We start from the raw sequence: 57,671 nt of genomic DNA on the forward strand, positions 1-57,671 counted from the left end.
AATCCGTTACCGGGCAAGCCTCAGTACAAACCAACTGATATAACGGGCATAGGAGACAACATTCTTTTATTCCAGAAAACCAACGGTGGCTGGCCTAAAAACTATGATGTGTTTGCTATTTTGAACACAGCCCAGCAAGATAGCCTTAAAGCTGTAAAAAGCACACTAAACACCACGTTTGATAACAATACCACATTCACTCACATATATGCACTCGCCCAGATTTTTGAAGTAACTCGTGACGAAAAATATAAAAAAGCGATTTTAAAGGGATTGGATTATATACTATCGGCTCAGTATTTAAACGGGGGGTGGCCGCAGTACTATCCATTAGAGAACAACTACAGCAGGCATATTACCTTTAACGACGGTGTTTTTACGGGCATAATGGAGGTTTTGCAAAAAGCCGCTACCCGGAAAAAGCCATTTGATTTTTTGGATGATAAGTATCAGCATAAAGTAAGCGAGGCATTCGCGAAAGCATTAGCGTGTATTGAAAAATGCCAGATTAAAGATAACGGCATCCCTACAGCCTGGTGCCAGCAGCATGATGAGGTAACCTTTTTGCCGGTTTGGGGCAGAAAATTTGAACCGCCTGCCATTTGCAATAAAGAAAGCGCCGACCTGGTGCTCTTCCTGATGCAAATTGATAACCCGGATTCAACCCTTATCAACGTTATAAAAAATGCGGTACAATGGTTTCGCGAGTCGGCCATAGGTAATACCATCGTAAAGGAAATACCTGCACCGCCTCTTCAAACCGCTGTGCGGGTATCTACCACTGATAAAATTGTGGTTAATGATGCCACAGCACCACTTATATGGACCCGGTATTATGAGTTGAAAACACATAAGCCACTGTTTTGCAATCGCGACAGCAAGTTTGTTTATACGCTGGCCGAAGTTGACCGTGAAAGGCGTGATGGGTACGCCTGGTACACTTATAATCCGCAAAAGGTATTAAACAAATATGCCGCGTGGCAAAAAAAGAATAACATCAATTAAGCTTTTTACACTGTCTTTTACTAACAGATCTATTGTTGGGCAGTGGTACCGTCCAGAGTAGCATAACACTAATCAGCAACCAATTAGAAAACCAATATTTAATTATCGAAAAGATGAAAAAAACACTAATTATGATGGTGCTTACGGGCGCCTTATTCAGCTGTCAAAAAAATAGCAATGAAAGTCCGGCTCAACCAGAGGCTGTTGCAACCACAACAGGCGGTAATTACCAAACGCTTGCAAGCACAACGGTAACTACCGAGGCTGCCTTGCGCACAGCAGTAGCAAATGCCAGGCCTGGCGATGTTATAACCATCATTGGCACCATCAACTTAACCCGTACTTTAGAGTTAATTGCCAGTGGTACAGCAAGCGCTAAAATCAATTTATCGGGCGGCACACTAAACTGCTCGGGTATTGCATCGGGCTGGGGAGTAAAGGTGAATGGCAGCTATTGGAACATCCAAAACATCACCATAAAAAATGCTCCTGATTGTGGCATTGTATTCCAGATAGGAGGGTACAATTATGCCTACAAGATAACCGCTACCGGTAATAAAGATTCGGGTATACAGGTATACAACGGTGCGCATGATTGCAATATTACGTATTGTACCTCTACCGAAAATTACGACGTGGCTAATGGCGGCGAAAATGCAGACGGATTTGCCTGCAAATTATCGGCCGGTAAAAACAACAAGTTTGACCACTGCGTGGCCAACCATAATTCTGATGACGGCTGGGATCTATACGGTCAGCCCTATACGGTTACCATTACCAATTGTACTGCAACCAACAATGGTTACGGCAGCGCGGGCGACGGTAACGGGTTTAAACTGGGAAGTGCAGGTCAAACGGTGGCACATACGGTAACCAATTGTACCTCAAATAACAATATTGGTGCAGGGTATGACGGTAATGGTAATACAGGACATATTACTAGAACTGGCAGCGGCGGCTCGGGCAACGGTTTGGCATTATTTTACCGCATTTATTAATTAATTTATAACCAAAAGTCTAATTGGTTAAGCATAGAGGCTGTTTTAAAAAGGCAGCCTCTGTTTATGTTTATAGGCAGGCTGCATTTTAGTATACTATAACAGCACACCTTTTATAAGTTGCACTGTTATGGTATGAGCTAATTTGTAACGATGAATATAAAACGAACATCCTTTGTTATTGCCATGATGGGTGCTGCTGCTGCAACAGCGGCTTTGGCTTTGTCGGCGTGTGTGGCTATACCAAAAGGAGCATATGCGGTTAAGCCATTTAACAAAGACAAATACCTTGGCACCTGGTACGAAGTTGCCCGCATGGACTTTAAGTTTGAAAAAGGCCTCAGCCAGGTAACAGCAACATATTCAATACAGGATACTGATAAAATACGTGTTGATAATAAAGGCTTTAACAAGAAAGAGGGTAAGTGGAAGCAAAGTATAGGCAAAGCTAAATTTGTAGAAGGACCTGAAACCGGCAGACTTAAAGTTTCTTTCTTCGGTCCGTTTTACTCTGGTTACAATGTAATTGCCATTGACCCTGATTACAAATATGCCTTAATAGCCGGAAATAATTTAAAGTACCTCTGGTTACTATCACGCACCCCTGATATGCCTGCCGAAGTTAAAGAAAAGTACCTTGCCCAGGCCAAAGCATTGGGCTATAAAACCGAAGATCTGGTTTGGACAGATCATTCGGCTTTATAGTAGATATTTAGTGATGAGATGTAATGGTGGCTTTGTGAGTTAAATGATTATTTTTAAGGGCTTCGAGCCAACACATATGAGTGTTTGTTGTTTAAGCACATTACTATGCTCATCAAAAAACGAATTTCTATAAGTTATTTCCTAAGATTTATAAGGTGGGATTTATTGGCCATTGCCTGTTACGCACTGCTGGCCGGCACTTTTGATCATTACGGTATACTGGCCGATGTTAAGATACCTTTGGCGGTTACCGCATTTACAGGCACTGTTTTGTCGTTGTTGCTTGCATTTCGTACCTCGCAATCATACGAGCGGTGGTGGGAAGCACGGGTGGTTTGGGGCGCCATTGTGAATGATAGCCGTAGCTTGATAAGGCAGGTAAAAAACTTTATGCCAAATACTCCCGAAGGCTTGGCCGTAACCATAGATTTTGCCCGCAGGCAGGGCATATGGTGTTTTACCCTATCCGAAAGTTTACGTAAGTGCGAGCATAGTACTAAAGTGAAAGACTATTTTGCCGCCAAAGGAGAAGACAGTGCCAATAAACCCAACCGCATACTCGACCACCATGCCGAAGCCTTGGCCCAGGCTGCTGAAAGGTTTGGTTTGAACCCCAACAAGCAGGTACAAATTGACAATACCATTGTAAAGCTATGCGACTCCATGGGGAAGTGCGAGCGCATTAAAAATACCGTGTTCCCTAATGCATATAGTGTGTTGATACACTGCTTAATATACGTGCTGATGACCATGCTGCCCTTTGGCCTCGAAGACCAAAGCAAACTGGTAGAAATATCGCTCACCATTATAGTGCCCGCATTGTTTATTGCCATAGAGCAAACCGCCATTTTAATGCAGGACCCATTTGAAAACCGCCCTACCGATACCCCAATGACCACCCTGTCTAAGTCGATTGAAAATACGTTGCTGGAGATGGTGGGCCAACCACCGGCCAATAAAATTGAGCCGCCTACCAAATATTACGTAATGTAGGAGCGGGGATGGGGGCGTTGAGAGCGAGGATATTTATCAAAAATATTTTCTTCGCTCCCCGCTCCGCAACCCTCACTATCCTTTGTTTTTTTCTCCTGAAAACCGCGAAATTGCCCGATTTTACCCCACTGTTTCACAAAGTGTTTCATGAAATATGTTGAGCACTTGAACGCAGTTGAACACCTTGAACACTGACAGGATCATGTCAGTAGTTAGGGTGATTTTTGGGTTGGTAATTTAAAGTTTGAGGGGATCGCCGTACGGCGTTCATAACCATAAACTAACAACCTGCACTTCCAATGTTGCTGCTTGAAATTATAAAATCAATTACTAAGTTTACTTATCAATTTATCACCGCATGAAAACCGATTTACCCATCCGTTTGCTTATGCCCGCAGGCTTATTCATAATATCGGCCAGCTTTATTGTTGGGCATTACACCGCACTGCCCGATTTTGCAAACGGGCTATTGCTTGGCGTTGGTATCGGGTTAATCTTTCTTTCGGTTATGGGTAATTTTAGAGGGAAGCAGGTTTAAGTTTTAATAAAAAAAGCCGCAAGGGGGGCTTGCGGCTGGGGAATTTGGGTTAACTCTTATAAAACTCTGTCCTAATCTCAATCAAAATATTTTCGGCTAATTGGATATCGGGTTTGTCGGGTAGTGCCGATTTTTGGTAGAGAGCTGTTATGTGTTCCATTTTTTCTTCTACCATTAACAACAGTTCTTCAAACTCAAATTCGCCGTTTCTGATTTTTAATAAAAATTCGCGGTCGGCACGTTTTACAATTACTTGTTGATGTAATGCAATTTCTTCGGCCATATTAAGGAGGCGGAAGGTATGCATCATGTTTTTGGCATCGTAGCTTTTACCGTGCGAAAGTGTGCTTTGATACCTTAAGTCATTCCGCTTATTTTCCCACTCCTTATATTCTCTGTACTCTTTGCAATAAACCGAATAAGCATCTTGATTGAACGACATAACGGCCATATACTCTAATGCCTTAGGTACAGGGCTTAGTTGCACATCATCTGCATCAACGCCCGATACGATACCTTTAAAGTAAAGCCCGTTGTTTAACTGAGTTTGGTGATACAACAAGTATACATTCCTGAAATGCTCTACTGTTGCCAAGCCACATTCCTCTTGCATGTAGTTGGTATCACTTAGCCATTGGGTTAGCTTAACGCTGCCATTATTATAAATCACATAACAAAAATCAAGTACCGATTTACGTTCACCTTCAAGCGGCCTGTTAATTTTCTTGTTTAACCCATTTGCCTTTTTTATTTGCGTTTGTGCATAACCGGCAAAGGTTTGTAAACAAAGTTTTGATAAAAAGTCCTCCGACTTAATTAAGTTCATTAGAGGGTGCCGAAACAAGACAAACTCGGGCGGTGTGGCCAACAATTCGAGTATATTAGGATTGTTTTTTTCGAGCAAATCCAAAAAACGGCTAATCTCAAAATACACTTCATCATTGGTGACATTAGCTATTTGCTCGTTTTGGGTAAAACTGTATAGCTGTTGCCTGGGCATAATAAATATGCCTTTTTTATCCACGTCAGAACCCTTGATGTTCAGGTTATAAGCCGTGCTACCGCTGATACAATCCAGTAGTATTAACTCCTTATGATTTTTCAGTTCATCAAACGTCATGGCAGCAGGTATTTTCTAAAAACGGCATCTAATTCCAAGGTATCTTTTCGTTCCGACGGTAACAGTGTTAATTTTTCTCTGCAATACTCTAATGTTTCGGCCAGCCAATTATTTAATGGTAATACAGGTTCAATAAGCGCTTTTTCGACAGCATCCTTTTTGCGTTCTAACAAATCGTCAATGTGCTGCTGTACCGTCATATCAGCTATTAATGCCCTCAGCGGCTCAAATTCCATAGGCGGAACGGTTTGATTATCCACAACCCATAAACAGGCCAACGCCGGGCGTAAGGCATAAAAATAACGTTTTAGTTTTACCTGCTCGTTTTGCAAATCATCGCGCAGCGTATTGTAAGCCATTGATAAATAATGGTTAGCGGCCGACCGCGCCAAGAAATACGACGGCATCAAGCCTTTCAATTCGGCAGCAAAGGCATCATTTTGTTGATACACAATGGGCGATTGCAGCCATTCATACAACGGGGCGTTCGATTTTAAAAACAGCTTTAGCGTTTTTTTAATGTCCCAACCGCTTATATCCAATACCTCGTTAACCGGCAAACCAACTACATCGGTTGTGTCAGCTATACTCAAATAATGATTAGTATGACGTGTATATATAAACCTCACATCAAAATCGCTATCGGGCGAGGCAAAGCCCCACGCCCGGCTACCCGATTCGCAGGCATACAGTATTTTTATGTTTTCTGCCTGCTCTAATTCAACGAGCTTTTGCAGGATGGTATTTTTCATTACAGCTTTTAATTTTTATTACTCATCGAATGATTGTTTAGCATTTCACTCAGTGATTATTGGAACAGCATCTTTACTGTTAGGTAAATTGTCAGGTAGTTCGGAAACTAATTTTAGTGCTAATGTAAATCCATTAAACATATAATTCAACTGTTCTCTAAATAATGATGGATATGAATCTTTCTCTTTTTGGAGGGCTTCCAGCTTTTCATAGTTTCTCCCGCCATGTTCTATTACTCCCCAATAAAATTTAGCTTTCAACGTAAAAGTATGAACTGTTAAATGTCGTTCTGTTACTACTGGCAATACTTTGACTTTGTATAAATCTAATAACTCATCATAAGTAGTCGAACGAAAGTTTTGTGGAAAACGATCCAAGACCCTCGACAAATACACATCCCCTTTTTGCTTCGTATCAAAAAAGAAATCTAAAAAATCCCCAATCCGATCCCAAAAGCTGTAAATTGTTTGTAGGCTATAACTTGCGTAACGAAGGTACATATGGTCTTCTAAGTTTTGATGATAGGTACCATTTTCTTTTAAAGCATTGTTGATTTTAGGATGCAATAGCTCCAATATGGAGATTGAGTAAATGAGGTCTTGTGAAATAAAATTAAAATCATCTGCATGTTTAAAGTCAGAACAATCAAATTCTTTTAAACTTCTTTTACTTCTTGTTATATCTGTGAAAGTGATGAAAATAGAAGTGCCATTATTTTTATACTCTGATAAATTTATCAGACCGCTTCCTTTCATGTGAGCCATTATTTCAGAGTGCCAACTTTCTAATGATTTCATATTTTAATATTATAAGGTTTATAGTTATGTAAATGTATTTCAATCCTCCGGCCTCTCCCTCGCATCCGCCATCCTCACAATCCGCGGTTCAAACTTGGCCAATACATCCACTAAATCATTTTGCGCGGCCATAACGGCGTGGATGTCCTTGTAGGCCATGGGGGCTTCGTCCATGTCGCTGCCCAAGAGGGTGATGCGCTTGTCTACGAGGTTGGCGGCAATGGCGGCTTTGTCCAGCGTTTTAAAGGCGGCGCTTCGGCTCATCAAACGGCCCGCGCCGTGGCTGGCCGAATTGATGCTTTCGGCGTTACCCTTACCGCGAACCACAAAACCGGGCGTACTCATGCTACCTGGAATAATCCCCAACACGCCTTCGCCCGCCGGGGTAGCACCCTTACGGTGCACCATAACCTCGGTACCATCGGCCAGTTGCTCTTTCCAGGCAAAATTGTGGTGGTTCTCGATCATCATTAAAGGTTGCAAATCTAAGGCACGCGCAATTTTGTTATGTATTTCGTGGTGGTTGGCACTGGCATATTCGCCGGCCAGGTTCATGGCAATCCAGTATTCCTGTCCCTCATCTTTATCCAAATCTAACCAGGCCAGGTGTTTGGCTTCGGGCGGTAGCTTGGTTTTGGTCATGGCTATTTTGCTATAATAATCGGCAATGCTACCCCCAAACCCGCGCGACCCCGAGTGCGACAACAAGGCCAGGTAATTACCCGCTGGTATACCTGCCAAAGCATCGTCGACCAATGTAAGCTCGCCCCATTCTACAAAGTGGTTGCCGGTACCGCTGGTACCTAACTGGGCGTAAGCTTTATCTTTAAGTCCGCGTATTACCTTGGTTTCGTTCCAGGTAGCGCTATCAAACAACGAGCTATCGAAGTGCGTTTTGGTGGTTCCGCCAATACCAAAATTTGTATTTTCAACCAGTATGTTTTTCAGCATATCGGTTTTGGTATCTACAGTTTGGGCAGGCAATTCATAAATGCTCAGGCACATGCGGCAGGCAATATCAACCCCCACCGCAAACGGAATAATGGTGTTAGCCGTGGTAGCCAGCACGCCGCCAATAGGCAGGCCGTAGCCTTGGTGGGCATCGGGCATAAGCGCCCCGGCCACCGCTATGGGCAATTGTATAGCGGTGCGCATCTGTGCCAGGGCGCCAACCTCAATATGTTCCATCCCCCAAACCGGGAAATCGGCTATCTCTTCTTTCAGCTTAAAATTGCTGCGTTCTTGTTTTATAAACTTGCCTTCTTTACGCAGGGCAATGACATCGTCGGCCAGGTTTTTAAACTTGCCGCCTTTTTTAAGCGCGTAGGGCATAGGGTCGTTAATCAGCGCTTCGAGGTTAGCCAGTATTTCGGCCTTTTGCATTACGTTATATTTAAGCAAGCCATTAGCCACGCGACTAAAGTTGGCCAGTATGTCGTTATCGTTTATACCCAAAGCTTTCAGTTCGCTGTTGCTTACTTTTATCCCCACGTTTGCCTCGGCAGGGAGGCTGTTGGTGTTATTTTGCTTTCTCATGCTACAAAGGAATATACCAAGTGCGCAATGTATTTGCGTAGTTGAAAATATTTTTAATAAATTCGTTTTTGAACACGAATTTTAAGAATTGTCTTGAACTCGAATTTCAAGAATTAATTGAATTGACAGAATTTATTAAGGTTGAAAAGAATTCTGTGAATCCTAAAAATTCATAAAATTCCTGTTCAAGACAAATTCTGATCACATGCCCGTTAACCGCAACGCCCTCATCCGCTACCGCACTATTGACAGCTGCCTGCAAAACCGCCGCCGCAAGTGGACGCTCGATGATTTAATTGAGGCTTGCTCCGAAGCTATATACGAGTACCAGGGTATAACCAGCGGGGTAAGCCGGCGCACCATACAAGCCGATATAGAGATGATGCGCAGCAACAAGCTGGGCTACGAAGCGCCCATTGTAGTTACCGATAAAAAGTATTACACCTACGCCGATAAAAATTACAGCATTACCAACATCCCGCTCAACCAGCAGGATTTACAGGTACTAACCGAGGTATCCGACCTGTTGAAGCAGTTTAAAGGTTTTGGCCATTTTAGTGATGTAAGCGAAATGGTGAGCAAATTGGAAGACAAAATTTACACCCAAAAAACGCAGAGCACCCCGGTGATAGATTTTGAGAAGAACGACAACCTGAAAGGCCTGGAGTGGATTGAGGTTATACGCAAAGCCATTGTGGCTAAGCGTACGCTGTGTGTAACCTACCAATCGTTTAAGGCGCGCGAGGCCAGCACGTTTTGCCTGAGCGGCTATTTGCTTAAAGAATACCGCAACCGTTGGTTTGTGCTGGGCCGCTCGCACCAACGTAACGGTCCGCTGCTTACGCTGGCGTTAGACCGTATACAAGCCATAGAAGAACACGCCGAAGACTACCGCCCCAATACTCAAATAGATTTAGCCACGTACTATGATGATGTACTGGGCGTAACCAAAAGCTCCAATCAGCCCACCTGCGAGGTAGTGTTTTGGGTTGACAAACAAAACGCCCCCTATGTAATAACCAAACCCCTGCACCATACCCAAAAGCAATTACACGAAGACGAAACCGGCAAGATTTTCAGCATCCGTGTCATCCTCAACTTTGAGCTGGAGCGTGAGTTGCTTGGCTTTGGGTCAAAGATGCGTGTGTTGGGTCCGCGGGTGTTAGTTAAGCAAATTAAGGCCCAGTTACTTAAAGCTTTGAATGGGTATGAGCAGAGTGACGAGGATAAGGAGAGAAAGAAGATAATTGAGGATTGGGAGTGAGTGGGGGGAGTGATGGGTAATAAACGCCTGTCATTTCGAGCGATAGCGAGAAATCTTTTCGAATTTATAAGCTAATCGCCTCGAAAAGATTTCTCCTAACGTCAATGATAGGGGGAAGAGTTAGTGAAATAAAAGAATTGTCATTTCGAACGACAGAGAGAAATCCTGTTCAAACTGCAAAGTTCATCCGCTCTAACAAGACTTCTCCTGATGTCGAAATGACGGTGGGCAGAGGGTTTTCTAAAACTCCACATCCCAAGCAATAATCCGCTTATCGTCACCGGTTGAAAGCAGCTGATTGCCATTCCAGGCCAATTTATTTACCGATAACACGTGCGAAGCGTAACCCTTTTCGCGACTAATAATTTTTATAAAGTTTAAAATCATCGGCTCCCCAAATTTTAATGCTTTTGTCCATACTGGCGGTTGCAAAGTAAGGCTCGGTAGGGTGAAAGACGATATGGTTTACCGCAAACATATGTGCCTGGATGCTTTGTTTGAGTGACAAGGTTGCCACGTCCCAAATTTTGATTTGTGCATCGCGGGCACCTGATAACAGGTATTGCCCATCGGGCGAATACTGCACCGTAAACACGGCCATGTTGTGGTCTTTCAGACTGCCTAAATGGCCATAATCGTCAAGGTTATATATTTGTACCGAATTATCGCGGCAACCAAAGGCCAACTGCTTTTCATCAGGCGAAATGCTGATACTGCGGATGGTATCGTGCGAAACCTTTACCGAATGCAATAACCCGAACGTATTCAGGTTCCAAACGCTCACGTTGCCATCTTCTGATGCCACCAATAACTCCTGCTTGCCCTTAACCGATTTAATATCGAATATAGGTTTGCTATGCTGCTTAAGCGTATGAGTGATCTTCTGCTCAATAAAGTTAAAAACCAGCACATCACCATTACGCAAACCGGCAAACATCAAAGGAAAGCCTTCGGGGCAATGAATAGCATAAACCGATGCCGCCACGGGGAACATCACCTTTATAAAAGCCTGTTTCTCGAGGCCCCATTCCACTAATCCCTTATCATTACCGGCACTAAACAATATACCGGGCTTTTGCGATAGTTCGAGCGCAAAGATTGGGTTGCCGTGGCCGGTTAGTTCGAATGATTTATTAACGACCATAAGCCCCCCAGCCCCCTAAAGGGGGAGTAAAAGTTTCTATATGGATTATAAACGATTGCATAATAGTTAGTTGCCGTATTTATGAGCAACTCCCCCTTCGGGGGGTTGGGGGGTATGCCTTCCTTCCAAATTCTTCGCTATCGTTTCCAGGCTTAAGCCCTTTTCTTTAAGTAGCACCAGCAAGTGAAAAACCAAATCAGATGCTTCGCCAATCAGGTCAGCCTCTGTTTCGGCTAAGGCAGCAATTACTACTTCAACGCCTTCTTCGCCAACTTTCTGGGCTATTTTGTTGAGGCCTTTTTTGCGGAGTTTGTTAATGTACGAGCCTTCCTGTGGATTGGTGTAACGGTCATCAATAATGTTCTCTAACTCGAGGATAAAGTTTTGATTATAAGTGGTTTTAAAACAGCTACGTTCACCGGTATGGCAGGTAGGGCCGTCGGGCTTAGCTTTAATTAAAATGGTATCGTTATCGCAATCAATATGAATACTTTTTACATGCAGGAAGTTGTTGCTGGTTTCGCCCTTGGTCCACAAGCGGTTTTTAGAGCGTGAGTAAAAGGTAACTACATTATCCTGAACGGTTTTATCGTACGCCTCCTGGTTCATGTAACCGAGCATGAGCACTTCCAGGGTTTGCTCATCCTGTATAACTACGGGTACTAATCCGTCGGGCGATTTGGTGAAATCTATTTGCATTTCGGGTATATTTTTAATTATGTCACAGACACGTGGCTATGGCATTTTAACTATTTTAACTAATAATATGGGCGTTGCCTTCGGCCCGGGCTATACGCTACAAGTCCTCACTCCGCTATGCTTCGTTCCGGGCTTTCCGCTTCTATCCCTAACGCAAACTGCGAAAGGTTTAATTATCTAACCTCTATCTTGTTAGCCCGCAACACATCCTTTAAATCCGGGATCAATATCTCCCCATAATGAAACACTGAAGCAGCCAGAGCCGCATCAACATTGGTTTGCTCAAACACATCCACAATATGCTGAACGCTACCTGCACCGCCCGATGCAATTACCGGGATATGCACGGCATCGTTCACTATTTTAAGCAATTTATTATCGAAGCCAGCTTTAGTACCATCATGGTCCATCGAGGTAAGCAATATTTCGCCTGCGCCGCGGCTTTCGGCTTCTTTTATCCAGCTTAAGGTTTCTTTATCGGTAGCTATGCGGCCGCCGTTGAGGTGAACGATGTTGGTATTTTCAACCAAACGTGTATCAACCGCAACAATGACAAACTGTACGCCAAAGGCTTTGGCCAGCTCGTCTATCAAGGCCGGATTACGCACCGCTGCGGAGTTTATCGAAATCTTATCGGCACCTGCATTTAATAATGCATCGGCATCGGCAATTTCGTTAATACCGCCTCCAATGGTAAAAGGTATGTTGATTTGACGAGCGACTGATTTAACCAGCTCCACCATGGTTTTACGACGCTCGTGTGTGGCGGTAATATCCAGGAATACCAGTTCGTCGGCGCCTTGCTGCGAGTAGTTCCAGGCCAGTTCAACCGGGTCGCCGGCATCGCGCAGGTCAACAAAGTTCACACCTTTAACCGTGCGACCGTCTTTAACGTCGAGGCAGGGGACGATTCTTTTTGCGAGCATATTATAAAGCTTCATTGCGAAGAACGAAACAATCTCTGAACTATGCTTGAACCTGTGATTGTCTACGCAGAGATTGCTTCGTTCCTCGCAATGACGGGGTTTTGTATTATATAGAGATCAACGACTTCAAATTCCAGTTCTTTACATCCTCAATAGTAATGCGCTCTTCGTAAATGGCTTTACCCACTACGCAGCTTTCCACCTTGATCTTGCATAACTCTTCAATGTCATTCATCGAGCTTACACCGCCAGAGGCAATCAGCTTAATGAAAGGGGAGTGGTCGAGCAGTTTTTGATAAAGTTCTATGCCTGCGCCGCCCAATTTGCCGTCTTTATTAATGTCGGTGCACAGGAAACGGTAGAATCCTAAATGCAAACAACGGTCAACGTAGTCGATGAGTTTGATTGGCGAGCTTTCCATCCAGCCAGAATATTTGATAACCTCGTCTAAAACGTCAATAGCTACCACAATTTTGTCGGCGCATTTGGTGCTGCCGCACATGGCTTTGCTCAGTTCATCCAAAAAAGTAGGATTGCTGATGGCTTGCGTACCTACAATAACACGGGCGATGCCGGCATCGGTTAATTCCTGAACCTTTTCGATACTGCGGATACCACCGCCGTACTGAATTTTCATGTCGGTTTTTTTGATCACATCAAACAGGTACTGCTGGTTGCTGAAATCGCCTTTGGCGCCGTTCAGGTCAATGATATGAATCAGTTCGGTACCTATCGACTGGTACTTATCGATCATTTCTTCTAAGCTTACCTCGTAGTTGGTAACCTGGTTATAATCGCCCTCGCGAAGACGGACAACCTTTTTGTTCAGTATGTCGATAGCAGGAATAATGTACATGCTTTAAATTTTTGAAAAATTAGCTAAAAGTGTCTCACCGTAAACACCCGATTTTTCGGGGTGGAACTGAACACCGTAAAAGTTATTATGCCAAATTGATGCCGAATATGGCAAACTGTAATTTGTTGAGGCTAAAGTATATAAATCGTTGTATTCTATGTAATAAGAATGCACAAAATAAAAGTGAGCATCATCAGGTATACCTTCAAACAGCGGGTTTGTTTTGTCCTGATGAACGCGATTCCAGCCGGTGTGTGGTACTTTATAGTGGTCACTATCTTTAAAACGCAAAGTTTTGTTTGGGAAAATGTTCAGCAAACTGGCGTCGCCCTCTTCCGAGTATGCCGTCATTAATTGCATACCCACACAAATACCCAGCGTTGGTTTTTGCAACGCTTTAATAGCAGGTACCAAGCCTGTTTGTTCCAACTTATTCATGGCAGCACCAGCATGCCCCACACCCGGAATAATATAACGGTCGTACTGGGCCAGGTCTTCTTCAGTATGCACCATGCCATAAGCAATTCCCAACCTGTCTAAAGCCGAAGTAAGCGAGAATATATTGCCTGCACCGTAACGGATAATTCCTATCATGTTTTTTATTTAGAGACAAGAGTACAGAGTCAAGAATACAGATACGAAGCTAAGCATGTTACTGTCTTGATTCCTGACTCTATATTCTTGATTCTCTTTTAAAGTACTCCCTTCGTACTTGGTAAAACCATATTGTTCACATCGCGCCTTACGGCCATTTTTATGGCTTTGGCAAAGGCTTTAAATATAGCTTCTATTTTGTGATGTTCGTTATAGCCTTCGGCTTTTATGTTGAGGTTGCTTTTCGAGGCATCGGTAAACGACTTAAAGAAGTGGTAAAACATTTCTGTCGGCATGTCGCCCACCTTTTCGCGTTTAAAATCGGCTTCCCAAACTATCCAGTTGCGGCCGCCAAAGTCGATGGCTGCCTGCGCCAGGCAATCGTCCATAGGCAAACAGAAACCGTAACGCTCAATGCCGCGCTTGTTGCCCAAGGCCGTGGCCATGGCTTCGCCCAGTGCAATGCCGGTATCTTCAATGGTGTGATGTTCGTCGATATGTAAATCGCCTTTAGCTACCACTTCCAAATCAATGCTACCGTGACGGGCAATTTGGTCTAACATGTGATCGAAAAAGTGTAAGCCCGTATTTACCTTAGCCTCACCCGTTCCATCCAAGTCAATTTTGATAAAAATATCGGTTTCTTTAGTAGTGCGGCGGTGCTCAATAACACGCTTGCCTACTTTTAAGTATTCGTAAATCTTTTCCCACTCTAAAGTTTTGATAGCTACGGTGGCATTTATGGCCTCAATTTGTTCAACGGTAAACTCGCCGGCTCCCATGCCTAAGCCGCTGTTAAGCCAGATTGATTTGGTACCTAAATTTTTAGCCAGCAGCACATCGTTCAGGCGGTCGCCTATTACAAACGAGTTTTCGAGGTCGTATTTTTCGGCGTCAAAGTATTCGGTTAACATGGCTGTGCCTGGCTTGCGGGTGGGGGCACCGTCTATGGCAAAAGTGCGGTCGATAAATGAGGCGGCAAAGTTTACACCCTCGCCGGCAAAGGTTTTCATCACCAGTTCGTGCACCGGGAAAAAGTTTTCGTCGGGGTGGGAGATGGTGCCTAAACCATCCTGGTTGGTTACCAGCACCAGTTCGTAATCCAGTTCTTTGGCAATACGGGGCAGGTAGGTAAGCGCACCGGGGTAAAACTCCAGTTTGTTAAATGAGTCTATCTGTTCGTCGGCACATTCTTTAATCATGGTGCCGTCGCGATCTATAAATAAAATTTTTTTTGCGCTCATTTAAAGTTAGTTAACGTATTAATGAGGGTGATATTTTCTTGTGGCGTGCCAATAGTTATGCGTAAAGCACCTTCACACAGCTCAACCTTGCTACGGTCGCGTACAATAATACCATGCTCAACCAAATACTTGTAAATACCCTTGGCATCGGTAGTTTTTGCTAATATAAAGTTAGCGTCCGACGGGTAAATGTCAACTACAAAATCAAATTCCTTAAGTTTAAGTACCAAATTATCGCGCTCAGCAAGTGTTTCTTTTATCCAGTTGTTCACCTGCTCTACGTTTTGCAATGCTTCCAGTGCCAGTTGTTGCGAGGCTTCGTTGATGTTATATGGCGGCTTAACCTTATTCATCACGCCGATGATCTCTTCGCTGGCAAAGGCCATGCCTACACGTAAGGCCGCCAATCCCCATGCTTTAGAAAGGGTTTGCAGTACTACCAAATTGGCGTATTCGGTAAGTTCCTGAATGAAGCTCTTTTGACGACTATAATTAATATACGCCTCATCAATCACTACCAAACCATTAAAGTTGGCCAGCAAAGTTTCAATATCGTCGCGTTTGATAGAGTTACCGGTAGGGTTATTAGGCGAGCAAACGAAGATAAGTTTCGTGTTTTTATCGATGGCCTCAGCAATGCCTTCCAGGTTAAGCTGATATTCCTCGGTAAGGTTTACCCTTTTAATGGCAATATCGTTAATATTAGCCGATACTTCGTACATGCCGTACGTAGGCGGCACCAGTATTACATTGTCTACTCCCGGATTACAAAAGCTGCGAAACAAAATGTCTATAGCTTCATCGCTGCCGTTACCCAAAAATATGTTGCGCGCAGGTACGCCTTTAATTTCGCTCAAACGCATTTTAACTGCGTATTGCAGCGGATCGGGGTAGCGATTGTAGGCTTTTTCCAAGGGAGAGCCAAAAGCGTTTTCATTAGCATCGAGGTACACGCTGGCCTCGCCCTTAAACTCATCACGTGCGGATGAGTAGGGTTTTAAGTTTTTTATGTTTTCCCGAAGGATGTTATTGATATCGAACATTATTCTTTCGTTAGGCTCGTCATTGCGAGGTACGAAGCAATCTCTGCGAATGCAAAGCGTTTAATGCATAGTCCAGAGATTGCTTCGTTCCTCGCAATGACGGTGTAAATAATTATTGTTGGGTTCTCACACTTACCGCATTCCTATGCGCATGCAGTCCCTCCAAATCGGCCAATATTTCTACATGCGGGCCAATATTCTGAATACCCTGCTGCGTTAAATGCTGAAACGTGATCTTCTTCACAAACGAATCGACCGATACGCCCGAATAAGCCTTGGCATAAGCGCTGGTTGGCAGGGTATGGTTGGTGCCCGATGCATAGTCGCCCACGCTCTCCGGGGTTTGGTTGCCCAAAAATACCGAACCTGCGTTGATGATGTCTACGGTGATCTGCTCCCAATTTTCGGTAGCCAGTATTAAATGCTCGGGCGCGTACTGGTTGCTGAACTGCATGGCTTCACCCAAATTGTTCACCACAACGGCGTACGAATTGGCAATGGCCTGTGCGGCTATTTCGGCACGCGGAAGTACGGGTAACTGCTTCTCTAACTGACTGATGGTTTGTTCAACCATTTCGGCAGAGGTAGCTACTAATACCGCCTGACTATCAATGCCATGCTCAGCCTGTGCCAGCAGATCGGCAGCTATATAAGCCGGGTTGGCAGTTTCATCGGCAATCACCAATACTTCTGATGGTCCGGCGGGCATATCAATAGCCGTAATGGTGGTGCTTTGAATAATGGTTTTGGCCTTGGTTACAAATTGGTTGCCGGGGCCAAATATTTTATCAACCTTGGTTATGCTCTCAGTACCATAAGCCATAGCAGCTATGGCTTGTGCACCTCCTGCCAAATAAACACGGTCAATATCCAGCATTTGTGCCACGTAGGCTATAAAAGCGTTCACTTTACCATTTTTACCAGGAGGAGAGCAAACCACAACTTCTTTGCAACCGGCAATGCGGGCAGGTATACCCAGCATTAAAAATGTGCTGGGCAACACGGCCGAACCACCCGGAATATACAGGCCAACCTTTTCAATAGGCCGCAACTCGCGCCAGCAGGTAACGCCGGGCATGGTTTCTACCTTATCTTCGGTTTTGAGCTGGCCTTCGTGAAACTTCCATATATTTTTATAGGCTACCTCAAGCGCGGTTTTTTGTTCGGGTAACAGGGCGGTGGCAATTTCGGCAAGTTCGGCTTTATCTAAATAAAGCTTATCTAAATGTACCTTATCAAACCTTTGTGCAAAATCAAACAGGGCACGGTCGCCTTGTTGTTGCACGGTGTCAATAATGGTTTCAACAACCGAGCGTATCTCATTGGCCGCATCAATATTACGCTGTACCAGAGTTTTAACCTCTGCAGCGCTTAAATCGGCATAATTATAAACCTTAAGCATATTAAACATTTTTAATAGCTCCCCCTTTAGGGGGCTGGGGGGTTTTACAATATAATTTTCTCTATCGGCATTACCACAATACCTTGCGCGCCGGCTTGTTTAAGCTGGCTTATGCGGCTCCAAAAGTCGCGCTCGGGTATTACGGTGTGTACAGCTACCCAGTTTTCCTCGGCCAGTGGCACTACTGATGGGCTTTTTACGCCTGGTAACAATTCCAGTATTTTAGGCAGGTTAGCACGCTCAGCATTCAATACTACATACTTAGTTTCTTTAGCACGTAATACCGACTGTATGCGTTGTATCAGTTCCTGTATCAAATCATCGTTTTCCGAACCCGGGCGACCAATCATGACCGCCTCGCTCGACATTACATCGGCAAAAGGTTTTAATCCGTTGCTTTTTAGCGTACCACCTGTTGATACCAAATCGCAAATGGCATCACTCAAACCCAAACCCGGCGAAATTTCAACCGAACCAGATATGGTGCGTATTTCGGCGTTAATGTTTAGGTTGTCTAAGTATTTACGAAGGATGGCGGGGTAGGTGGTGGCAATGGAGCGGCCGTTTAGGTCGGCAACGGTTTCGATATTGGTATTGTTGGGTACTGCTATTTTAAGCGAGCATTTACCAAAGCCGAGACGTTGCAGGTAACTTACTTCAACTTCGGTTTCCTGTATTACGTTTTCGCCTACAATGCCCAGGTCGGCAATGCCATCTTGTACGTATTCGGGTATATCATCGTCGCGCAAAAAAAGTATTTCTAACGGAAAGTTAGAGACCGGCGATATTAATGAGCTTTTGTAGTTTTCGAAATTAAGGCCGCAATTTTTGAGCAGCTCTACAGATTTTTCATTGAGCCTTCCAGATTTCTGGATAGCAATTTTAAGTGTTTTCACAAAGTTGGGGGTATTAAACTATAAAATAAACGGAGGTTTGTTATTTCACGTAGAAACATACATCAATATTATCGCCACAAGGGGCGATGGATATGCAGATGATGTAAGTTGAAACCGTTCATTTTTAATAGCTAACGTTTTGATGAGCTGCGGCAAATATAAAGAGTTATTTATAAAATCAAAATTTTAACAAAAAGTAATCTATCTTGCTTATAGACTTATCTTAAACATCAGCGTTGTAAGTAAAGTAGTGAAATATTAAACAAAATATTGTTTACCCTGAAACTTTTGAGAGTTTTGGTATATTAGTTTATAACTTACTTATTATTGTTACATATATGCCGTTACTTTTAATATTAAAGGAGGACTCATGAGGTTAGGCGCAATTCGTATTGCAATTATTTATGTAGTACTCGGTATATTATGGATTACACTGAGCGATAAATTGCTGTCTTACTTCTATGATAGTATCAATACCTCATTATATCATGTAATAAACGTATCAAAAGGTATATTTTATGTTTTAATAACAGGCTGCTTGTTATGGAAACTAATAAAAGACGATGATGTACGCTTAACCGAAAGCGAAAAGCAATACCGTGATATGTATGCGGGCAGCCCATTGCCCATGTGGATATATGATACGGAAACTTTGAAGTTTGTATCGGTAAATGATTCGGCCGTGCAAAACTACGGTTACAGTAAAGACGAATTTCTTAGCATGAGTATTCTGGATATACGTCCGCCGGAGGATCGTGAAAAAGTCATACAATCAATTAAAACAGTTTCAAAACGGATAAAGCATTCGGGTACCTGGATACATAAGAAAGCTGATGGTACATTAATTTATGTAAACATTAGCGCACAGCAAGTTAAATTTAATAACAAGCTGCATGTAATGGTAATTGCCCAGGACGTTAACGATCATATTATTTTTGAACAGCGATTAAAAAGCCTGAATAATGAACTGCTTGAAAAGCAGGGAAAATTGATTCAAACACAAAAGATAGCCAAAGTGGCCGGCTGGGAGCTTTACGTAAGCAACAGAAACATGATGTGGTCGGACGAAATGCACATACTGACCGAAACCCATCCCGACAATCACCAAAATCTATGGCACCGGTATCTGAAAATTGTTCATGATGATGATAGGGACAAAACTGAGAAAGCTCTTGAATGCCTGATTAAAAGTAATCAGGAGGTTAATTTGGTAATACGGTTAGTATTAAACAATAACAAAATCTGTTATGTAAGGCAACAAGCCAAACTCGAAATGCTTAATGGCGAGCCTTATAAAATAACAGGCATCATGCAAGATATAACCGCGTATAAGAGGCTCGAATTAGAGCGCAATAAATACCAGATTAATCTCGAAGATACCTTAAACTCTATGAGTGAAAGCTTTTTTGCTTTGGATAACGAGCTTAAATTTATAAAAGTAAATTCGAAGTTTGAAGAGGAGACCGGCTTTTGGGCTAAAGATGTATTGGGGCGCTATTTGCTCGATGTTTTCCATGAAGATAAAGAAGACAGTGCTTGCAAACAGTTTAGAGAGGTATTGACCGATCGCCGGTCTCGCAGGTTTGAAAATTATGCGCAAAGTTTAGAAAAGTGGCTACTGTATTCTGTTTATCCAACGGATGAGGGTTTAGCTATATATTTTCAGGATATAACCGGGCAAAAAAATAAAGATATTCAACTCAAGCAAGCGCTCGAACGCTACCACATCGTACTTAAAGCTACCAATGATGTTATTTATGATTACGATATGGTGCATAATAACATCATTTACAACACAAGCCTAACTCAGTTACTAAATTGCGATTTGCGGAATATAAACTATGATTTACACTGGTGGCGTTCTTTAATTCATCCTGATGACGTTGCAAGTGTGGTAAAAAGCCAGGCTAAAGTGTTACAAAATAAAGGAACTAACTGGTGGTGTGAATATCGTATTGACTGCGGGCAGCAGGAATATAAATATGTTTACGATCAGGGATATTTTATTTATGATGATGCTGGTACACCTGTAAGGCTTATTGGAGCTGTAAAAAACATTGATGAATACTTAAGCGCTACGACGAGGAAAATAAGCGCCTTGCCGAAATTATTACCAAGGTTAACAACATGGTGGTGGTTATGGACAAGCAAGACAATATTACCTGGGTTAACAAAGCTTTTGAAGATTACTCGCAATTAGGTATAGAAAACTTAATAGGTAACCATTTTAATGATGTGCTTGCCGACCTTGAAGTGCCTGCCCAAATGCTCGATATTATTAATGAGCGCAAAGCCCGGATCGAAACATTTGCCATTGAAGTAACCCACTACTTACCGTATTGCGGTCGTCAATGGCTCGAAATTGAATATACCCCGCTGTTTGATAGCTTAAGTAAACACACAGGTTACATAGCCGTTCATCAAAAAATTACCAGCCGTAAAGAGAAGGAAGAACGGGTAAACCAGCAAAATAAAACCTTGCAGGAAATTGCCTGGCTTAGTTCGCACGAGGTACGGCGGCCTGTGGCATCCATACTCGGGTTGGTTTATCTGGCTAAAGATGTACAAACCGAGCATGAACGCGAAGAAATTTTTGAAATGATCAACCACTGCGCACAGGAGCTCGACAGTATTGTTCATGTAATATCTGAACGGGTAAATGAAAATTTAGACTTAACCTCTGCCGCTCATGGAGGGTGACATCATTCGTTAAATTGAAGCTTACTTTATAAGGTGCAGTATCTCGCTTATGGGCTGGTCGCTGTTTATTAATATACCGGTAACACCAGCAGAAGTGCCAGCTTCTACATCTCGCTCGCGGTCGCCAATAAAGTAAGATAGGGCAGGGTCGAGGTTGTACTGCTCAATACCACGTAACAACATACCGGGTTGTGGCTTACGGCAATTGCATGTACCGGTAAAGTTAGGGTGATGCGGGCAGTAATAAATATCGGTAAAAGTTACACCATGCTGTGCATAAGTGTCTTTTAAGTGTTGGTGCATTTGGGCCAGGGTTTCTTCGGTATACCAGCCTTTTGCCAAACCTCCCTGATTGGTTGCTACAATTAATAAAAAACCTCTATCTTGCAGTTCCTTTAAAGCGGCAAAGTTATCAAGCACTTTAAAGTCTTCAACCCGGCATACATAGTCGCCAAGTTCCTTGTTCAAAACGCCGTCGCGGTCTAAAAATACCGCTTTGTTCTTATTAGTCATGTTATATTGTGTAATCAATACCAAATATAAGGCTTAGGTACCGGTTTGGTGTATGCAATATTAAATTGGCAATAATTTAGCGTTATATTTTAAATTGTTGTTATGAAATTGAAAATTAGTAGCGCGTTTAAGCTATAAAATTTTGAAAATTCATAAAAAAGCAATTTAAATTTCGTCTAAACAACAAAAACAGTATATTCGTACTAATAGCCCCGCTTTACAATATATTATTTTAAACAATGGATCAAACAGAAAGTGAACAGCAAGGCCTTTACCGGTCTGAATTTGAGCACGACTCCTGCGGTACAGGATTTATTGCAAATATAAACGGCATTAAGTCCAACCAAAACATTTCTGATGCGCTTACTATGCTCGAAAACATGGAGCATAGGGGAGCCTGTGGCTGCGACCCCGATTCGGGTGATGGTGCAGGTATCTTAATACAGTTGCCTCATGAGTTTTTAATGGAAGAGTGCTCGGATATTGAGGTGAGTCTGCCTCAGTTAGGTGAGTATGGTGTAGGTATGATCTTTTTTCCTAAAGACTCAACACTTAAAAAAGCATGTCGTAATGTAATAGTAGCCGCTACCGAAAAGTTAGGAATTAACCTTCTTGGTTTCCGTAAAGTACCGGTTAATTCTTCGGTTATAGGCGAAACCGCCCGCAGTGCCGAACCTGATGTAGAGCAGGTTTTTGTATCACGCCCATCAAACGTTACCAACGTTGATGATTTTGAGCGTAAACTATATGTATTGCGTCGTTATATTAATAAAACCGTAAACGAAACGCTGCCTGCAGTTGGCGATGAAAATTTCTATTTTACATCGTTCTCATGCAAAACCATTATTTATAAAGGACAGGTTACTACCTTCCAGTTACGCCAGTACTATTCAGACCTGGCCGATCAGCGTTTGGTATCTTGCTTTGCGCTTATCCACTCACGTTTCTCAACCAATACATTTCCGTCGTGGAAACTGGCTCAGCCGTTCCGCTTAATTGCGCATAATGGTGAGATCAATACCTTAACCGGTAACTTAAACTGGTTCTTTGCTGGTGTTAAATCATTGGCTTCAAGCTATTTCAGCAGCGAAGAAATGGAGATGCTATTGCCGGTTATCGACAATAACCAGTCTGACTCGGCTTGTCTGGATAACATCATCGAGATACTACAACACTCTGGTCGTTCATTACCTCACGTAATGATGATGCTGGTACCCGAAGCATGGGATGGTAACGAGCAAATGGACCCGATCAAAAAGGCGTTCTACGAGTATCATGCCACTATTATGCAGCCTTGGGATGGGCCGGCCGCCATTAGCTTTACCGATGGTAAACTGGTAGGTGCCGTGTTAGACCGTAATGGCCTGCGTCCGCTTCGTTACACCGTAACTACCGACGGTCGTGTTATTGCTGCATCAGAAACCGGTGTATTGCAAATAGACGAAAAACTGGTATTAAGTAAAGGGCGTTTGCAACCCGGTAAAATGCTGTTGATAGATACCGAGAAGCATAAAATTATTACCGACGAAGAAATCAAACAACAAATTACCTCTCAGCAGCCTTATGACCGCTGGTTGGAAAATTATAAAATTAAGTTAGAAGACCTGGCCGAGCCCCGCGTGGCCTTTACCAGCCTGGCGCCCGAGTCGGTTTTCCGTTACCAGCAGGTGTTTGGTTACACCCGTGAGGATGTTGACGGTATTATAAAACCAATGGCTACCGATGCCATGGAGCCAATCGGTTCCATGGGTACCGATGTGCCTTTGGCTATATTGTCTGACAAGCCTCAGCACCTGTCGAGCTACTTTAAACAATTTTTTGCCCAGGTTACCAACCCGCCAATCGATCCCATTCGTGAGCGTTTGGTAATGAGTTTGGCTACCTTCATAGGCAGCAACGGTAACCTGCTTGACGAGGATAAAATGCATTGTCATTGCGTGGCCTTAAAGCACCCAATATTGCGCAATCATCAGTTAGAAAAACTGCGCAGTATTGATACCGGCTTGTTCCATGCCAAAACCCTGCAAACTTACTTTAAGGCCGATGGCCAGCCCGGTTCGTTACAAAAAGGTATCGAAAGGTTGTGCCGTTACGCCGAGGATGCTGTTGATGATGGTTTCGAAGTACTTATCCTGAGCGATCGTGCGCTGGATTCGGAACATGCTGCTATACCTTCATTACTGGCTGTTTCGGCAGTACACCACCATTTGGTTCAAAGAGGCCGTCGTGGTTCGGTAGGATTAGTAGTTGAAGCCGGCGATGTTTGGGAAGTACACCATTTTGCCTGTTTGCTTGGCTTTGGTGCAACTGCCATTAACCCATACCTGGCGCTTTCAACCATCGAAACGTTGAAGAATGCAGGTAGCATTGATAGTGCTTTAGATATTAAGTCGCTTCAAAAAAACTACGTTAAAGCCGTTAACTACGGTTTATTAAAGATATTCTCTAAAATGGGTATCTCTACGCTGCAATCTTACCATGGTTCGCAGCAGTTTGAGATACTGGGTCTTAATAAGAGTGTTGTAGATCGCTATTTTGCTGGCGCAGTAACTCGTATTGGTGGCTTAGGTTTAGATGAAATTGCCCGCGAAGCCTTAACCAAGCATAATTTTGGTTTTGCCACTTCCAAAGGCGAAGTTAAACTGTTACCCGAAGGAGGTATTTACCAGTGGAAACGCCGCGGCGAAGCCCACTTGTTTAACCCGCAAACCGTGCACTTGCTGCAACATGCAACCAGCACCAATAACTTCGAGGTTTACAAAAGTTACGCTAAGCTTATTAACGAGCAAACCGAAAAGCATTTCACTATACGTGGCTTGTTAGATTTTACCCATCACCGTGAGGCTATCTCTATTGATGAGGTTGAACCTATCGAAAGCATTATGAAGCGCTTTGCTACCGGTGCTATGTCGTTCGGGTCTATATCGCACGAGGCGCACAGCACGCTGGCCATTGCCATGAACCGCATTGGTGCCAAGAGCAATACCGGCGAAGGTGGCGAAGACGAAATGCGTTACGAGCGTTTGCCCAACGGCGATTCCATGCGTTCGGCTATCAAGCAAATCGCATCGGCACGTTTTGGGGTTACGTCAAATTACCTGACTAATGCCGATGAATTGCAGATAAAAATGGCGCAGGGTGCAAAACCAGGCGAGGGTGGTCAGCTGCCCGGTCATAAGGTTGATGCCTGGATTGCCAAAACCCGTCACTCAACGCCGGGTGTGGGCTTAATTTCGCCTCCTCCCCACCATGATATTTACTCTATTGAGGATTTGGCTCAGCTGATTTTCGACTTAAAAAATGCTAACCGTGCCGCGCGTATTAACGTTAAGCTGGTATCAAAAGCTGGTGTAGGTACCATTGCCGCAGGTGTGGCCAAAGCCCACGCCGATGTGGTACTGATAGCCGGTTACGATGGAGGTACAGGTGCATCACCAATAAGCTCGATAAAACACGCCGGTTTACCATGGGAACTTGGTTTGGCCGAGGCGCATCAAACACTTGTACGCAGCAAACTGCGCAGCCGTGTAGTGGTACAGGCCGACGGACAAATGAAAACCGGTCGTGACTTAGTTATAGCCGCCCTTTTGGGTGCCGAGGAGTGGGGCGTTGCCACTGCTGCCCTGGTAGCCAGCGGATGTATTATGATGCGTAAATGCCACTTAAACACCTGCCCGGTGGGTGTGGCTACGCAAGACCCTGATCTGCGCAAACTCTTCAGCGGCAAGCCCGAGCATGTGGTTAACCTGTTCCGCTTCCTGGCCGAGGATATGCGCGAGATCATGGCCGAATTAGGCTTCCGTACCATACAGGAAATGGTTGGCCGTGTGCAGTTCCTGCGTGTTAAGGATAGTATCGAGAACTGGAAAGCTAAAAAGGTTGACCTTTCGGGCATCCTTCACCCGGTAACTAACGCCAAAGGCAACACGCTTTACAACAGCGAGCAGCAAGATCATGGTATGGATGCCATTATCGACTGGAAATTACTGGAAGCAGCACAGCCAGCACTTGCCGATAAAACCCCGGTATTTGCCTCTTTCGATCTGAAGAACACCGACCGTACTGTTGGTACGCTATTATCGAACGAGATCTCTAAAAAATATGGTTCGGCAGGTTTGCCCGAAAATACCATTAATTACAAATTCACTGGTTCGGCAGGTCAAAGCTTTGGTGCATTTGCTACCAAAGGCATTGCTTTCGAGCTGGAAGGCGAGGCTAATGACTATGTAGGCAAGGGTTTGTCGGGTGCGCAACTGGCCATCTATCCAAAACCGGATGCCGCATTTGTACCCGAAGACAACATCATTATAGGTAACGTGGCCATGTATGGTGCTACCTCGGGCGAGTTGTTTGTACGCGGTATGGCCGGCGAACGTTTTGCTGTGCGTAACTCTGGCGCAACCGTTGTGGTTGAAGGTATTGGCGACCATGGTTGCGAATACATGACCGGCGGCCGTGCGCTTATATTGGGTAAAACAGGCCGCAACTTTGCAGCCGGTATGAGCGGTGGTATTGCCTGGGTGTACAACCCGGAGCAAAACTTTGCTACCAATTGCAATGTGGAAATGGTTGATCTTGATCCGCTAAGTGAGCAAGACGAGCAAGATATCATTAGCCTGCTTAAAAAGCATGTGCATTTAACTAACAGTAAGGTGGCTCAGCAACTACTCAACAACTGGAGTTCAGAATCAGTGAACTTTGTTAAGGTATTCCCTAAGGAGTACAAAAAAGTGTTGTTAAAAGCCGAGTATCAAACCATCTAATTGATTTAAGAAATGGGAAAACCTACCGGATTTCAGGAGTTTGACAGAGAACTCCCATCTAAAATAGCGCCCGAAGAAAGGGTGCAGAATTATAATGAGTTTGTTGGTTTATACAATGAGGATAAACTGAACCAGCAATCGGCCCGGTGTATGAACTGTGGTATACCTTTCTGTCATTCGGGCTGTCCGCTTGGCAACGTAATACCCGAGTTTAATGATGCCGTGTACCGTAAAAGCTGGGAAGAAGCCTACGAAATACTATCAACCACTAACAATTTCCCTGAATTTACAGGGCGCATTTGCCCGGCTCCGTGCGAGTCGGCCTGTGTGCTGGGCATTAACAAGCCGCCTGTAGCTATCGAAGAAATTGAGAAGCATATTATCGAAATAGCGTACGCCAAAAATTTGGTTAAACCAAGTGCACCGTTCATCAAAACCGGTAAAAAAGTTGCCGTGGTGGGTTCGGGTCCTGCGGGTATGGCTGCTGCTGCGCAATTGAGCAAAGCAGGTCACTCGGTAACCGTTTACGAACGTGATGATCGCCCAGGAGGTTTGTTACGTTACGGTATCCCCGATTTCAAGTTAGAGAAATGGGTCATCGATCGTCGTGTAAAGGTGATGGAAGAAGACGGCGTGGTATTTCAATGCAACACAGAGATAGGTAAAGACATCACCCTTGATGAGGTATCGAAAAACAACGATGCCATAGTTTTGGCTGGTGGTTCAACCATTCCGCGTAACTTGCCTATACCGGGCCGCGAGTTCAAAGGCGTTTACTACGCCATGGAATTCCTGAAACAGCAGAACAAACGCGTAGGCAACAGCCCCATAAATACCGAAGATATTTTAGTTACCGGTAAAGATGTGGTAGTAATTGGTGGTGGCGATACCGGTTCAGATTGTGTGGGTACATCAAACCGCCAGGGTGCAAAATCAATTCGCCAGTTTGAGGTAATGGTGCAACCGCCACAGGCGCGTACTGCAAGTATGCCTTGGCCAAGCTATCCAATGGTATTAAAAACAACCAGCTCGCACGAGGAAGGTTGTGAACGCCACTGGGGTGTTAACACCAAAGAGTTTTTAGGTGACGAAAACGGAAACCTGCGTGCCCTCAGGGTAACCGATGTAAGCTGGGAAACTGATGTTATGGGGCGCCCGATGAAATTTACCGAGGTAGAAGGTTCGGAGCGTGAATTACCTTGCCAGGCAGTTTTCTTAGCTATGGGCTTTGTGCATCCGCAGCATACCGGTATGATTGAACAAGGTGGCATTGAGCTTGACGAACGCAAGAATGTAAAAGCGAAAGAAGGCCTTTACCGTACCAACGTAAGCAAAGTATTTGCCTGCGGCGATATGCGCAGAGGACAATCATTGGTGGTTTGGGCTATATCCGAAGGTCGCGAAGCTGCCCGCAAAGTAGATGAGTTTTTAATGGGCCATTCTTTGCTGGAAAGTAAAGATGCGGTTAGTGCCTTTGCGTACTAATAATAGGGTTTTAAATAGGTTAGTCAGGTTGATTTGTGCAGGCTTTTAGCTCGGGGCAGCAGTTGGTTAAGAATTTGGGTTTAGAAAGAATAGTTTTCAAAAAATTCAAGATGCTCTTTAAAAGCTACAGTACATTCAACCTGACAAATTTACGAAACAAGAATTTTCCTCCACACATGGGGCTTTTTGCTAACCAGTTTAATTAATAGTAGTAGTTTTTTAAACCAACAACGCAGGTATTTGCACTCGCAAATCCTGCGTTTGTTATTTATGGGACATGAGGCAAATGTATCTCTGCCAACATACACCGTGCACTTCCCCCGCCAATAGTTTCAATAGTAGTTATATCAGCCGATAAGATCTCCGTATACTTTTCTAAAGCCGAAATTTGTTCATTAGTTAGTGACTGATGTGCACTTTGCGACATCACCAGCAAACTTTCCCCTTCAGTGTTCTGTACTTCGAGCATATTGCCGGCAAAGCGGTTCATTTGCTCATAGCTTATGTTTAAGATTTCTTTCCCGGTTTTTTCTAAAGAAAAAATAACCGCTTCTTTTTCATCATCATTACTAATGCTATCCAGGCAAATTACGGCAAAATGGCTGCCCACGCACATCATCACATTGGTGTGGTATATTGCTATGCCGTCTGCATCATAAGCATTGAAAGCAACAGGAGTATAGCCAACCTGATGACAAAATGCAAGCAATATTTCGGCATTGGTGCGCGGCGACAGGCAGGCGTACGCCAGTGTGTTTTCACGGTCTAACACCATACTGCCGGTTCCTTCTAAAAACTTATTTTCCTGCTCAAAGCGGCTGAGGTCTATAATATGATTTACCTTAAACTTGTCTTCAAGCTGGCGAACAATATCTTCGTTTCTTTCAATCCGGCGGTTAGGAGCCTGCATCGGATACATAAACACATCGCCATTATCATGAAATGATACCCAATTGTTAGGGAAGATAGCATCTGGCTTATGTGGCTCAGCGGTATCGTTTACTACGGTTACGTCAACACCTTTAGCTCTCAGTATTTCTACAAAATCATCAAATTCCTGTAATGCCTTTTGCTGTACTTGTAATAAACCCGCATCTTTTTGCTGAAAGGCATTGCTTTCGGCGGTTTGCTCGTTAAAGCCAAAACTGGCCGGGCGTATCATAAGGAGGGCAGAGGTAGTTTGAGGCGATGTGTTCATAACACAATATTAATTATAAAACAGCAATGGTTATAAACATAAAACCCCCGCCTTGCGGCGAGGGTTTACATAATTATTTAATAAATAACATTTCTCTGAATTTTGGAAGCGGCCAAAGCTGGTCGTCAACCAATTGCTCCAGCTTGTCAACATGGTAGCGTATTGGGTCGAAGAAAGTTTTTACTTTTTCATCATAGGCAATAGCTTTGTCGCGTGTATCCTCAATCACATTGGCTTTTTTGCGCTCTTCAACCATTTGGTCTACATTGGTTTTAATGAAGTTGATATGCTCAGCCAGTTTTTTTATAATATCTATCTGTGTGCTGTAAATGCCTTCATCTAAACCGATTTCTTTCAACCCACGCACGTTTTCAACCAGTTTGCTTTGATAGTTTATAGCTGCGGGTAATATGCTGGTATTAACCAAATCGCCTATAACACGGGCTTCGATCTGTAATTTCTTATAGAAATCTTCGAGCAAAATATCATGACGGGCATGGGCCTCACGTTTGCTGAAAACGCCGGTACTTTCAAAAATATTCTCAGCTTTCTCGGTTACTAAAGCATCAAGTGCCCTTGGTGTGGTTTTAATGTTTGCTAAACCACGGCTCGCTGCTTCTTTTTCCCATTCATCGCTATAACCATTACCCTCAAAACGTATTGATTTGGTTTCCTTGATATACCGTTTAATAATGGTAAGCAGGGCAACGTCTTTCTTTTCGCCTTTTTTAAGTAATTTATCTACATCAACCTTGAATTTTTTAAGCTGATCGGCCACAATGAGGTTTAAAATTGTCATTGGGTTGGCCGAGTTGGCTGATGATCCCACAGCGCGAAGCTCAAACTTGTTACCGGTAAAAGCAAAAGGAGAGGTGCGGTTACGGTCGGTATTATCCTGCAAAATTTGCGGTATTTTAGGAATACCTTGCCATAGCATCGAATCTTCTTTAGCTTTTTTGCTGATACGTGAGGTTTCGATCTCATCAAGTACCTCGCTCAATTGGCTTCCCAGGAAAATAGAAATGATAGCCGGAGGAGCTTCATTCGCACCTAAGCGATGGTCGTTATTTACCGAAGCAATCGAAGCACGAAGCATATCGGCATGATCATACACCGCTTTAATGGTGTTTACAAAAAAGGTTAAGAACATTAAATTGCTCTTAGGCGTTTTACCCGGAGATAACAGGTTTTTACCCGTATTGGTAATCATCGACCAGTTATTGTGTTTGCCTGATCCGTTTACACCTGCAAATGGTTTTTCGTGCAATAATACTTTCAAGTTATGGCGTTTGCCCACGCGGTCCATAATGTCCATCAACAATTGGTTATGGTCAATGGCCAGGTTTATTTCTTCATAAATAGGCGCGCACTCAAATTGCGAAGGGGCAACCTCGTTATGACGGGTTTTAAGGGGAATACCTAATAATAAGGCCTCGGCCTCAAAATCTTGCATAAAGGCATAAACACGAGATGGAATAGAACCAAAGTAGTGGTCTTCCAACTGCTGGTTTTTGGCCGATTCGTGACCGAAAAGCGTGCGTCCGGTTAAATAAAGATCTGGACGTGCGTTATATAAGGCTAAATCAACCAGGAAATACTCCTGCTCAATACCTAAAGAGGCGTTAACTTTTTCTACACTTTTATCAAAATACTGGCAAACATCAACGGCAGCTTTATCTAAAGCATGTAATGCTTTTAATAAAGGCACCTTATAATCTAATGCTTCGCCGGTGTATGAAACAAATACAGTAGGGATACACAGGGTGCGGCCCATGATAAAGGCCGGAGATGATGGGTCCCAGGCGGTATAGCCACGGGCCTCAAATGTGTTACGTATACCACCATTAGGGAAGCTTGAGGCATCGGGTTCTTGCTGGGCAAGGGCATCGCCACTAAACTTTTCTATGGCACCATCGGCAGTAGGCTCAAAAAAAGCATCATGTTTTTCGGCTGTTGTACCTGTAAGTGGTTGAAACCAGTGGGTATAATGAGTAGCTTCTTTACTTAATGCCCAAGCTTTCATGGCTGATGCCACTTGGTCGGCCATTTCGCGTTCAACTGTTTCACCTTTATCAATCGAATCGATAATGCTTTGATACGCTTCTTTTGAAAGGTATTCTCTCATTTTCTTTTTATCGAAAACATTAGCACCGTAATAATCAGAAATTTTTACCGCAGGGGCTTTTATTTCAGGAATTGTACGGGTTAGTACAGTTTGCAGGGCTTGAAAACGAATATTTGACATTATTTTTTAATTGTTTTTGGCTATTTGGGTCAAATATAGAGGTATGTATATATATATAAGGGTGTTTAATGTAAAAATGTATAAAAAAAAATTAATGCCGATGAATATATGACCTGAGATATGTTTTAGAAAGATATTTTGTTTGAAATGATATTTAACTTATTGTCTACTAATGAAATAGTTATTGTAGAGATTGTAAAACATAATTATCTATCAACTGAAAACAGAATATAAAATTGTGTAAAATGTATCTTTTACAAAATTTTATTAAAAATGTTTATGTTTTTATGAATATTTATTGATAATTTTAGAAAAACTTAATTAAATATTCACTTAATGACCAAAATCTAACCCAAAAAAAGAAAAAGCATGGAAAATTCGTTTAAAAGGTATCTCCCTTTCATTATTTTACTGGCAATTGCAATAGTGTCTGTATTTATACCTGCACTTCCAGACTTTGCCGATACTTCAAAATACGACAAAGCTGACATAGCTTGGTTGTTAATTTCTTCGGCACTGGTATTTTTGATGACTCCGGGTCTGGCATTCTTCTACGGAGGTATGGTTACCCGCAAAAACGTTCTCTCTACTATGATTAAAAGTGTGGTAGCTGCAGGCGTAGTTACTGTATTATGGATCGTAGTAGGTTTCAGCCTTTGCTTTGGCGAAGATGTTGGCGGAAAAGGCTTAATTGGCGATCCATCTACTTTCTTCTTTTTCCAAGGTGTAAATTCAGGTGCGCCATGGGCTGCTGCTCCAACTATTCCTAAATCATTATTTGCAGTGTTCCAGTTAATGTTTGCAATTATTACCCCAGGTTTAGTTGTTGGCGCAATTGCCGAGCGTATTCGCTTTACTTCTTATATCCTGTTTACTGTATTGTTCAGCTTATTTGTATATGCACCTCTTGCACACTGGAGCTGGCATCCAAACGGCTTATTAACCCATACTATTGGTGCCTGGGATTTTGCCGGTGGTACTGTTGTTCACATTTCGGCCGGTTGTGCTGCCTTAGCTGGTGCAATTGTTTTAAAACGTCGTAAAGCACACATCGAAGGTTTGGCCATTCCTCCGGCTAACATACCTTATGTATTAATTGGTACTGGTTTACTTTGGTTTGGCTGGTTTGGCTTTAACGCAGGTTCGGCTGTTGCAGCCAGTGCCAATGCTGTTTCGGCTTTCTTAACCACTAACACTGCTGCCGGTGCTGCCGGTTTATCATGGATGTTCTTTGATGTTATCCGCGGTAAAAAACCATCAGTATTAGGTTTTTGTATTGGTGCAGTAGTTGGCCTTGTAGCAATTACTCCGGGTGCAGGTTATGTAGCTATTCCTCAAAGTATATTTATCGGTTTTATTTCGGCCATTATATCAAACCTTGTGGCACATTGGAAAACCACTACCAGCTTAGATGATATGCTTGACGTATTCCCTTGCCACGGTGTGGGCGGTATTGTTGGTATGATTTTAACCGGTGTATTTGCAACCGATACCGTATACCCTGGTGGTCCGGTTGGCTTACTTTACGGTAAATCAGAATTCTTTATCTCTCAGTTAGAAGGTGTAGCCATTGTGGTTCCTTTCAGCTTTATCGTATCATTCCTTATTTTCAAACTGGTAAACTTAATCGAGCCACTTCGTGTAACTTCAGAAGAAGAAGAAGTTGGTTTGGATTACAGCCAGCACGACGAGCGTTATACTTCGCAACGCCTTACTGTGTAATTATAAAAAGTGTTGTATGGAGATATATGATCCATACAACACTTTTATTTAGTACTCTTTCAATATATTTTATTGACATCATAAGGCCCGGAATACTGTTAAAAACAGCCCGGTTAGCCAATGTTATGTTTCAACAATACATAGTTTAACTAAACTTAATTTATTCAACAACAAACTGTTAATCTCAAATTATCACACATGAAAAAAAGATTTTTACTTGCAGGTGCTTTATTGGCTGCTACTACCACGTTTGTAAAAGCGCAAGACTCAACAAAGACGGCCGATCCGGGGCTTACTTTTTTTGGCTCGGTTGACACTTATTACAAATATGATTTTGCCGGTCGCAAAAACGCTAACATTGCTACCAGCTTTGCCAACGAATCAAACTCTGTATCAATTGGTATGATTGATTTAGGCGTAAAAAAGAAATACAGCAAAGCTTTATTTGTAGGTGAGTTATCATTTGGTCCGCGCGGCCAGGCACAATCATTGCCTAATGCTGATGGAGTTTACGATGAGCAAACCAACAGCTTCCATATTCAGAATTTGTATGTAGGTTATGACCTGACCGATAAGTTGAACGTTACCGCAGGTTATATGAGCACCTTTGTTGGTTACGAAGTTATTTCGCCGGTTGGTAACTTTAACTACTCAACTTCATACCTGTTCACTAATGGTCCTTTCCAAAATGCAGGTATTAAATTTACTTATGCATTTAGCGATAAAGTGAGCTTAATGGCTGGCATTTTTAATGATTATTGGAATATATATCAATCAAGCCGTGAGGTATCAACCTTTGGCGGCCAGTTAATGGTTAGTCCGGTTAAAGGTTGGACGGCATATTTAAACGTTTTAAGCGGTAAATTTTCAGGTACAGAGTTAGATTTAACAACAGCTTACCAAGTTACTGATGCCTTTAAGTTAGGCCTTAATGCTGCCAGTTATTCGGCTCCTGGCAAAAATACCGGAGGTTTTGCCGGTGCTGCATTGTATCCACAGTATGCTGTATCAAGCGCGGTAACTTTAGGTTTGCGTGCGGAATATTTTAAAAACAAATCTAAAACCGATCCAACCGTATTTTATTCAAAAATTGGTGCGGGTGAAAATGTAAAAGCATTTACTTTGACTGCCAATGTTAAAGCCGGTGGTTTAACCTTTATTCCGGAAGTGCGTTTAGATAATGCAAAAAACAACTCATTTATAAAAAGCAATGGTGCCGCAACTAAATCGGCCGGACAGTTTGCTTTAGCTGCTGTTTATGCATTCTAAGTAAAAAACTAATTTAACTTTGAGGGCCGTCGTTTATATAAAAACCGACGGCCTTTTTTTTATGATGAAAAAGATATTAATTATATTACTGGTTGCCCTCACTTGTTCAGCAGCCTGTTTTGCCCAAAAAGATTCATTATCATTAAATGAGCAAAATAAGTACACCTATTTTAAAGTAGGCAGTGCCCTTCCCGATGTTAGTGCCGAAAGCTTGGCCGATTATTTGAAAAAAAACCTGGCTGGGCTGCAAAGTGCATCGGCAACAAAAAACAACATGGTAACTGCTAAAGGCGGAATGCTGGTTTATAAAAAAGGATTGATAACGGGGCAGGAGGAAGGTCGTATAGACTATAGTTTTACTATTGATTTCAAGGAAAACAAGTATCGTTTAATTATGGGCGATTATAATTTTGTGCCTTATCAGCGTAATCGTTATGGTGTGTTTGCACAGGTTGATGGCGTGAATATACCGCTCGAAAAAACTGATGTTCGTATAACGGCTAAACAGCTTGCAGTATACCTGGATAAGCTGGGGGCTTTTGGCATTAAAACCAATAAAATTGTAAGTGATTTTGTAAATAAAAAGACTTCGGTAAAAGCCCCTAAAGAAGCCTTAAAAAAAGTTGATACACAAAAATGGTAATTTTTGCGCGTTTTAGACTTTATTTTACTGATAAGTAATGCTTAAAGCGTTGATTTTTAATTGTTAAATAGTTGTTAAACGCTATTATACTTTGCAAAATTTGCAAACTAAATATTGTTGAAATGCTGTTGTAACAACTATTAAGTATTATAATACTAAAAGTTGTTAAATGCGGAATATTAGCTTGGTGTTGATGTTATATTAGAAATATAATTTCAAACACTATGCTGAACCAAAAATTTGATTTGTACAAGAGCGAGTGGCTCGACCTTGTATTTACCGACCGCAACAAAAGTTATGGTGCCTATGACCTTAGGGTACATTACGGCGAAACCATGATGAAGGCTTTGGCCATTACTGTGCTGGGTTTTACACTTACTGCCGGTGTGCTAACCTACATCATTAAAAACCGTGATGTAGAAAGAGGGCCTATAGAGGTTGATTTATCACCTAAAAAATATACGCCTCCGCCCGTTATTGAAAAACCTAAAGACCCGGTTATAGAAAAACCGCACAAGGCAGCACAGGCAACAAAACCGGCCGCTGTACAACAAAATAATGTGGCAAGCCAGCGGTTTGTTGAGCCTGTACCTACTAATGATCCTGTGATAGATAATGTTAAGCCAATTGACCCGGGAAAAGTTATATCTACCATTGATAACAAAGGTGTAAATACACAGCCAATTACCAATACCACAACAACTGTAACCCCAGGTGGGGGGATAGGTCAGGGAAATACCCAAAATGATGGTGACGGCAGTAAAACATTCGACATTAATGGTGTTGAAGTAATGCCCGAGCCTTATGGTGGTAACGCAGCCTGGGCAAAATTTTTACAAAAAAACCTCCGTTATCCTGATACTGATGTGCAGGGCAGGGTTATGCTAAGCTTTATTATTGAAAAAGATGGCAAGCTGAGCGATATTCAAATCTTAAAGGGCATATCGCCAGAGTTAGATAGAGAAGCGCTTCGTGTACTTAAACTTGCACCAGCCTGGAAGCCCGGTATGCAAAACGGTCATGCAGTTAGGGTTAAATACACTATCCCTATTGTTTTCCAAATGGCCGATAATTAATTGATAGAGTTTTAAGATCGTAAAAGCGCACCTCTCAAGGATGCGCTTTTATTGTTTAAATCAGTTTTATAAAGCCTTATTAGGTTTCCATATGCAAAATACCTGTTTTGCATATGGATATTACTGAAAATCAATTTGGGTTTGTGCTTTATTATTACACTTATTGCTGCAAAAGATTATTTTTGTGGGCTATGAGTATTTCAAAAACGTATCAGTTTAGTGAAGTTGAAGATAAATGGTACAGCTACTGGTTAGAGCATAAATTTTTCAAATCTGTTCCTGATGAACGCGAACCATATACAATAGTTATTCCTCCGCCCAATGTTACCGGTGTGCTGCACATGGGTCACATGCTAAATAACACCATTCAGGACGTATTAATACGTCGTGCCCGTATGAAAGGCAAAAATGCTTGCTGGGTACCCGGAACAGACCACGCCAGTATTGCTACCGAAGCTAAAGTAGTAAACATGCTTAAAGAGCGAGGCATTGCCAAAACCGATCTAACCCGCGAAAAGTTTTTGGAATATGCCTGGGAATGGAAAGAAAAATACGGCGGCATCATCCTCGAGCAGCTTAAAAAATTAGGAGCATCGTGTGATTGGGATCGTACCCGCTTTACCATGGAGGATGATATGTCGGCCGCGGTTATTGATACTTTTATTCATCTTCATAAAAAAGGTTTGATTTACCGTGGTGTACGCATGGTAAACTGGGACCCCAAAGGTTTAACAGCTGTTTCAGATGAAGAGGTTATACGAAAAGAGGTAAATCAGAAGCTATATTATTTACGCTACGCAGTTGTGAGTGGTGAGTTGTCTGTTGTGAGTGGTGAAAATCCGACAACAGAAAACATAGAATCGACAACCTATATTACCATCGCCACCACTCGTCCTGAGACCATCATGGCCGATAGTGCCATTTGTATTAACCCTAATGATGAGCGCTACACGCATTTGCATGGTAAAAAGGTATTTGTACCGCTGATTAACCGCGAAATACCGGTTATATTGGATGAGTACGTGACCATGGATTTTGGTACAGGTTGTTTAAAAGTTACCCCGGCTCACGATCTAAACGATTATGAACTCGGCCAAAAACACAACCTGCCGGTTATTGATATTTTAAACGACGATGGCTCGCTGAATGAAAAAGCCGAAATACTGATAGGCGAAGACCGTTTTGCTGCGCGCAAAAAAATAGCTGTGCTTTTAGAGGAAGCCGGCGCATTAGATAAAGTAGAAGAATATCGCTCACAAGTAGGTTTTTCGGAACGTACTGATGCCGTGATAGAGCCTAAACTTTCGATGCAATGGTTCTGCAAAATGAAAGAAATGGCGCAGCCTGCCTTGGATTATGTATTAAATGGCGAGGTAAAACTTATCCCCGATAAATTCATTAATACCTACCGTCACTGGATGGAAAATGTGCGCGACTGGAACATTAGTCGCCAGTTATGGTGGGGACAGCAAATTCCGGCGTGGTACTTACCTAACGGGCAGTTCGTAGTAGCCAAAACTGTTGAAGAAGCGCTCGACGAAGCCAAAAAGCTTTTAACTGATAACTCAGAACTTACAACCAATGATCTGCGTCAGGACGAAGACGTGGTTGATACCTGGTTTTCATCATGGTTATGGCCAATATCGGTATTTGATGGTTTTAAAGATCCGGAGAATGCAGATATTAACTATTATTACCCAACTAATGACCTGGTTACCGCTCCTGAAATTTTATTCTTTTGGGTGGCACGTATGATTATGGCCGGGCATGAGTTTAAAGGACAGGCACCGTTTAAGAATGTTTACCTAACCGGTATCGTTCGCGATAAACTTGGGCGCAAAATGTCAAAATCATTGGGTAATTCGCCCGACCCAATTGATCTGATAGGTAAGTATGGCGCAGACGGTGTACGTGTGGGTATGTTACTATGTTCTCCTGCAGGTAACGACTTAATATTTGATGAAAGCTATTGTGAGCAAGGCCGTAATTTTGCCAACAAAATTTGGAATGCTTTCCGCCTGGTAAAAGGTTGGGAGGTTGATGCATATTTAGTAAATCCTAACACAACCGCCATTAAATGGTTTAAAAACAAGTTTCATGAAGCTCTTACCGAAATTGAGGATTTATTTACCCAATATCGTTTGTCTGAAGCGGTAATGGCCGTATATAAATTGGTATGGGATGACTTTTGTGCCTGGTATCTTGAAATGGTTAAGCCGGTATATCAACAGCCTATTGATGCTGAAAGTTACAATGCTACGGTTGGCTTTTTTCAAAATATTTTGAAACTATTACATCCGTTTATGCCGTTTATAACCGAAGAGCTTTGGCACGACGAATTATTTGGCGAACGCAGTGCTCAGGATTGTGTGATAGTTGCACAACTACCAGCAATCGAATCTGTTGATGCTATTTTGCTGGCCGATGTTGAAAAACTCAAACAGGTGGTAACCGAAATTCGCAACACACGTAACACCAAGCAAATATCGCCTAAAGAGGCTTTAGAATTGCATATTAAGCATAATTCGGCAGTTGATTATAATGCTTTTGTGCCGATAATAAGTAAGCTGGGTAATATAAGCACACTAAGTTTTACTGATGACAAAATTGCCGGGGCTGCAAACTTTATGGTTTCAACCGATGAGTTTTATATCCCTTTGAGCAATAATATTGATGCCGGGGCAGAGCGTGAACGCTTGCTTAAAGAGAAGGAATATTTAACCGGGTTTCTTAAATCTGTTAATGCTAAACTCTCCAATGAAAAATTTGTAAGCAACGCAAAACCCGAAATCATAGATAACGAACGCAAGAAGCAAGCGGATGCCGAAGCCAAGTTGAAAAGCATAAATGATAATTTAGATTTTTTGGCAGATTAATTGCAGATACAGAGTGGAACAATCAGTAATATTGGTTGTTTCCACACATCGGTTGTAAACCAACCAAAAACAACTAAATAGTACCCATAATACAATGAGCACCGAAGCAGGTTTTTTAAACCTCTCTATAAAGAATATCTTATCTGATGAGCAATCGATGCTTAGCCAGGCACGTATTCGTTTATTGTATTATGGCCTATTTTTAGTGTTTGTAGCTGTTTCTGCTATATTTTTCAGTGTTATATTCCAGCATCAGCCTCCTCTTATTATAATAAGTGCCAGCGTAATGGTAATTACCGCGTGCCTATTTAAATACCTCACCTGGAAAGGCGAATGGAAGGTAGTATCGCATATGCTATTGGGCTTGGGTACTATCGTTAATATTTCTGATATTCTCGTAGTATTTCAAAAAGTTGACATACTATCCATTCAGTTAGTACTGTTGATCATCATTTTTAGCTTTTACATGCTTGGGCAAAATTGGGGATTATTGTACTCGCTTTTAAACTTACTGCCAGTAGTATTTTTCTTATTATATACTTACAATAGTATTTACATTATAGATATCAGGCCTGAAAAATTGGATCAATCCACGCTTTTTATAAGTGTGCTGGCCAATTTTGTGCTAATGGTTTATATTCATAACCATTTTTACAATGCCTTTCTTAAAAATATCATTAAGTTAAAGAAAACCAGCGAAGAGCAAATCCGCTTAAACATAAACCTTGAACAGGCAATTGATAAAGCGGAGAAATCATCGCACGCAAAATCAGAGTTTTTGTCTACCATGTCGCATGAAATACGTACCCCGTTAAATGCGGTAATTGGAATGAGCAATTTGCTTATGATGGGTAATCCTCGGGCCGATCAGTTGGAGAATCTGGAAATTCTGAAGTTCTCGGCCAATAACCTGCTGGCTATTGTAAACGATGTGTTGGATTTTAACAAGATAGAGTCGGGCAAAGTAGTTTTCGAAAATATACGGTTTAACCTGGCCGAGTTGATGCATAATATTTGCGGCGGGCAAATTATCAAGGCTAACGAAAAAGGCCTCATATTTAAGCTAAAGGTTGACGACGTATTTAAAAGTAAAACCGTAATTGGCGATCCAACCCGCATCACGCAAATCATCTTTAACTTGGTAAGTAATGCCATCAAATTTACCCGGCAGGGTTATATTGAAGTAAAGGTAAGTTGCGTAGAAGACAGGCATAACCAAATGGTTGTGCGTTTCTCAGTGAAAGACTCAGGCATAGGTATTGAGCGCGATAACCTGAACGCTATTTTCGAACCTTTTACACAAGAATCCATTACTACAACCCGTAAATACGGTGGTACCGGTTTAGGCTTGGCCATTGTAAAGCGCTTGCTTGAATTAAAGGGTGTGCAAATGGAGGTGAATAGCAAGCCAGGTCAGGGTTCGGAGTTTTTGTTTAGCCTGGAATTGCCTGTGGCTACCGAAAAGCCAGAAGGACCGGCAGATAAGCCTATTGTATTAAATAAAGTGGAGCCTGAGTTAAATCACCTGAATATATTGGTTGCCGAAGATAACATGGTAAATACCATGCTCATGAAAAAGTTCTTTAGCAAATGGCAGGTACAATCATCATTTGCCGAGAATGGCGAACGCGCCGTAGAAATGATGCAATACGGCAATTTTGATATTGTATTAATGGATCTGCAGATGCCTGTAATGAACGGTTTTGATGCCGCCATAGAGATACGTAAACTGCCAGACAGCCAAAAGGCCTCGGTGCCCATTATAGCCTTAACGGCATCGGCACTTACCGATATACGTGAGAAAGTATTTAGTGCGGGTATGAATGATTATGTTTCAAAACCATTTAAACCCGAAGAGCTTAAAGCTAAAATTGTAGCTTTGGTAAGCCGTAAAGCACTTATAAATACTGCCTCAGCTAATTAAATTGCGCCGTATTCCGGTAGTTCTTCAATAAACCGGTAGCTTTTATTTTCAAAATCAATTACACAATAAAAATGCTGTAAACCATTGCTAACGGCGAGCAGTCTTATTTGGTGAGTAATATTATACCGGGCAATTTGGTCAAAAACCTTCTGATCGATATTAACTCCCGGAGCCTTGCATTCAACCATTAAAGTTTTTTCGCCGGCATTATTAAATACAATTATATCGCTGCGGCGTTGCATGCCATGTAGTTTTAAACCTCCTTCTAACTTAATTAAACCTTTTGGATAGCCTTTTTGGTTAATTAAGTATTGTACAAAATGCTGGCGTACCCATTCTTCGGGGGTGAGCATAATTTTACGTTTGCGTATCTCATCAAAAATAAAAAGCTGCCCGTTTTCATCAGTAAGTTTAAAAGCATGCGGGGGCAGGGCCAAAGGCTGCAATAAATCCATCGGCGCTAAATTCACCAATATATCTGCCAAATCCTAATGGGTAATTTGTAAATTCACCCCCTGTAATAATGAGCGCTAACGACATCATAAAGGATATAAAAAACCGCAAATTCAAACCCTTGTATTTGCTGCACGGCGAAGAACCTTACTTTATTGATTTGGTGGGCAACTACATGGAAAATCATATCCTGCCGGATGCCGAAAAGGGGTTTAACCAAACTGTACTTTACGGTAAAGACACTGATATTATGACGGTGCTCAACGCTGCCAAGCGCTACCCCATGATGGCCGAGTACCAGGTAATAATAATTAAGGAGGCCCAAGACATGAAGTGGGGTAAGGAGGATGCCGATAAAAAGGGGTTGAACCCGGTGTTGAGCTATTTTGAAAACCCATTGAGCAGCACAATATTGGTGTTTTGTTATAAATACGGCAAGTTTGATAAGCGTAAAAAAGCCTATAAATTTATTGAAAAAAACGGGCTTGTATTTGAATCGACTGCCTTGTATGATAATAAAATACCTGGCTGGATAGAGGGTTATGCATCAGAGAAAAACTACAAGATAAGTGCACAGGCATCTGCCATGCTATGCGAATATTTAGGTAACGACTTATCGAAAATTGCAAATGAACTGGATAAACTCATGCTCAACATTGCGGCAGGGCAGGAGATAGGTTTAAAAGATATACAAGATAACATTGGCATTAGTAAAGAGTACAATGTGTTTGAGCTGCAAACCGCTTTAATACGTAAGGATGTGCTGAAAGCCAATCAAATTGTTAATTACTTTGAGGCTAACCCTAAGGCTAATCCCATTGTATTAATATTGGGCAACCTCAACAATTTTTTCAGCAAGGTATTGATGTATCATTACATCAAAGATAAATCGCCCAAGAATGTAGCAAGCGAGTTAGGTGTAAACCCATATTTTATTAAAGATTACGAAATGGCTTCCCGCAGCTTTGACTATTATAAAACAACATTAATCATCGGTTTTTTGCGCGAGTACGATTTGAAAAGCAAGGGCATGAACTCCAATGCAAGCCACGGTGAATTACTTAAAGAGCTTGTATTTAAGATTTTACATTAAGTAAACGCCCCTGTTAATTTTTACAAAATCTGATTACTATATTAATTTCACTATCCAAACAAGTTATATTGATAATTGCATTAAAAGTACTTCATTGGTAGAATTTTGATAAGGATTGTAACAAAATAATATCATTTGATGAACTGTTGATAATATATGTTGTAAATTCATCGGATTTTATGTCACCGACACTTACCTATTAATGAATTTTAATATACTGCTTGACGCTAAAGGGCACTTCGTTTTTGCAAGCAAACATTTTGAAAACTGGACCGGGCTGAGTTTCAATGAATTTAAAGGCAGGCATATTAAGAATTACATCCGCTCGGCGCATTTGCGCGAGTTAGAGTTATTCATCGAAAGGTGTAATACCGAGGAAGATAGTTTTGAACTGCATCGCGCAGTATTTACAGCCCCCGATGGCAGCCTTAAATGGACGGACATTACGTTTACTTTTATTAATGGTGCAGATGCCCAATTGCAATTAATGGTAAGCATACATGTAATTGATGAGCGCAGCCGTGCCGAAATTGATTTAACCCTACATGCTCATGCCGCTTTTTTTGCCCGGCATCCTTATGGCATAATACACCTTGACAGGCAGGGCAGGGTGGCGAATGTAAATCAGCAGCTACATACCGATTCTGGATATGATCTGTTTCATCTGCAACAAGTTCAATTGCTTGATCTTGTAATAAAAAAGCACAGGTTCGAAGTGCTCAAACGATTTACAGAGGCTACTAAAAATGCGCAATCATCAACGTTTGATATACAGGTACTTACCGCCCGAAAACAACCATTACACATAAACCTCACAATAGTACCTGTTGTGCATAAGGGTATAACCTTGGAGTTGTATCTTGAAATAAAGAATATAACACAACACATTGCCCTACAGCAAGATTTAAAAAAGCTCTCATTAGTTGCCGATAAGGCTACCAACGGGGTAGCCGTACTTGACCGCCAGTTTAAAATTGAGCTTATAAACGATGGCTTTACGCATATGAGTGGTTACACGCAGGCCGATGCCATTGGTAAAAGTTTATTGAGCCTGCTAAGTATGGAGAGCGATGATAGTCCCGAAGCGCAGCAGTTGCAACAGGATTTATGTAAAGGTACTGCGCAAGAGCAAGAGATAATGTGTTACAAGAAGGACGGAACTATTTACTGGAATCTTGTGAAACAAACGCCTGTAATGAATGAACAAGGCGAAATGGAAATGTGCATTACCGTACATACTGATATAACCGAAAAGAAGAAAACCGAAATGGAACTGCGCCTGCTGGCCGATGATCTGTACCGGCAAAATAAGGAATTACATCAGTTTGCTTATATCGTATCGCACAATTTACGCTCACCAGTGGCTAATATTGTGGGCCTGGCCAATTTACTCGAACTGTTTAAGGACGATGCTGACACGCAGAATCAAACACTTCAGGAATTGACCAAATCGGTTAACAATCTGGATACCGTTATTAAGGATTTGAGCTATATTTTAACTGTAAATAATGCGAGCAAAGAGCTTTTAAAAGAGCCTGTTATTATACAGGATTTATTACAGCAGGTATTGGTTGATCTACAGCCCCAGATACTAATGACGGATGCCGAAATTACCATTCCGTCCAAACCGTTAGTAATGCGCACTAACAGGGCTTACATATACAGTATTTTTTTTAATTTGATAAGTAACGCTATTAAGTACAAATCGCATATTAAGCCTTATATTAAGATAGATTTTTATATGACCGAGGCCCACCACGTTATTTATGTGGCCGATAATGGCAAGGGCATCGATCTGGAAAAGCACTCGCACGATTTATTTAAGCCCTACAAACGTTTTGATTTTAAGGTAGAAGGCAAGGGGCTGGGTTTGTTTTTAGTTAAGAGCCACGTTGAAGCATTGGGCGGTAGTCTTACGGTTAAAAGTGAACTGAGTAAAGGCTCAACCTTTTATATAAAACTCCCGTTTGCTTAGTTTGCTGGCTGGTGTTTCGATAATAATTGATCATTAATAATGAGAGACGATAAATCGCCGCATATATACTCAATGCTTCTTCAAATCTTTTGGGGTTATGTTTTGTGGTGCTTACCTCATTAAAGTTTCTTAAATTATCTGAACGTACGTTAATTGACGAGGCTGTTGCCATAGCCATATTGTTTTTTATGCTGAGTTGTGTGCTTTCGTTTCTGGCTATTCGGGGTAGCTTGAAAGCAGGTAAGTATGAAGATATCGCCGATTTTATTTTCTTGGTAGGCTTGCTGATACTTTTTGGCACTGCAGTTCTTCTGCTTCTGAATTTTATTAATTAACGTAAGTTCGGGATAAGGAATAATAAAAAGAGAGGATTGTTTTGATTTTTTAATTTATTGATAATTAAATACTTATAAAATATATAACTTCCTACTCTTTCTATTATTCCTTATCCCGAACTCACGTTAACTTAAATTCTTCACTGTATTGCTGCGTGCCCTTTTTTGATATGCCCTCTAACCCCGATAAAGTATATTGATCAATCCACTTCCTGATTTGTGAGGTAGAAATATCCCAGTGTTTTGATAAGCTGTTTATTGATTTCCCTCCCTCATGTTCTTTAATGACCTTTAGCTTAAATTCTGTCTTATGCTTCTTGTATCTAATAATGAAAATGCCCCCAATAAGTGTCTAACTTTTTGGGGGCAGTCCAAAAACGATGGCCTCTTTAGTATTTGAAAGTAATAACTCGACTATTTCTTCTTACCCTGCTGTGCCTGCTGCTGTGCACGCATCATTTCTTCAAGTTTGGCCTGAAAACCAGATTTCTTTTTCTGCTGGTCTTCGGGTTTCTTTTTGTTTTCCTGCATTTGAGCATGTATCTTTTTATCGTCTACAAAGAAACGGATAAGGTATTGCTGCAGGAAGGTTAGCATGTTAGCCAGGAAGTAATAATAGTTCAAACCGGCCGGGTAACTGTTCAGGAAGCCCAGGAACATAATGGGGCTGATGTAGCCAATGTATTTCATTTGACCGGTTGCGCCCGATACCTGGTTGTTAAAGTAGGTGTAGATGAGGGTTGATATGGTCATCAACACACACATTAAGCTCAGGTGATCGCCCAGGAATGGTATGGTGAAACCAAAGTTAATTACCGCATCATAAGTGGATAGATCATGCATCCACAAAAAACTTTGGCCACGCAGCTCAAATAAGCTTGGGAAGAAGCGAAGAAATGCAAATATGATAGGCATTTGCAATACTAAAGGCAAACAACCGCCCAGTGGGTTTACACCAGCTTTACGGTAAAGCTTCATATATTCCTGTTGTAGCAGGGTAGGGTTATCTTCACCAACCTTAGCTTTAATTTCGTCCATCTCCGGCTTTAATACACGCATCTTAGCCATACTGAGGTACGATTTGTAAGTAAGCGGAGAAAGTACCAGTTTCAATAACACGGTAAGTGCTAAAATTACAAAGCCGATGTTCCAGTTAAAGTTCTGCAAAAAGTTGAATACCGGTATTACTGCAAAACGGTTAATGAGTTTTAACGGACCCCAACCTAAATCAATTTGTTTCTCTAAATCATAACCTTGTTTTTGCAGGGTGCTAAAACGGTTTGGTCCAAAGTAAAACTCCATTGGGTAAGTGTCGGCCTCATTGCTAATGAGCGTTAAGTTGGCCTTCATTTGTCTTACATCCTTTGAGTTAATATCGGTACTGGCCGCAACATTAACTTTATCAAAGCCTTGCTTGGCAATTAGTACATTTGAAAAGAAATGCTGTTTGAACGAGATCCACTGCACTTTTTGATCGGCAACCTGCTTGCTTTCATCTTTGGTTAAACTCAGGTAATCCACATTGTCTTCCATGTCTTTATAGTACACGGTAGAGTATTGGCGCTCCTGTTTAATGTCTTTTTCTTGTTGTAATAAGCTCGCGCTCCAGGTAAGGTTAAGCGCTTTACTGTTGCCAATAACGTTATCAAGCCCGTTAGCTTTTATAGTGTAACCAACTTTGTAGCCGGTAGCACCCAGGGTATAAATATAATCGAGATACTGGGTTGGGCTATATGCCAGGCGTAAGGTAACCGAATTGCTGTCGGTACCACTAACTTTAACCTCGGTTGAAGTTGGCGTAAAATAACGCTCGTTAGTATTTATTACCGTGCTGCCCGCAGTAAAGCGTAAACCAAATTGGTTATTGGTACCGTCAAACAAAATTAACGGCTTTTTATCGGCTGTTTTGAAATTTTTAAGTTCAACACTGTAAACACGGCCACCACGGTTGCTTAATTTTACACGGATGTCTTTGTTTTCTAAAGTGATGAGTTGCTCGCTGCCAACGGTTGATGCGCCAAATGGTGCTTTTAATGCAGCCGAATCAACTACGGGCGCTGTTTTAGAAGTATCGGCTTTTTTTGCGATTGCAGGTTTTAAAGCTCCTGCTTTTTTCAAAGAATCAATATGCTGCTTTTGCTGCTCTTTTTTTATTTCCTCTTCAGAGGGTTTCATTAAAAAGAACGAGCCCACTAAGATGAGCATAATCAGGAATAACCCTGTGAACGTATTTTTATCCATTATTTATCGTGATCGTACAAGTTAATCAGTTCTTGCGGGCATAACCCAGCGAAGCGGCAACAAAGTTAACAAAAAGTGGGTGAGGATTAGCAACCGTTGATTTTAATTCGGGGTGAAACTGCGCACCCACAAAAAACGGGTGATTTTTAAGCTCAACTATCTCAACTAAACCATTTTGCGGGTTAATACCCGATGGTATCATACCAGCTTCTTCGTACTGTTTCAGGTAATCGTTATTAAACTCGTAACGGTGACGGTGGCGTTCGGTAATATGTTGTTTGCCATATATAGCTGCCGCTTTACTACCTTTCTTTAAATCGCAAGGGTAAGCACCCAAACGCATAGTGCCACCTTTGTTGGTGATGTTTTTTTGGTCTTCCATCATGCTGATAACCGGGTAGGTGGTATGTCCGTCCATCTCCACGCTGTTGGCGGCATCCAGTTTTAACACGTTACGGCCAAACTCAACAACAGAGCACTGCATACCTAAACATATACCAAAGAACGGAATATTGTTTTCGCGTACATAACGTATAGCTTCAATTTTACCTTCAAAACCACGCTGACCAAAGCCCGGTGCAACCAATACACCGTGTAATCCACGTAATTTATCTACTGCATTTTCTACGGTTAATTGCTCCGAGTGTATATATTCAACCTTAACCTTACACTCATTTTTAGCACCTGCATGTACAAAGGCTTCGCTAATTGATTTGTAAGCATCTGGTAACTCTACGTATTTACCAACTACACCAATACGTACTTCGGCAGTTGGGTTTTTTAAGCGTCCTAAAAAGTCTTTCCAGCTTTCTAAATCAGGCTCATTTTTATTTGGAAGCTTTAATTTTGTTAATACTGTTTTATCTAACTGTTCTTTCAGCATTAATAAAGGCACATCATAAATTGATGATGCATCAATCGATTCGATAACCGCGTTGATGTTTACGTTACAGAACAATGCGATTTTTTTACGCAGATCGGCGTTTAAGTGATGCTCGGTACGGCAAACTAAAATATCGGGCTGTATACCATACTCCAGCAACATTTTAACCGAGTGTTGGGTTGGTTTGGTTTTTAATTCACCTGCTGCAGCCAGGAAAGGTACCAGTGTTAAGTGAATAACCAATGAGTTACCCGAACCAGCTTCCCAACGGAACTGACGCACAGCTTCTACAAATGGTAACGATTCGATATCGCCCACGGTACCGCCAATTTCGGTAATCACGATGTCGTAATTGCCGCTTTCGCCTAATATTTTAAAGTTGCGCTTAATTTCGTCGGTAATGTGAGGAACCACTTGTACTGTTTTTCCTAAAAATGCACCTTCGCGCTCACGGTTAATTACGTTTTGGTAAATACGGCCCGTGGTAATGTTGTTTGACTGCGATGTAGGGGTGTTGAGGAAACGCTCGTAGTGGCCTAAATCCAAATCTGTTTCGGCGCCGTCTTCGGTAACATAACATTCACCGTGCTCATACGGATTAAGCGTTCCCGGGTCGATGTTAATATAAGGGTCGAATTTTTGGATAGTTACGCGGTAACCACGTGATTGAAGTAATTTGGCTAAAGATGCCGAAATTATACCTTTTCCTAATGACGAGGTAACGCCGCCCGTAACAAATATGTATTTAGTCATGATCTTGATGAAAATTGGGTAACAGTAAATACTGCTGCCAATTGTTTGTGTACGGGATACAAAAGTAAGACTTTTTTCGGGTTAAGACGGACGTTTTTTTAAATTGAGATTAAGGTGAGATTTGATTGAGCATGAGTTGTTGATTATCATTTTGTTGGATATAAATATTTATTGTGGTACTTAATGATGATTTGGGAGTGAATTGGATGGATCTATGAACAAGCAGCCTGGTTTTGATTGCCACATTCTCCCCGAAAAAGAAGATTTAGAGTTAGCTTGCAATACAACAATAAAAAAGCCGTATGCTCAATTGAACATACGGTCCTTGTTATTTGAGTATAATACAGTAGAATTAATAAAAATCGTAGCACCTGCGTGCTCCTATAAATTTGGTGCTGTTGGTGCGAGATGGAAGAGTAGTTTCGTAACTCAAACTGCCTTCGGTAGTACCACTGGTATTGCTGTAATTCAATTTTGATGAAGGGGCATCGTGGCTTAAACCAAAGCGTACCTTTTCGCCACCATCTTTGTTAATAAACAAATCGAATATAAACGATACTACAAATGAGCTTGGCCCTGCAGTACCACCGCTGCGATACCACAAACCGGCATTTACGCTGCGGCGTTTATATTGCATACCAGCACTCAATGACGATGATGATGCTTGTTTGTAAAATACCACTGATGGTATGAAGAATGATTTTTCTTCCTCGTCGTAGTTATCGTAAGGATTTAAATCTAAGCGATAGCTTAAGTGAGCTGTTGCACGCATAGGCAACATGGCCGCTGTGCCGGTGAACGATTGGTCGGGGCGGTTAATGTGCTGTAATGCCCCGCCCGCCATAAACTGACCTGCTACTAAATTAATACCCGCACCGGTATCAAAATAAAACCGGTTGCTAACCTGGCCTAAATCAGCAGCCGATGTTGAGCCGGGGATATAACCATAGCGCGGGTCAATTTGGTCGCCAAAAACAAGTTTACTTTGGTCGATGGTGCGGTTACCTATACCGGCCTGTAAACCAAATGATAACACAAACCTGTCTGAACCTACACTGTACGAATATATACCCGAAAGATTGTTGCGTACATAGTAAGCCGTGCCTTCATTGGCTCTTGTAAACATCACGCCCACACCTCCACCAAATTTAGGAACGTTATAGTCAACAGATGCTGTCATGTATGATAATGCGCCTGGTATTGAAGTGTATTGATTACGGTAAATCATATTCACACGCAAATCACCTTCAAACTGTCCGTTAAGTGCCGGGTTTAAGTACACCGGCGAATTGAAAAACTGAGAATACTGATGATCTTGTGCATAACCCATCATCGCCATCATCACCATCACCACACTTAAAACATAGTTCCTGATCTTCTTCATCTTCAAATGTTATCTTATCACATGTATCACACCCGTACGCCTTGGCGATGAGTTATTGTAAGACATTCCTTTCCACTCAGAACCATTTATAAACCGGGCTTCAATTTGCCATATGTATACGCCTTGTGGTACCGGCGTTCCTTTAAAGGTGCCATCCCATCCTTCAACAGGCTCGCCACGCGAATCAAGCTTGTTGGTTTCCCATACGAGCTGACCATAGTTGTTAAATATGCGCATAACCCAATCTTTGATACCCGAGCCCTTTGCTATAAATTGATTAAGCTCCTGGTTAGTGCTTGCCGGTGTAAAGGCGTTAGGTACGTATAACTGTCCTGGTGTACCTGTTATACGCACAAAGTGTGATTTGGTTGCAAAGCAATTTTGATTGGTAACCACTAAAGTAACCTTGTATCTGCCCGTATCGGCGTAGGTGTGTGTTGGGTTTTGCTGGGTAGATCTACCGCCATCACCAAAGTCCCATTCCCATTTTGTTGGGGAATTTTGAGTTTGATCCTGAAATGAAAATTGGTAATTAGGGTATAACTGTACACTATCCGGTCTTACCCTGAACTCGGCAATAGGAGGAGCGCCTACAGAAACTGTTTTGGTGTCAAAACTTTCACAACCCGTTACGCGGTTACGCACGGTTAAGGTAACCACGTAGCTCGCTCCTTTATAACTAAATATGTGTGTTGCATTACGCCCAGAAGAAGTATTAGGATTGGCGGCCGTTGCAAACTGGTCACCAAAATTCCAGGTGTACTCCAAATCGTCTGCATTGCCGTTAACTGGCGTTGTATTGGTAAAGTTTGCCGTGGCATCCGGACATCCCTGCAAAGTAAATGTAAATCCGGCTGTTGGCTTGTTACTTACGTTTATAGTAATTTCTTTAATATCCTGACCGCAATTGTTTACAGCATATAGTTTAACTGTGTATGTTTTAGAATCGGTATAAGTATGTGCCAGGTTACTATTGGTAAAAACATCCTGAGGACCGTTACCATCGCCCCAGTCAATTTTATAATTAGTTGCACCAACACTGGTGTTTTGTAATTCAAGTTTAAACGGAGCACATCCCGCAGTAGGCGATATTGCTCTTATGCCTGCAATAACCTGCCTGGCGGTAACTTCGATGGTAATAGCATCACTTTTACCGGTACCGCAAGAGTTTACAGCTTCCATAAATACAGAGTAAATACCTTGGTCTGATAACGTAATAGTTTGCTGAGATTTTGTTGTATTTGATGCTTTGTATACCTCAACACCGTTGGCATTCAACACATGATAAATGTAGTTGTCATTAGTCCCCGGCGAGCGGTTATCTAAAACCAGCGTAAACGGCGCACAGCCGGTTAATGCGTTAGGGAAAATTTTAGCTACCGGTACACCAGGTTTAATAATCACGGTGCCTTCCATTTTGTCAACGCTACAATCGGTAGTGGCAGTTAGTACGACTTTGTAGGTAATGTCTTTACCTTCCGGGTCGGCTGTAAATGTAACCGGGTCGGGCTGGGCTTTGGTTGAAGTTTGGCCGTTGCCAAAATCCCAAAAGTAAGTGGCAGCAGTTAATGGGTTTGATATGTTTTGGAACGTAACCGTTGTAGTGCCGCAATTTTGAGTAGTACTTGGATTAAAGCTGGCCTTAACCACTTTTACACTACTGAATGTGTGACTAAACACCGCCGACTCGCAACCAAACTTGCTGGTAACGATCAGGCGAATATCCACCGTTTCACCATCGGTATTAATGGTGTAACCCGGGAAGTTAACCCCGGTACCGATAACCTGGTTGTTGGCATACCAGGTGTAAACGGCGTTGCGATCAGGGTATTCAACAGCCTTGATGTTTTGAGCGTTTAACACGAAAGGAATACAACCTGCATCTTTAGTCCAGGTAAACTCCGACTTGGCATCGGGGTTTACCGTAACCGCAATTACGTTACTGATGTTGCTTTGCACACCGGTACAAACCTGCGAGCTAACCACGCGGCGGTATCGAATATTTACCACTAAAACAGGGGTAAGGTAGTTTACGCCGGTTGCATCGGTAATGTTGGCCCAATTGGCTCCACCATCAATACTGCTTTGCCATTGGTAATTAAAGTTTCCATCGGCACCCGCAGGCTGGCTGCCAAATATTTCACCCGCCGATTTATTGGCACAAACGGTATTGTTGGCTAAGGTGATGGTGTTATTACTAATGGCCGGTTGCACTGTAACAAGTACGGCGTTGCTCTTATCATCACTACAAGCACCCGAAGCCACCGAACGCCTGAAGTAAGTGCTTTGGCTAACCGGAACCGTTAGGTCAATATTGGTTTGGCTTGTTAATACCGTCCATGTATTGCCGTTTAAGCTGCTTTCCCACAGGTAAGTATATGTTCCGTTACCGCCTTGAGGCGTACTGCCTAAAATGGTAACTACCTGGCCGGCACAGGCTGTGGTTGAGGGATAGTTAACTGTATTGGCCGAAACAGGAGGGTTGTTCACCACCTTTACCTCATCAGATTGAGACGAACATTGTGCTGCACCCGTCAACGTCCATTTAAAAGTATAAGTTTGATTGGCCTGTAAGCCGTTTACGGTGGTGTTAAATTTAGTAGCATCGGTAAAGGTTACACCGGTTTGGCCCGAGGTAATGGTCCACATACCGGTAAAAGTACCCGGGTCATTTCCCTGAAGCTGGAAGCTCGGTTGGTTACATATTAGCGCATCGCTGCCTGCATTGGCAGCCGGAACCTGTGGTTGAACCGTTAGGGTAATTGTTTTTGCTGCTCCCTGGCAATTATCGGCCGTATTGCTGTTTATTGGCGTAATGGTATACGTAACCGTACCCGCTGTAGTACCGGTGTTAAGCAGTGTTTGACTGATGGCTGTTGTGGCTACGGGCATGCTTTGATCAGTAGCGCCGGTTACACCGTTGGTTGAAGTTACCGTCCAGGTGTATTGCGTACCGCTTACGTTTGATGCCAGTTGTATACCGGTTTGCATGCCACTGCAAATCGTATTTGCTGCCGGACCGGTGATGGTAACTTCGGGCTTAGGAGATACGGTAACTGTAAAAGTAAATGGTGTGCCATCGCAACCGTTGGCTTGTGGGGTAATGGTATATATTACAGTTGCATTGGCAGTAGAAGACGAATTTGTTAAAACATCATTAATATCTCCCGAACCCGCAGCCGCAAAACCACCCGCGTTTGGCGAACTTAAAGTGACTGCCCAGTTATAAATGCTACCGGCCACCGTTGAGGTAGGCGAGTAAGCCACCGGGTTGCCTGTACAAATAGTTTTTGCATTGGCACTGGTAACCGTATTGGCCGGATTAATGTTGATAATTACCTCATCGCTGATGTTGGCACAATCGCCCGGTAATGAGGTGGTAATTCTTAACGTTAGTTTTACCAGCCCGGCGGCCCTGTCGGCAGCGCTTGGCGTGTAAAACGGTTTTTCTATATTCCTGTTGCTGAAAATACCTGTGCCTGATGTGCTCCAAACCAAGGTGTTGTATGTGCCCGTTACCGAACCATCCAACTGTGCGGTAGCGCCCGAACATATTACCTGATCCGGCCCTGCGCTCAAAGTAGGGGCTTCCCTAAAGGTAATTTGTTGTACGTTTGATGTTACCGCACCGCACTGGTTGGTATGCTTAACCACCACATTGTAACTTCCAAAATCGGGGAAGGTAATTTGAGGGTACTGGCTGTTAGTCGTTGTACCATTGGCAAATATAGCAGGGGCAATGCCATTAAGCCCGGTTACGGTCCATTGATAAGTATCGGGTTGCGGGTCGGGCGTACCGGTAAAGGTGGTGCGGGTTGCACTACCAGTGGTGTTATTAAAAGTAAGTGTTTGCCCTTTACCGCACAATGAGAACGAGGGCGATAAGGTTGCCGTAGGTATATTGCTTACCGTTATTGTTTGCACATCACTCAAAGCAGCATCACACACTCCATTATTTACAGCCAGTTGTACGGTATACTTGCCCGGCGTGATGAATGAAATTTGTGGCGTTTGGCTGGCTCTGGAAGTACCATTAGTATATGTAAAGCCGGTTGCAGGTGTAATAGTCCAATTATAAGTTACCGGTGTGTTACAAGGTACGGCAACCTCTGATGTATTAACAGGTATAACCGGGCCCGAGCCGATACAAGCGGTTTGAGGCAAAGTGAACGAGGCTTTTGGCGGATCTTGTATACAAACGTCCATTTTGGCATCGGGGGCCACGCATGGGGTTGAACTGGTTAAACGCAGGCTAACGGAATAGGTGCCAGCGGCAGGAAAGGTATATTTAAGCGGGACATTCTTTTTGGTATTATACGGAGGAACAGCCACGCCGTTTACAAACCATTGAAAGGTTGCATTGGGGTTTTCACAATTGGCACCACCCGCCACACTGCTTACTACCTGGCCGGCATATGATGTATTGGTAAATGTTAATTCTTTACCGGTACAACCTACCGATGGGCCACCAATGATCGTTTTTGGTGGTGACAACACGGCCTGGTCCCCGCTCAGGTTTTTACTCTGATCAGGACAGTAAACATTTGACACCCTGAACGAAACCTCGAATTTATTGGTAACCGTACCTTCGGCATTCTTGGCTCCGCATGATGATACAGCATAGTCATGAGTTAATATACCGCCGGTCGACGCTATCTGGTAATAGGTTAAATTCGTCGTAAGCCCATCTCCCCATCTTATGGTATATAAAGTGCCCGGATAATTGTTTTGGATACCGCCGCCACCGGTAATATTAACACTGTATGATACCGTTGCCTTGCTGTTTTCAGGTAAACAAACACTTGATGAGTTTTGAGTTTGAAAACTATTACGCACAAAGTTATTTAGCAATAAATAGCCTTTGGTACCTACAATGCCATTATTTACTGCTTTTACAAAAATGGTATAATCATTGGTTTTAGCATTAAACGTGCCTGTACCGTTAATAGGAATGGTTTGTTCGTCGTTCTGATTTAAATCATCGTAAAAGTTAGCGGTTACTGTTGAACCGGTAGTTGATTCATTGACAAATAAAAACGGAAATCCATCGGTTGCAAAACAGGTTCCGTAAACCTCAGGATAAGATGGGTTTACCGTGTTTGAATTGACCTTGGCTATGACCGCAGTACCGGCACTTATGGTAAAAGCGTTTGAGGCGGCACTTACCGTAGCCGGACTGGTAGTTTTAATACGTACTTTGTAGCCTGTACCCGGTGTAGTATTTGCAGGTATTAAGCCATTTACAAAACCGGTGTAATATCCGCTAAATTCGCCTATCTTTTTTTCGGTAGTAAAGTTACCGTTAGCATCAGATAAAAATAGCTGAAAAAGGTTGCCGCTAACCGCGATCTTCCCGTCAGCGTCTGTAATTTTAATAGCAGCAGCAATACTCGAGCCGGGGGCGTATGGTCCCGGGTCTACCGTACGTATAGCCACCGTTTGGGCATACAATGCCGATGAACCCATCAATACTCCCCAACACAATAAAAAAATCCTTACAGCACCTTTGATAGATAATCTCACCATTTATGTTTTTCAGCGGTAAATAAGCCAGTTAACTGTTGGTTACATCAGTTTGTACCTTTTACGGTAGTAGTGCAGAAAGGTTGTTGCAACAATAAAATTTATACAAAATCGGGGTATCAACAGTGCATAAATGGTTTCCTTTGAGAGAGAGAACCCCAAAGTTCTAAGTAAGTTTTAATAAATAGGAGTGATATTAAAATATTTATAAAAGGGAAAACCGGCTGTGTTGATCCAATATTTAGCTTAAATACCGGATTTAATTATAGGGTTATTTAAATATCGAAAAAGGTAAATAATAACACCAAAGGGAAAATTCTATTAAACAATAGAAAAATTGAAGCTTTCTAATTAGCCATCCAAGGGTGAAGTACCGGCATGTCAAAAAATTAATAAACAATTATTTTAAAACACCTGCATAAAAAAATAAAGTTTCAATCAACCAAAGAAAAGATACGCCACAAAAATAGCAGCAATAACCCCGGCCAAATCGGCTATTAAACCGGCTGGTATGGCATAGCGGGTTTTCTTAATACCAACCGATCCAAAGTACAGGGCTACAATGTAAAATGTGGTATCGGCCGAACCATTGAATATGCATGCTAAGCGTCCGGCAAAGCTATCAGGGTTAAAAGTCTTCATTACATCCATCATCATAGCTTTAGCGCCCGAGCCACTGAGTGGCTTCATTAAGGCTACCGGCAGTGCATCGGTAAAACGTGTGTCCACGTTAAGCATAGTAAAACCAGCTTTAAAGCCGTCAATGATGTAATTTAGTGCCCCAGAGCTACGAAATACGGCTATAGCCGCCAACATGGCAACCAGGTACGGAATAATTTTGATCGAAGTTTCAAGTCCGCCTTTTGCTCCCTCGATAAAGGTTTCAAATACATTAACTTTTTTGTACAATGCACCCAGTATGAATACAACCGGTATTAAAAAAAGCAACAGGTTACTTGCAACTTTTGATACCGTACTTATTTCATCTTTTGATAAGTAAGCCGAAAAATACCAAACCAGTAAGCCTATAAAGGCAGTAAAGCCGCCTAACCAGCCCAGTACAACTTTATCAAACAGGTTAATGCGTTGCTTAACCGCAACCGCCAGCATCCCCACAATGGTTGCTACATAAGTGGCTATAATGCAGGGAATAAAAATATCGGTAGGGTCGGTGGCTTTAAAAATGGCCCGTTGTGCAATAATACTTACAGGCAGCAGGGTTAAACCCGATGTATGCAACACCAAAAACATGATCTGTGCATTGGATGCGGTGTCTTTGCTGGGGTTTAGTTCCTGTAAACTCCCCATAGCTTTAAGGCCCAATGGTGTGGCAGCATTGTCAAGCCCCAATAAGTTGGCCGAAAAGTTCATCATCATTTGCCCGGTAGCAGGGTGGTTTTTAGGAACCTCCGGAAACAAACGATTAAAAAATGGGCCCACTATACGCGAGAGGAAATTTATGGCACCAGCCTTTTCGCCTATATTCATTATTCCTAACCAAAAGGCCATTGTGCCAATAAGTGGCAATGCAATGCTCATTACTGCAGTCTGGGTCGAATCAAAAAGGCTTTCAACCAGCAACTGAAAGGCATCTACCTGGCCTAAAAAAACGAGCTTTGCCAAGGCAACAAAAAATGCAATAATAAATAGTGCTATCCAGATATAATTGAGCGCCATGTAAAAGAGATGATGATAGTTTAGTTGTAAGCCGTTATTTGTTTATCAGATACGATGCGTATGTCGTAATCCTTTTTAATGGGGTTGTAGGGTACCTTATCGGTTATCATTACATAGATATTTCCCAGATCTTTTACCTTGTAATTAGTAACGCCCGAGTTATCTTCCTTGCTAAGCAGAAATGGTTCAATAGAATTATTTACAAGGTTTAGCTGCTGTAATTCATCAGTTGCGATATAGATGTACAGGCGTCTTCCATCGGCACGTATTTCTACGTCAGTTGATGAACTGCCCGATAATGCCATGTGATATTTGAGGTTTCCGGCTTTTTTTGTTTTTACTTTACTGTAACCCTTGCTCTGCATAAAATCGTCGGCTTTTTGCAAATTATTGTTTATTAAAAATACAAAGTCATCATAACTCAGCA

The 57,671-nt window shown here is 42.3% G+C and carries 43 protein-coding genes (2 of these 43 running past the window's edge); 18 read left to right on the forward strand and 25 right to left on the reverse strand.

Annotated elements, in window-relative coordinates; genetic code table 11:
- The 5 genes from pelA to QE417_RS02235 form a co-directional block, all read left to right on the forward strand.
- On the forward strand, positions 1–1,005 hold the 3' portion of the coding sequence (gene pelA, locus QE417_RS02215; RefSeq protein WP_311947249.1) for a pectate lyase. 153 nt of this gene lie to the left of the window's left edge; 1,005 of the gene's 1,158 nt are visible here — the last part of the coding sequence; its start codon lies beyond the left edge, outside the window; its stop codon occupies positions 1,003–1,005.
- Between the two features lie 113 nt (positions 1,006–1,118).
- A complete protein-coding gene (locus QE417_RS02220; protein ID WP_311947250.1) occupies positions 1,119–2,003 on the forward strand; it encodes a right-handed parallel beta-helix repeat-containing protein in 885 nt (294 codons plus the stop codon).
- 153 nt (positions 2,004–2,156) lie between these two features.
- Complete coding sequence (locus QE417_RS02225; protein WP_311947251.1) at positions 2,157–2,708, forward strand: lipocalin family protein; 552 nt, start codon at positions 2,157–2,159, stop codon at positions 2,706–2,708.
- 105 nt (positions 2,709–2,813) lie between these two features.
- Complete coding sequence (locus QE417_RS02230) at positions 2,814–3,701, forward strand: bestrophin family protein (protein ID WP_311947252.1); 888 nt, start codon at positions 2,814–2,816, stop codon at positions 3,699–3,701.
- A gap of 358 nt (positions 3,702–4,059) precedes the next feature.
- Positions 4,060–4,239, forward strand: coding sequence for a hypothetical protein (locus QE417_RS02235; RefSeq protein ID WP_311947253.1), 180 nt, complete (start codon positions 4,060–4,062; stop codon positions 4,237–4,239).
- Between the two features lie 49 nt (positions 4,240–4,288).
- Here QE417_RS02235 and QE417_RS02240 read toward each other — a convergent pair whose 3' ends face one another.
- From QE417_RS02240 to QE417_RS02255, 4 genes are read right to left on the reverse strand one after another with little or no spacing between them, the layout of a single operon-like run.
- A complete protein-coding gene (locus tag QE417_RS02240) occupies positions 4,289–5,359 on the reverse strand; it encodes a DNA polymerase beta superfamily protein (RefSeq protein ID WP_311947254.1) in 1,071 nt (356 codons plus the stop codon).
- On the reverse strand, positions 5,356–6,111 hold the full coding sequence (locus tag QE417_RS02245; RefSeq protein WP_311947255.1) for a nucleotidyltransferase domain-containing protein: 756 nt from the start codon (positions 6,109–6,111) through the stop codon (positions 5,356–5,358). Before QE417_RS02245 ends, QE417_RS02240 begins: the two co-directional genes overlap by 4 nt.
- Positions 6,112–6,156: 45 nt before the next feature.
- Entirely contained in the window at positions 6,157–6,909 is a 753-nt protein-coding gene (locus QE417_RS02250; RefSeq protein WP_311947257.1) for a hypothetical protein, read from the reverse strand.
- Positions 6,910–6,948: 39 nt separating this feature from the next.
- Entirely contained in the window at positions 6,949–8,445 is a 1,497-nt protein-coding gene (locus tag QE417_RS02255) for an RtcB family protein (protein WP_311947259.1), read from the reverse strand.
- Positions 8,446–8,650: 205 nt separating this feature from the next.
- Between QE417_RS02255 and QE417_RS02260 the strand changes: the two genes are divergently transcribed.
- The gene (locus QE417_RS02260) at positions 8,651–9,709 is read left to right on the forward strand and encodes a helix-turn-helix transcriptional regulator (protein ID WP_311947260.1); all 1,059 of its coding nucleotides are present in this window, start codon (positions 8,651–8,653) and stop codon (positions 9,707–9,709) included.
- 240 nt (positions 9,710–9,949) lie between these two features.
- On the opposite strand, the gene QE417_RS02265 is transcribed toward QE417_RS02260, so the two are convergent.
- From QE417_RS02265 to hisG, 10 genes are all read right to left on the reverse strand, one after another.
- Positions 9,950–10,096, reverse strand: coding sequence for a hypothetical protein (locus QE417_RS02265; RefSeq protein ID WP_311947261.1), 147 nt, complete (start codon positions 10,094–10,096; stop codon positions 9,950–9,952).
- Entirely contained in the window at positions 10,068–10,853 is a 786-nt protein-coding gene (locus tag QE417_RS02270) for a WD40 repeat domain-containing protein (RefSeq protein ID WP_311947262.1), read from the reverse strand. Before QE417_RS02270 ends, QE417_RS02265 begins: the two co-directional genes overlap by 29 nt.
- Before the next feature lie 66 nt (positions 10,854–10,919).
- Positions 10,920–11,552, reverse strand: coding sequence for a bifunctional phosphoribosyl-AMP cyclohydrolase/phosphoribosyl-ATP diphosphatase HisIE (gene hisIE / locus QE417_RS02275; protein ID WP_311947263.1), 633 nt, complete (start codon positions 11,550–11,552; stop codon positions 10,920–10,922).
- 173 nt (positions 11,553–11,725) lie between these two features.
- Positions 11,726–12,478, reverse strand: coding sequence for an imidazole glycerol phosphate synthase subunit HisF (hisF, locus tag QE417_RS02280; protein ID WP_311947265.1), 753 nt, complete (start codon positions 12,476–12,478; stop codon positions 11,726–11,728).
- A 106-nt stretch (positions 12,479–12,584) separates the two neighbouring features.
- Positions 12,585–13,334 (reverse strand): 1-(5-phosphoribosyl)-5-[(5-phosphoribosylamino)methylideneamino]imidazole-4-carboxamide isomerase, encoded by a 750-nt coding sequence (locus QE417_RS02285; RefSeq protein WP_311947266.1) that lies wholly within the window; start codon positions 13,332–13,334, stop codon positions 12,585–12,587.
- Between the two features lie 3 nt (positions 13,335–13,337).
- Entirely contained in the window at positions 13,338–13,928 is a 591-nt protein-coding gene (gene hisH / locus QE417_RS02290; RefSeq protein WP_311947267.1) for an imidazole glycerol phosphate synthase subunit HisH, read from the reverse strand.
- A 98-nt stretch (positions 13,929–14,026) separates the two neighbouring features.
- On the reverse strand, positions 14,027–15,172 hold the full coding sequence (hisB, locus tag QE417_RS02295) for a bifunctional histidinol-phosphatase/imidazoleglycerol-phosphate dehydratase HisB (protein ID WP_311947268.1): 1,146 nt from the start codon (positions 15,170–15,172) through the stop codon (positions 14,027–14,029).
- Entirely contained in the window at positions 15,169–16,215 is a 1,047-nt protein-coding gene (hisC, locus tag QE417_RS02300) for a histidinol-phosphate transaminase (protein ID WP_311947269.1), read from the reverse strand. Before hisC ends, hisB begins: the two co-directional genes overlap by 4 nt.
- Positions 16,216–16,327: 112 nt before the next feature.
- Positions 16,328–17,617, reverse strand: coding sequence for a histidinol dehydrogenase (gene hisD, locus QE417_RS02305; RefSeq protein WP_311947270.1), 1,290 nt, complete (start codon positions 17,615–17,617; stop codon positions 16,328–16,330).
- A 44-nt stretch (positions 17,618–17,661) separates the two neighbouring features.
- A complete protein-coding gene (gene hisG, locus QE417_RS02310; protein ID WP_311947271.1) occupies positions 17,662–18,513 on the reverse strand; it encodes an ATP phosphoribosyltransferase in 852 nt (283 codons plus the stop codon).
- Between the two features lie 370 nt (positions 18,514–18,883).
- On the opposite strand from hisG, the gene QE417_RS02315 reads away from it, so the two are divergent.
- Both QE417_RS02315 and QE417_RS02320 read left to right on the forward strand, forming a co-directional pair.
- A complete protein-coding gene (locus tag QE417_RS02315; protein WP_311947272.1) occupies positions 18,884–20,713 on the forward strand; it encodes a PAS domain-containing protein in 1,830 nt (609 codons plus the stop codon).
- Positions 20,653–21,213, forward strand: coding sequence for a PAS domain S-box protein (locus tag QE417_RS02320; protein WP_311947273.1), 561 nt, complete (start codon positions 20,653–20,655; stop codon positions 21,211–21,213). Before QE417_RS02315 ends, QE417_RS02320 begins: the two co-directional genes overlap by 61 nt.
- Positions 21,214–21,234: 21 nt before the next feature.
- Here the strand turns inward: QE417_RS02320 and QE417_RS02325 are convergent, their stop codons facing one another.
- Positions 21,235–21,726: a D-glycero-alpha-D-manno-heptose-1,7-bisphosphate 7-phosphatase gene (locus QE417_RS02325; protein WP_311947274.1), complete on the reverse strand. Its 492-nt coding sequence runs from the start codon at positions 21,724–21,726 to the stop codon at positions 21,235–21,237.
- A gap of 239 nt (positions 21,727–21,965) precedes the next feature.
- Between QE417_RS02325 and gltB the strand changes: the two genes are divergently transcribed.
- Both gltB and QE417_RS02335 read left to right on the forward strand, forming a co-directional pair.
- Complete coding sequence (gene gltB, locus QE417_RS02330) at positions 21,966–26,489, forward strand: glutamate synthase large subunit (protein ID WP_311947275.1); 4,524 nt, start codon at positions 21,966–21,968, stop codon at positions 26,487–26,489.
- Positions 26,490–26,501: 12 nt separating this feature from the next.
- A complete protein-coding gene (locus QE417_RS02335; RefSeq protein ID WP_311947276.1) occupies positions 26,502–27,974 on the forward strand; it encodes a glutamate synthase subunit beta in 1,473 nt (490 codons plus the stop codon).
- 268 nt (positions 27,975–28,242) lie between these two features.
- Here QE417_RS02335 and ctlX read toward each other — a convergent pair whose 3' ends face one another.
- Positions 28,243–29,172, reverse strand: coding sequence for a citrulline utilization hydrolase CtlX (gene ctlX / locus QE417_RS02340; protein ID WP_311947277.1), 930 nt, complete (start codon positions 29,170–29,172; stop codon positions 28,243–28,245).
- 73 nt (positions 29,173–29,245) lie between these two features.
- Positions 29,246–31,417 carry a glutamine synthetase III family protein gene (locus QE417_RS02345; RefSeq protein ID WP_311947278.1) on the reverse strand — a complete coding sequence of 724 codons (2,172 nt, stop codon included), beginning with the start codon at positions 31,415–31,417 and terminating at the stop codon, positions 29,246–29,248.
- Between the two features lie 369 nt (positions 31,418–31,786).
- Between QE417_RS02345 and QE417_RS02350 the strand changes: the two genes are divergently transcribed.
- From QE417_RS02350 to QE417_RS02375, 6 genes are all read left to right on the forward strand, one after another.
- Positions 31,787–33,139, forward strand: coding sequence for an ammonium transporter (locus QE417_RS02350; RefSeq protein ID WP_311947279.1), 1,353 nt, complete (start codon positions 31,787–31,789; stop codon positions 33,137–33,139).
- Positions 33,140–33,337: 198 nt separating this feature from the next.
- Positions 33,338–34,408 carry a porin gene (locus QE417_RS02355; RefSeq protein ID WP_311947281.1) on the forward strand — a complete coding sequence of 357 codons (1,071 nt, stop codon included), beginning with the start codon at positions 33,338–33,340 and terminating at the stop codon, positions 34,406–34,408.
- A gap of 61 nt (positions 34,409–34,469) precedes the next feature.
- Positions 34,470–35,051, forward strand: a complete 582-nt coding sequence (locus tag QE417_RS02360) for a hypothetical protein (RefSeq protein WP_311947282.1) — start codon at positions 34,470–34,472, stop codon at positions 35,049–35,051.
- Positions 35,052–35,275: 224 nt separating this feature from the next.
- Positions 35,276–36,127 carry an energy transducer TonB gene (locus QE417_RS02365; protein ID WP_311947283.1) on the forward strand — a complete coding sequence of 284 codons (852 nt, stop codon included), beginning with the start codon at positions 35,276–35,278 and terminating at the stop codon, positions 36,125–36,127.
- A gap of 191 nt (positions 36,128–36,318) precedes the next feature.
- Positions 36,319–39,003 carry a valine--tRNA ligase gene (locus QE417_RS02370; protein WP_311947284.1) on the forward strand — a complete coding sequence of 895 codons (2,685 nt, stop codon included), beginning with the start codon at positions 36,319–36,321 and terminating at the stop codon, positions 39,001–39,003.
- A 94-nt stretch (positions 39,004–39,097) separates the two neighbouring features.
- Entirely contained in the window at positions 39,098–40,927 is a 1,830-nt protein-coding gene (locus QE417_RS02375; protein WP_311947285.1) for an ATP-binding protein, read from the forward strand.
- On the opposite strand, the gene QE417_RS02380 is transcribed toward QE417_RS02375, so the two are convergent.
- Positions 40,924–41,412 carry a type I restriction enzyme HsdR N-terminal domain-containing protein gene (locus QE417_RS02380; RefSeq protein ID WP_446670062.1) on the reverse strand — a complete coding sequence of 163 codons (489 nt, stop codon included), beginning with the start codon at positions 41,410–41,412 and terminating at the stop codon, positions 40,924–40,926. The genes QE417_RS02375 and QE417_RS02380 overlap by 4 nt on opposite strands.
- Positions 41,413–41,450: 38 nt before the next feature.
- Between QE417_RS02380 and holA the strand changes: the two genes are divergently transcribed.
- Together holA and QE417_RS02390 are read left to right on the forward strand one after the other, a co-directional pair.
- Positions 41,451–42,473, forward strand: a complete 1,023-nt coding sequence (gene holA, locus QE417_RS02385; RefSeq protein WP_311947286.1) for a DNA polymerase III subunit delta — start codon at positions 41,451–41,453, stop codon at positions 42,471–42,473.
- A 202-nt stretch (positions 42,474–42,675) separates the two neighbouring features.
- On the forward strand, positions 42,676–44,448 hold the full coding sequence (locus QE417_RS02390) for a PAS domain S-box protein (RefSeq protein WP_311947287.1): 1,773 nt from the start codon (positions 42,676–42,678) through the stop codon (positions 44,446–44,448).
- Between the two features lie 456 nt (positions 44,449–44,904).
- Here the strand turns inward: QE417_RS02390 and QE417_RS23630 are convergent, their stop codons facing one another.
- The 7 genes from QE417_RS23630 to QE417_RS02420 all read right to left on the reverse strand — a co-directional run.
- Positions 44,905–45,129: a transposase gene (locus QE417_RS23630; protein WP_376717541.1), complete on the reverse strand. Its 225-nt coding sequence runs from the start codon at positions 45,127–45,129 to the stop codon at positions 44,905–44,907.
- A gap of 68 nt (positions 45,130–45,197) precedes the next feature.
- On the reverse strand, positions 45,198–47,024 hold the full coding sequence (gene yidC / locus QE417_RS02395; protein ID WP_311947288.1) for a membrane protein insertase YidC: 1,827 nt from the start codon (positions 47,022–47,024) through the stop codon (positions 45,198–45,200).
- Between the two features lie 25 nt (positions 47,025–47,049).
- Positions 47,050–48,660: a CTP synthase gene (locus QE417_RS02400; protein ID WP_311947289.1), complete on the reverse strand. Its 1,611-nt coding sequence runs from the start codon at positions 48,658–48,660 to the stop codon at positions 47,050–47,052.
- A 352-nt stretch (positions 48,661–49,012) separates the two neighbouring features.
- Positions 49,013–50,044 carry a PorP/SprF family type IX secretion system membrane protein gene (locus QE417_RS02405; RefSeq protein WP_311947291.1) on the reverse strand — a complete coding sequence of 344 codons (1,032 nt, stop codon included), beginning with the start codon at positions 50,042–50,044 and terminating at the stop codon, positions 49,013–49,015.
- Between the two features lie 9 nt (positions 50,045–50,053).
- Positions 50,054–55,570 carry a PKD domain-containing protein gene (locus tag QE417_RS02410; protein ID WP_311947292.1) on the reverse strand — a complete coding sequence of 1,839 codons (5,517 nt, stop codon included), beginning with the start codon at positions 55,568–55,570 and terminating at the stop codon, positions 50,054–50,056.
- Positions 55,571–56,005: 435 nt separating this feature from the next.
- Complete coding sequence (locus QE417_RS02415) at positions 56,006–57,244, reverse strand: nucleoside recognition domain-containing protein (protein ID WP_311947293.1); 1,239 nt, start codon at positions 57,242–57,244, stop codon at positions 56,006–56,008.
- A 20-nt stretch (positions 57,245–57,264) separates the two neighbouring features.
- On the reverse strand, positions 57,265–57,671 hold the 3' portion of the coding sequence (locus QE417_RS02420) for a hypothetical protein (RefSeq protein ID WP_311947296.1). The gene runs 67 nt beyond the window's last position; the window shows 407 of its 474 coding nt (coding positions 68–474); its start codon lies beyond the right edge, outside the window — the gene reads right to left on this strand; it ends in the stop codon at positions 57,265–57,267.

It is taken from the genome of Mucilaginibacter terrae (genome assembly GCF_031951985.1).
Classification (GTDB): domain Bacteria; phylum Bacteroidota; class Bacteroidia; order Sphingobacteriales; family Sphingobacteriaceae; genus Mucilaginibacter; species Mucilaginibacter terrae_A.

Excerpts from the sequence above, each read along its gene's own strand:
- QE417_RS02240 (WP_311947254.1), bottom strand. The coding sequence starts at position 5,359 with ATGACGTTTGATGAACTGAAAAATCATAAGGAGTTAATACTACTGGAT.
- QE417_RS02245 (WP_311947255.1), bottom strand. The coding sequence starts at position 6,111 with ATGAAAAATACCATCCTGCAAAAGCTCGTTGAATTAGAGCAGGCAGAA.
- QE417_RS02255 (WP_311947259.1), bottom strand. The coding sequence starts at position 8,445 with ATGAGAAAGCAAAATAACACCAACAGCCTCCCTGCCGAGGCAAACGTG.
- QE417_RS02235 (WP_311947253.1), top strand. The coding sequence starts at position 4,060 with ATGAAAACCGATTTACCCATCCGTTTGCTTATGCCCGCAGGCTTATTC.
- ctlX (WP_311947277.1), bottom strand. The coding sequence starts at position 29,172 with ATGAACACATCGCCTCAAACTACCTCTGCCCTCCTTATGATACGCCCG.
- QE417_RS02220 (WP_311947250.1), top strand. The coding sequence starts at position 1,119 with ATGAAAAAAACACTAATTATGATGGTGCTTACGGGCGCCTTATTCAGC.
- QE417_RS02345 (WP_311947278.1), bottom strand. The coding sequence starts at position 31,417 with ATGTCAAATATTCGTTTTCAAGCCCTGCAAACTGTACTAACCCGTACA.
- holA (WP_311947286.1), top strand. The coding sequence starts at position 41,451 with ATGAGCGCTAACGACATCATAAAGGATATAAAAAACCGCAAATTCAAA.
- QE417_RS02410 (WP_311947292.1), bottom strand. The coding sequence starts at position 55,570 with ATGGTGAGATTATCTATCAAAGGTGCTGTAAGGATTTTTTTATTGTGT.
- hisB (WP_311947268.1), bottom strand. The coding sequence starts at position 15,172 with ATGAGCGCAAAAAAAATTTTATTTATAGATCGCGACGGCACCATGATT.
- QE417_RS02325 (WP_311947274.1), bottom strand. The coding sequence starts at position 21,726 with ATGACTAATAAGAACAAAGCGGTATTTTTAGACCGCGACGGCGTTTTG.
- QE417_RS02260 (WP_311947260.1), top strand. The coding sequence starts at position 8,651 with ATGCCCGTTAACCGCAACGCCCTCATCCGCTACCGCACTATTGACAGC.
- QE417_RS02400 (WP_311947289.1), bottom strand. The coding sequence starts at position 48,660 with ATGACTAAATACATATTTGTTACGGGCGGCGTTACCTCGTCATTAGGA.
- QE417_RS02355 (WP_311947281.1), top strand. The coding sequence starts at position 33,338 with ATGAAAAAAAGATTTTTACTTGCAGGTGCTTTATTGGCTGCTACTACC.
- QE417_RS02390 (WP_311947287.1), top strand. The coding sequence starts at position 42,676 with ATGAATTTTAATATACTGCTTGACGCTAAAGGGCACTTCGTTTTTGCA.
- QE417_RS02365 (WP_311947283.1), top strand. The coding sequence starts at position 35,276 with ATGCTGAACCAAAAATTTGATTTGTACAAGAGCGAGTGGCTCGACCTT.
- hisH (WP_311947267.1), bottom strand. The coding sequence starts at position 13,928 with ATGATAGGAATTATCCGTTACGGTGCAGGCAATATATTCTCGCTTACT.
- QE417_RS02350 (WP_311947279.1), top strand. The coding sequence starts at position 31,787 with ATGGAAAATTCGTTTAAAAGGTATCTCCCTTTCATTATTTTACTGGCA.
- QE417_RS02405 (WP_311947291.1), bottom strand. The coding sequence starts at position 50,044 with ATGAAGAAGATCAGGAACTATGTTTTAAGTGTGGTGATGGTGATGATG.
- QE417_RS02360 (WP_311947282.1), top strand. The coding sequence starts at position 34,470 with ATGATGAAAAAGATATTAATTATATTACTGGTTGCCCTCACTTGTTCA.
- QE417_RS02285 (WP_311947266.1), bottom strand. The coding sequence starts at position 13,334 with ATGTACATTATTCCTGCTATCGACATACTGAACAAAAAGGTTGTCCGT.
- QE417_RS02265 (WP_311947261.1), bottom strand. The coding sequence starts at position 10,096 with ATGATTTTAAACTTTATAAAAATTATTAGTCGCGAAAAGGGTTACGCT.
- QE417_RS02270 (WP_311947262.1), bottom strand. The coding sequence starts at position 10,853 with ATGGTCGTTAATAAATCATTCGAACTAACCGGCCACGGCAACCCAATC.
- hisC (WP_311947269.1), bottom strand. The coding sequence starts at position 16,215 with ATGTTCGATATCAATAACATCCTTCGGGAAAACATAAAAAACTTAAAA.
- hisF (WP_311947265.1), bottom strand. The coding sequence starts at position 12,478 with ATGCTCGCAAAAAGAATCGTCCCCTGCCTCGACGTTAAAGACGGTCGC.
- QE417_RS02335 (WP_311947276.1), top strand. The coding sequence starts at position 26,502 with ATGGGAAAACCTACCGGATTTCAGGAGTTTGACAGAGAACTCCCATCT.
- hisD (WP_311947270.1), bottom strand. The coding sequence starts at position 17,617 with ATGCTTAAGGTTTATAATTATGCCGATTTAAGCGCTGCAGAGGTTAAA.
- QE417_RS02250 (WP_311947257.1), bottom strand. The coding sequence starts at position 6,909 with ATGAAATCATTAGAAAGTTGGCACTCTGAAATAATGGCTCACATGAAA.
- QE417_RS02375 (WP_311947285.1), top strand. The coding sequence starts at position 39,098 with ATGAGCACCGAAGCAGGTTTTTTAAACCTCTCTATAAAGAATATCTTA.
- QE417_RS02370 (WP_311947284.1), top strand. The coding sequence starts at position 36,319 with ATGAGTATTTCAAAAACGTATCAGTTTAGTGAAGTTGAAGATAAATGG.
- QE417_RS02230 (WP_311947252.1), top strand. The coding sequence starts at position 2,814 with ATGCTCATCAAAAAACGAATTTCTATAAGTTATTTCCTAAGATTTATA.
- QE417_RS02415 (WP_311947293.1), bottom strand. The coding sequence starts at position 57,244 with ATGGCGCTCAATTATATCTGGATAGCACTATTTATTATTGCATTTTTT.
- QE417_RS02320 (WP_311947273.1), top strand. The coding sequence starts at position 20,653 with ATGGACAAGCAAGACAATATTACCTGGGTTAACAAAGCTTTTGAAGAT.
- hisIE (WP_311947263.1), bottom strand. The coding sequence starts at position 11,552 with ATGCAAATAGATTTCACCAAATCGCCCGACGGATTAGTACCCGTAGTT.
- QE417_RS02315 (WP_311947272.1), top strand. The coding sequence starts at position 18,884 with ATGAGGTTAGGCGCAATTCGTATTGCAATTATTTATGTAGTACTCGGT.
- QE417_RS02225 (WP_311947251.1), top strand. The coding sequence starts at position 2,157 with ATGAATATAAAACGAACATCCTTTGTTATTGCCATGATGGGTGCTGCT.
- gltB (WP_311947275.1), top strand. The coding sequence starts at position 21,966 with ATGGATCAAACAGAAAGTGAACAGCAAGGCCTTTACCGGTCTGAATTT.
- yidC (WP_311947288.1), bottom strand. The coding sequence starts at position 47,024 with ATGGATAAAAATACGTTCACAGGGTTATTCCTGATTATGCTCATCTTA.